This is a genomic window from Streptomyces sp. NPDC005181 (assembly GCF_040608395.1).
Classification (GTDB): Bacteria; Actinomycetota; Actinomycetes; order Streptomycetales; family Streptomycetaceae; genus Streptomyces.
Genome location: NZ_JBEXID010000014.1, coordinates 55,969 through 113,639 on the forward strand (window position 1 = coordinate 55,969; position 57,671 = coordinate 113,639).

The 57,671-nt window shown below is 69.9% G+C and carries 44 protein-coding genes, 1 tRNA gene and 3 pseudogenes (2 of these 48 only partly in view); 26 read left to right on the forward strand and 22 right to left on the reverse strand.

Going from position 1 to position 57,671, the window contains the following annotated elements; translation table 11 throughout:
* Positions 1-1,275, forward strand: the 3' portion of a protein-coding gene (locus ABZV38_RS12535; protein ID WP_356326766.1) for a glycoside hydrolase family 3 protein. 555 nt of this gene lie to the left of the window's left edge; the window shows 1,275 of its 1,830 coding nt (coding positions 556-1,830); its start codon lies beyond the left edge, outside the window; the stop codon is at positions 1,273-1,275.
* Positions 1,276-1,351: 76 nt separating this feature from the next.
* Here the strand turns inward: ABZV38_RS12535 and ABZV38_RS12540 are convergent.
* Both ABZV38_RS12540 and ABZV38_RS12545 read right to left on the reverse strand, forming a co-directional pair.
* Positions 1,352-2,842 (reverse strand): annotated as a pseudogene (locus ABZV38_RS12540) (S28 family serine protease).
* A gap of 95 nt (positions 2,843-2,937) precedes the next feature.
* A complete protein-coding gene (locus ABZV38_RS12545; RefSeq protein WP_356326827.1) occupies positions 2,938-3,375 on the reverse strand; it encodes a hypothetical protein in 438 nt (145 codons plus the stop codon).
* A 207-nt stretch (positions 3,376-3,582) separates the two neighbouring features.
* On the opposite strand from ABZV38_RS12545, the gene ABZV38_RS12550 reads away from it, so the two are divergent.
* On the forward strand, positions 3,583-4,068 hold the full coding sequence (locus ABZV38_RS12550) for a hypothetical protein (RefSeq protein WP_356326767.1): 486 nt from the start codon (positions 3,583-3,585) through the stop codon (positions 4,066-4,068).
* Between the two features lie 12 nt (positions 4,069-4,080).
* On the opposite strand, the gene ABZV38_RS12555 is transcribed toward ABZV38_RS12550, so the two are convergent.
* The 5 genes from ABZV38_RS12555 to ABZV38_RS12575 form a co-directional block, all read right to left on the reverse strand.
* Positions 4,081-7,833, reverse strand: a complete 3,753-nt coding sequence (locus tag ABZV38_RS12555) for an ABC transporter ATP-binding protein (protein ID WP_356326768.1) — start codon at positions 7,831-7,833, stop codon at positions 4,081-4,083.
* 121 nt (positions 7,834-7,954) lie between these two features.
* Positions 7,955-8,920, reverse strand: coding sequence for a serine hydrolase (locus tag ABZV38_RS12560; protein WP_356326769.1), 966 nt, complete (start codon positions 8,918-8,920; stop codon positions 7,955-7,957).
* Between the two features lie 278 nt (positions 8,921-9,198).
* Positions 9,199-10,884 carry a thiamine pyrophosphate-binding protein gene (locus tag ABZV38_RS12565; RefSeq protein ID WP_356326770.1) on the reverse strand — a complete coding sequence of 562 codons (1,686 nt, stop codon included), beginning with the start codon at positions 10,882-10,884 and terminating at the stop codon, positions 9,199-9,201.
* On the reverse strand, positions 10,881-11,858 hold the full coding sequence (gene speB, locus ABZV38_RS12570) for an agmatinase (RefSeq protein WP_030970834.1): 978 nt from the start codon (positions 11,856-11,858) through the stop codon (positions 10,881-10,883). The genes ABZV38_RS12565 and speB overlap by 4 nt, the downstream gene beginning before the upstream one ends.
* 146 nt (positions 11,859-12,004) lie before the next feature.
* On the reverse strand, positions 12,005-13,471 hold the full coding sequence (locus tag ABZV38_RS12575; protein ID WP_356326771.1) for a sodium:solute symporter: 1,467 nt from the start codon (positions 13,469-13,471) through the stop codon (positions 12,005-12,007).
* 133 nt (positions 13,472-13,604) lie between these two features.
* Here ABZV38_RS12575 and ABZV38_RS12580 point away from each other — a divergent pair, with 133 nt between their 5' ends.
* The 4 genes from ABZV38_RS12580 to ABZV38_RS12595 all read left to right on the forward strand — a co-directional run bounded on the left by ABZV38_RS12580 (position 13,605) and on the right by ABZV38_RS12595 (position 18,490).
* The gene (locus tag ABZV38_RS12580) at positions 13,605-15,098 is read left to right on the forward strand and encodes a PucR family transcriptional regulator (protein ID WP_356326772.1); all 1,494 of its coding nucleotides are present in this window, start codon (positions 13,605-13,607) and stop codon (positions 15,096-15,098) included.
* 275 nt (positions 15,099-15,373) lie between these two features.
* Positions 15,374-16,531, forward strand: coding sequence for an acyl-CoA dehydrogenase family protein (locus tag ABZV38_RS12585; RefSeq protein ID WP_356326773.1), 1,158 nt, complete (start codon positions 15,374-15,376; stop codon positions 16,529-16,531).
* Positions 16,532-16,550: 19 nt separating this feature from the next.
* A complete protein-coding gene (locus tag ABZV38_RS12590) occupies positions 16,551-17,465 on the forward strand; it encodes an acyl-CoA thioesterase II (protein ID WP_356326774.1) in 915 nt (304 codons plus the stop codon).
* Between the two features lie 38 nt (positions 17,466-17,503).
* Positions 17,504-18,490: a cation diffusion facilitator family transporter gene (locus ABZV38_RS12595; RefSeq protein ID WP_356326775.1), complete on the forward strand. Its 987-nt coding sequence runs from the start codon at positions 17,504-17,506 to the stop codon at positions 18,488-18,490.
* 96 nt (positions 18,491-18,586) lie between these two features.
* On the opposite strand, the gene ABZV38_RS12600 is transcribed toward ABZV38_RS12595, so the two are convergent.
* Together ABZV38_RS12600 and ABZV38_RS12605 are read right to left on the reverse strand one after the other, a co-directional pair.
* Entirely contained in the window at positions 18,587-19,366 is a 780-nt protein-coding gene (locus ABZV38_RS12600) for a phosphatase (protein ID WP_356326776.1), read from the reverse strand.
* Positions 19,367-19,499: 133 nt separating this feature from the next.
* A complete protein-coding gene (locus ABZV38_RS12605; RefSeq protein WP_356326777.1) occupies positions 19,500-20,009 on the reverse strand; it encodes a GNAT family N-acetyltransferase in 510 nt (169 codons plus the stop codon).
* Between the two features lie 195 nt (positions 20,010-20,204).
* Between ABZV38_RS12605 and ABZV38_RS12610 the strand changes: the two genes are divergently transcribed.
* Together ABZV38_RS12610 and ABZV38_RS12615 are read left to right on the forward strand one after the other, a co-directional pair.
* Positions 20,205-20,786 carry an AAA family ATPase gene (locus ABZV38_RS12610; protein WP_356326828.1) on the forward strand — a complete coding sequence of 194 codons (582 nt, stop codon included), beginning with the start codon at positions 20,205-20,207 and terminating at the stop codon, positions 20,784-20,786.
* Positions 20,787-21,247: 461 nt separating this feature from the next.
* Positions 21,248-21,544 (forward strand): annotated as a pseudogene (locus ABZV38_RS12615) (hypothetical protein); the annotation flags it as partial.
* Positions 21,545-21,685: 141 nt separating this feature from the next.
* On the opposite strand, the gene ABZV38_RS12620 reads toward ABZV38_RS12615, so the two are convergent.
* Positions 21,686-22,297: a TetR/AcrR family transcriptional regulator gene (locus ABZV38_RS12620; protein WP_356326778.1), complete on the reverse strand. Its 612-nt coding sequence runs from the start codon at positions 22,295-22,297 to the stop codon at positions 21,686-21,688.
* 109 nt (positions 22,298-22,406) lie between these two features.
* On the opposite strand from ABZV38_RS12620, the gene ABZV38_RS12625 reads away from it, so the two are divergent.
* The 12 genes from ABZV38_RS12625 to ABZV38_RS12680 all read left to right on the forward strand — a co-directional run bounded on the left by ABZV38_RS12625 (position 22,407) and on the right by ABZV38_RS12680 (position 36,646).
* Positions 22,407-24,014 carry a carboxyl transferase domain-containing protein gene (locus tag ABZV38_RS12625; RefSeq protein WP_356326779.1) on the forward strand — a complete coding sequence of 536 codons (1,608 nt, stop codon included), beginning with the start codon at positions 22,407-22,409 and terminating at the stop codon, positions 24,012-24,014.
* An 8-nt stretch (positions 24,015-24,022) separates the two neighbouring features.
* Entirely contained in the window at positions 24,023-26,116 is a 2,094-nt protein-coding gene (locus tag ABZV38_RS12630; RefSeq protein WP_356326780.1) for an acetyl/propionyl/methylcrotonyl-CoA carboxylase subunit alpha, read from the forward strand.
* The gene (locus ABZV38_RS12635) at positions 26,113-27,057 is read left to right on the forward strand and encodes a hydroxymethylglutaryl-CoA lyase (RefSeq protein ID WP_356326781.1); all 945 of its coding nucleotides are present in this window, start codon (positions 26,113-26,115) and stop codon (positions 27,055-27,057) included. Before ABZV38_RS12630 ends, ABZV38_RS12635 begins: the two co-directional genes overlap by 4 nt.
* Before the next feature lie 8 nt (positions 27,058-27,065).
* Positions 27,066-28,226 carry an acyl-CoA dehydrogenase family protein gene (locus ABZV38_RS12640; protein WP_356326782.1) on the forward strand — a complete coding sequence of 387 codons (1,161 nt, stop codon included), beginning with the start codon at positions 27,066-27,068 and terminating at the stop codon, positions 28,224-28,226.
* 96 nt (positions 28,227-28,322) lie between these two features.
* Complete coding sequence (locus ABZV38_RS12645) at positions 28,323-28,964, forward strand: GNAT family protein (RefSeq protein ID WP_356326783.1); 642 nt, start codon at positions 28,323-28,325, stop codon at positions 28,962-28,964.
* Positions 28,961-29,320, forward strand: coding sequence for a hypothetical protein (locus ABZV38_RS12650; RefSeq protein ID WP_356326784.1), 360 nt, complete (start codon positions 28,961-28,963; stop codon positions 29,318-29,320). Before ABZV38_RS12645 ends, ABZV38_RS12650 begins: the two co-directional genes overlap by 4 nt.
* 115 nt (positions 29,321-29,435) lie before the next feature.
* Positions 29,436-30,470, forward strand: coding sequence for an ABC transporter substrate-binding protein (locus ABZV38_RS12655; protein ID WP_356326785.1), 1,035 nt, complete (start codon positions 29,436-29,438; stop codon positions 30,468-30,470).
* A 136-nt stretch (positions 30,471-30,606) separates the two neighbouring features.
* A complete protein-coding gene (locus ABZV38_RS12660) occupies positions 30,607-31,458 on the forward strand; it encodes a siderophore-interacting protein (protein ID WP_356326786.1) in 852 nt (283 codons plus the stop codon).
* Between the two features lie 158 nt (positions 31,459-31,616).
* On the forward strand, positions 31,617-33,065 hold the full coding sequence (locus ABZV38_RS12665; RefSeq protein WP_356326787.1) for an aspartate aminotransferase family protein: 1,449 nt from the start codon (positions 31,617-31,619) through the stop codon (positions 33,063-33,065).
* A complete protein-coding gene (locus tag ABZV38_RS12670; protein WP_356326789.1) occupies positions 33,049-34,326 on the forward strand; it encodes a SidA/IucD/PvdA family monooxygenase in 1,278 nt (425 codons plus the stop codon). The genes ABZV38_RS12665 and ABZV38_RS12670 overlap by 17 nt, the downstream gene beginning before the upstream one ends.
* Complete coding sequence (locus tag ABZV38_RS12675; protein WP_356326790.1) at positions 34,323-34,874, forward strand: GNAT family N-acetyltransferase; 552 nt, start codon at positions 34,323-34,325, stop codon at positions 34,872-34,874. Before ABZV38_RS12670 ends, ABZV38_RS12675 begins: the two co-directional genes overlap by 4 nt.
* On the forward strand, positions 34,871-36,646 hold the full coding sequence (locus ABZV38_RS12680) for an IucA/IucC family siderophore biosynthesis protein (RefSeq protein ID WP_356326791.1): 1,776 nt from the start codon (positions 34,871-34,873) through the stop codon (positions 36,644-36,646). The genes ABZV38_RS12675 and ABZV38_RS12680 overlap by 4 nt, the downstream gene beginning before the upstream one ends.
* An 85-nt stretch (positions 36,647-36,731) precedes the next feature.
* Here ABZV38_RS12680 and ABZV38_RS12685 read toward each other — a convergent pair whose 3' ends face one another.
* Positions 36,732-38,369 carry a beta-N-acetylhexosaminidase gene (locus ABZV38_RS12685; RefSeq protein WP_356326792.1) on the reverse strand — a complete coding sequence of 546 codons (1,638 nt, stop codon included), beginning with the start codon at positions 38,367-38,369 and terminating at the stop codon, positions 36,732-36,734.
* A 326-nt stretch (positions 38,370-38,695) separates the two neighbouring features.
* Here ABZV38_RS12685 and ABZV38_RS12690 point away from each other — a divergent pair, with 326 nt between their 5' ends.
* Positions 38,696-38,971, forward strand: a complete 276-nt coding sequence (locus tag ABZV38_RS12690) for a hypothetical protein (RefSeq protein WP_277326331.1) — start codon at positions 38,696-38,698, stop codon at positions 38,969-38,971.
* A gap of 44 nt (positions 38,972-39,015) precedes the next feature.
* Positions 39,016-40,845 carry a glutamine--fructose-6-phosphate transaminase (isomerizing) gene (glmS, locus tag ABZV38_RS12695; RefSeq protein WP_356326793.1) on the forward strand — a complete coding sequence of 610 codons (1,830 nt, stop codon included), beginning with the start codon at positions 39,016-39,018 and terminating at the stop codon, positions 40,843-40,845.
* A 112-nt stretch (positions 40,846-40,957) separates the two neighbouring features.
* Here the strand turns inward: glmS and ABZV38_RS12700 are convergent, their stop codons facing one another.
* Together ABZV38_RS12700 and ABZV38_RS12705 are read right to left on the reverse strand one after the other, a co-directional pair.
* On the reverse strand, positions 40,958-41,530 hold the full coding sequence (locus ABZV38_RS12700) for an acetate uptake transporter (RefSeq protein ID WP_352262415.1): 573 nt from the start codon (positions 41,528-41,530) through the stop codon (positions 40,958-40,960).
* Positions 41,531-41,706: 176 nt separating this feature from the next.
* Positions 41,707-42,228 (reverse strand): universal stress protein, encoded by a 522-nt coding sequence (locus ABZV38_RS12705; protein WP_356326794.1) that lies wholly within the window; start codon positions 42,226-42,228, stop codon positions 41,707-41,709.
* A gap of 964 nt (positions 42,229-43,192) precedes the next feature.
* Here ABZV38_RS12705 and ABZV38_RS12710 point away from each other — a divergent pair.
* The 3 genes from ABZV38_RS12710 to ABZV38_RS12720 all read left to right on the forward strand — a co-directional run bounded on the left by ABZV38_RS12710 (position 43,193) and on the right by ABZV38_RS12720 (position 45,240).
* Positions 43,193-44,428 (forward strand): helix-turn-helix domain-containing protein, encoded by a 1,236-nt coding sequence (locus ABZV38_RS12710; protein WP_356326795.1) that lies wholly within the window; start codon positions 43,193-43,195, stop codon positions 44,426-44,428.
* A 10-nt stretch (positions 44,429-44,438) separates the two neighbouring features.
* On the forward strand, positions 44,439-45,041 hold the full coding sequence (orn, locus tag ABZV38_RS12715) for an oligoribonuclease (protein ID WP_356326796.1): 603 nt from the start codon (positions 44,439-44,441) through the stop codon (positions 45,039-45,041).
* Positions 45,042-45,167: 126 nt separating this feature from the next.
* Positions 45,168-45,240: transfer RNA gene (locus tag ABZV38_RS12720), tRNA-His, on the forward strand.
* Between the two features lie 119 nt (positions 45,241-45,359).
* Here the strand turns inward: ABZV38_RS12720 and ABZV38_RS12725 are convergent.
* The 8 genes and pseudogenes from ABZV38_RS12725 to ABZV38_RS12760 form a co-directional block, all read right to left on the reverse strand.
* Positions 45,360-46,391: a LacI family DNA-binding transcriptional regulator gene (locus ABZV38_RS12725; protein ID WP_356326797.1), complete on the reverse strand. Its 1,032-nt coding sequence runs from the start codon at positions 46,389-46,391 to the stop codon at positions 45,360-45,362.
* A 291-nt stretch (positions 46,392-46,682) separates the two neighbouring features.
* Positions 46,683-48,158: a GH1 family beta-glucosidase gene (locus tag ABZV38_RS12730; RefSeq protein WP_356326798.1), complete on the reverse strand. Its 1,476-nt coding sequence runs from the start codon at positions 48,156-48,158 to the stop codon at positions 46,683-46,685.
* A gap of 136 nt (positions 48,159-48,294) precedes the next feature.
* Positions 48,295-49,215, reverse strand: a complete 921-nt coding sequence (locus ABZV38_RS12735; protein ID WP_356326799.1) for a carbohydrate ABC transporter permease — start codon at positions 49,213-49,215, stop codon at positions 48,295-48,297.
* A 15-nt stretch (positions 49,216-49,230) separates the two neighbouring features.
* Complete coding sequence (locus ABZV38_RS12740; protein WP_356326800.1) at positions 49,231-50,229, reverse strand: sugar ABC transporter permease; 999 nt, start codon at positions 50,227-50,229, stop codon at positions 49,231-49,233.
* Positions 50,230-50,441: 212 nt separating this feature from the next.
* Complete coding sequence (locus tag ABZV38_RS12745) at positions 50,442-51,770, reverse strand: extracellular solute-binding protein (RefSeq protein WP_356326801.1); 1,329 nt, start codon at positions 51,768-51,770, stop codon at positions 50,442-50,444.
* Between the two features lie 736 nt (positions 51,771-52,506).
* Positions 52,507-54,003, reverse strand: a complete 1,497-nt coding sequence (locus tag ABZV38_RS12750) for a cellulose binding domain-containing protein (RefSeq protein ID WP_356326802.1) — start codon at positions 54,001-54,003, stop codon at positions 52,507-52,509.
* Between the two features lie 130 nt (positions 54,004-54,133).
* Positions 54,134-55,550 (reverse strand): annotated as a pseudogene (locus ABZV38_RS12755) (HAMP domain-containing sensor histidine kinase).
* Entirely contained in the window at positions 55,547-56,266 is a 720-nt protein-coding gene (locus ABZV38_RS12760; RefSeq protein ID WP_356326803.1) for a response regulator transcription factor, read from the reverse strand. Before ABZV38_RS12760 ends, ABZV38_RS12755 begins: the two are co-directional and overlap by 4 nt.
* Positions 56,267-56,354: 88 nt before the next feature.
* Here ABZV38_RS12760 and ABZV38_RS12765 point away from each other — a divergent pair, with 88 nt between their 5' ends.
* Positions 56,355-56,894 carry a hypothetical protein gene (locus ABZV38_RS12765; protein ID WP_356326804.1) on the forward strand — a complete coding sequence of 180 codons (540 nt, stop codon included), beginning with the start codon at positions 56,355-56,357 and terminating at the stop codon, positions 56,892-56,894.
* Positions 56,895-56,905: 11 nt separating this feature from the next.
* On the opposite strand, the gene ABZV38_RS12770 is transcribed toward ABZV38_RS12765, so the two are convergent.
* Positions 56,906-57,671 carry the 3' portion of a fused MFS/spermidine synthase gene (locus ABZV38_RS12770; protein ID WP_356326805.1) on the reverse strand. 137 nt of this gene lie beyond the right edge of the window, so only the last 766 of its 903 coding nucleotides appear in the window; its start codon lies off the right edge, out of view; its stop codon occupies positions 56,906-56,908.

The window sequence follows — 57,671 nt, forward strand, 5'->3', positions numbered from 1 at the left end:
CTGGCCGCGATCGGCATCAACCAGAACTACGCCCCGGACGCCGATGTCAACGTCAACCCGGCCAACCCGGTCATCGGCGTACGTTCCTTCGGCGCGGATCCGCAGGCCGTGGCCGCGATGGTCGCCGCCCAGGTGAAGGGGTATCAGAGCGCCGGGATCGCATCGACGGCCAAGCACTTCCCCGGCCACGGCGACACGAACACCGACAGCCACACCGGCCTGCCGTACATCCACCACACCCGCGAGCAGTGGGCCGAGCTGGACTCCCCGCCCTTCCGGGCCGCGATCGCCGCCGGCATCGACGCGATCATGACCGCGCACATCGTCGTCCCCGCTCTCGACCCGGCCGAGGACCCGGCCACGCTGTCCCGGCCGATCCTCACCGGCATCCTGCGCGAGGAGCTGGGCTACGACGGTGTCGTGGTCACGGACTCGCTCGGCATGGAGGGCGTGCGGACGAAGTACGGCGACGAGCGCGTGCCCGTCCTCGCCCTGCAGGCGGGCGTGGACCAGCTGCTGAACCCGCCGCGCCTGGACGTCTCCTGGAACGCGCTCCTCGCGGCCGTGAAGAGCAGCGAGATCAGCGAGGCCCGGATCGAGGAATCAATCCTGCGCATTCTGCGGCTGAAGACGAAGCTGGGGCTGTTCGACGACCCGTTCGTCACCCACCGGGGCGTGGACCGTGCTGTCGGCACCCAGTCGCACCTCGCCGCCGCCGACCGGATCGCCGAGCACACCACCACCCTGCTCGCCAACGACGGTGCGGTGCTGCCGCTGTCCCGCCGCTCCCACAAGAACCTTCTGGTGGTCGGCGCCGATCCGGCCTCCCCGTCCGGCACCACCGGGCCGCCGACCATCACCCTCGCCACCGCCTTCGGCGAACTGGGTTACGCGGCGACCGCGCTGTCCACCGGCACCGCACCCACCCAGGCGAAGATCGCCGAGGCAGTGGCGGCCGCACAGGGCAAGGACGCGGTGATCGTGGGGACGTACAACGTCTCGGCCACCAGCTCGCAGCGCACCCTGGTCAGCGCCCTCGTGGCGACGGGAATCCCGGTGATCACGCTCGCGATCCGCAACCCGTACGACATCGCCCAGCTGCCCGCCCACGCGGCGAGCCTGGCCGCCTACTCGTGGACGGACGTCGAACTGCGGGCGGCCGCCCGGGTGATCGCAGGCCGCGCCGAACCGGAGGGCAAACTGCCGGTCCCGGTGCAGCGGGCGGGCGACCCGACGCAGGTGCTCTACCCGGTCGGCTACGGCCTGACGTACTGACCGGAGGGGCTGCGCGCGCGTGCCGGGTCCGAACCGCACGGTTCGGACCCGGCACGCATCACACCGTGCCGGCCTCTTACGGCCGGAGCGCGGGGCCCTGCCTGCGCTCGCTCGTCACGTCCTTCTTGTCGAGACGCGCGTCGTACGAAGCGAGCGGCTTCGCCTTCGCCGGGTCCGACTGCACGGCGGCCGGGGCGACGCCCGCCCAACGCAGAATGGCCGCGGTGGCGTTCGCCTTCTCGTCGGCAGCGAGACCGGCCACATTGGAGCCGTGGTTGCCGCCCGCCACCGTGTAGACGTAGCTGTCACGGGCGCCCGCACCGAGACGGAAGCGCTCCGCGCCCCACGGGTCGTTCTCCCCGTACACGTACAGCATGTGGTGGGCGTGGTGCTTCACCCAGCTGTCGACGTCGCGCATCACCGACGGCTGGAACTTCATCGGGATGGAGCGCGGCACGAAATTGCGCGGCGGCTGGTACCCGTACCGGCTGAGGTTGCCGAGCCACGGCTGCTCGATGTCCGGCGAGCCGAGCTGCGTGCCCGCCTGGTAGTAGTACGGCGTGTACGTGTTCAGGCCCTGGTCCACGTAGGCGGAGAAGCCGGAGATACCGTCGATCGAGTCCCAGATCGCCTGGTCCGGGGCGGTCTTGGCGTCCGCCGGGATGGAATCGCAGTCGGCGAGCAGGCTGTACTGCCAGAACGCCCAGACGTAGTCCATGACAACGGCTTCGTACGCCTTGTCGAGCGAGCCGACGGTGTTGAAGGTGTAGCCCTTCTCGTCGGCGTACTCCTTGTACTTCTTCTCCAGCGGCTCGCGGCGGATCAGCGCCTCGCGCTGCACACCGTTCAGCCGGTCGCGGCACTCCTTGGTGCCGACGTTCCGGAAGAACCGGTCGTACGCCGAGTCCTCCTTGTTGACCACGTCGTTCGGCGCGACGTACGCGACGACGCCGTCCATGTCCTCGGGATAGAAGCGCTCGAAGTACGTGGCGGTCATGCCGCCCTTCGAACCACCGGTGGTCAGCCAGTTCTTGGAGTAGATCTGCTTCAGCGCGGTGAAGACGCGGTGCTGGTCGCTGGCGGCCTGCCAGATGTCGAGCTTCGTCCAGTCGGCGGGTGCCGGGCGGGACGGGGTGAAGAAGCGGTACTCCAGCGAGACCTGGTTGCCGTCGATGATCCGGGTCGGCTCGGAGCGGCTCGGGTTCGTGGAGACGTTGTAGCCGCTGGTGTAGAAGACCGTCGGGCGGGACGTGTCCTTGTGCAGCAGGGTGATCCGCTACTGGAACGTGCCCTTCGACGGGTGCCGGTGGTCGATCGGCTGGGTGTAGTTGAGGACGAAGTAGCGGTAGCCCTCGTACGGCTTCTCCTCGATCAGACTCATGCCCGGGATGGCCAGGATGCGGTCCTTGATGTCCGTGCTCGTACCGCTGTCACTGCCCGCAGCGGCCTGAGCGGACTCCAACGCGGCCGGTTCAGCGGCGGTGGCCGCACCGACCGAGGCACCCGTCGCACTCACCGTGCCCATGAGCACCGCCAGCGACAGGAAACCTCTGAGCGCCTTGCGCATACACCCTCCCCTTGATTCACAACATTCGTCGTGAACCTAGCGGGGGCAACACCCGGCCCGCCAGACCCTGTTGTCTCCGTGTCAGGCAGGCGGCGTCAGCAGAGGATCCAGCCCGTGGAACCCGAAGTCCCGGAGACCGAACCCGTGGCCCGTATGCACCGGTGCAGCGCGTGCACCGTCACCGGGCCCGCCTGCGTGGTGTATCTGCCGCTGTCGACGACGGGCCGGGCGCCGCGTGCCTGCAGCTGGACGGACATCTGGCGGCGCTTGCCCGGCTTCTTGGCGACGGTGACCGCACAGGCATAGGCTCGGCTCTTGTAGACGCGCAGCTCACCGGTCGCGAACTTCACCGTCTTCGCGGGCCGTCCGCCGCAGGCCGACACGGCGTCGGCGCTGCTCGCTCCGGGACCGCTCAGCACCAGACCGACGGCGCCCACCAGCGCCAGGACGAGCAGTTGCACCAGCGCCTGCCGACCCCCGCCGCTGCTTCCCCTTGCGGCCCTACTGGTTCCTCTGGCCCCCAGCAGACCCATCACCCCAGCCACCCCGCCCACCCCGCCCACCCCACCCACTCCATCGAGCCCATCGAACACTCTCACCCCTACGCGCCACATACGCGTACATGCGTACGACGCGAGAGGCCATCCGGAGGTTGCACCCGGCGCGCTACGCATCCGAAGCAACCGAACCACCACACCATGTGTCCAACGGGACAGAGTCATACAAAAGGCAGGAATTTCGTGATCCAACTCCGCAACGCGCCCAGCCGCCGCACCGCCGGCCGTACTCTGCTCGTCACTGCTCTGCTCACTGCAGCCTCCGCGGTCCCGGCCGCCGCAGCCGCACCGCAGGCCCCTGCGGCCCCGGCGACGGTACGCAGCGCCGCCTCCGCCCCGGCCTACCAGCAGGTCGCCCACTTCTACGGCGCCTACATCGACGCCGCCGGCGCCGAGGGCGGCGGCAAGCTCACGACCGCGCTGCGGGCGTTCTACCTCACGCCCGCGCTCCGCTCGCAGCTGCGCACCTGGGAGGCGCGCAACCATGCGGACGGTGTCCTGCGCGCCCAGAACATTCCGCTCGCCTTCAAGGTCACCGCGGGCGACAGCGGCGCCGGACACACCTGGTCGAAGGTGCGGCTCACCTGGAGCGGCGGCAAGCACCCCGTGTACACCTATCTGACGGTTCAGTCGGACCTGCAGACCGGCAGGATCTCCGGCATCCGCTGAGACCCGCCCGGTTCAGACCGCCGCGGGCTCGTCCTCGCCGATGAAGGTGCGCCACAGCACGGCGTAGTGCCCTTCCCCGGCGAGCAGTTCGTCGTGCGTGCCGTCCTCGACGACCCGGCCGTGGTCCATCACCACCACCCGGTCGGCGCGGGCGGCCGTGGTCAGCCGGTGGGCGACGACGAGGGTGGTGCGGCGGCCGGTGAGCCGGTCGGTCGCCTGGTTGACCAGGGCCTCGCTGGCAAGGTCCAGGGAAGCGGTCGCCTCGTCGAGCAGCAGGATGTCCGGGTCGACCAGTTCGGCGCGGGCGAGCGCGATCAGCTGACGCTGGCCGGCCGAGAGATTACGGCCCCGCTCGGCGACCTCGTGCAGATACCCGCAGTCCAGCGTGGCGATCATGTCGTGGGCGCCGACTGCCCGGGCCGCGGCCTCCACCTGTGCGTCGGTGGCGTCCGGCCGCCCGTAGGCGATGGCGTCACGGACCGTACCCGCGAAGAGGTAGGCCTCCTGCGGTACGACGCCGAGCCGGTGCCGGTACCCGGTGAGGTCGAGGCGGCGCAGATCGGTGCCGTCCGCCGTGACCCGGCCGCCCGTCGGGTCGTAGAACCGGGCGACGAGCTTGACGAGGGTGGACTTCCCGGCACCGGTCTCGCCGACGAACGCGACGGTCTGGCCGGCCGGGATCCGCAGGTCGATGTCGGTGAGGGCCTCTTCCTCGTCGTCGCCGGCGCCGTATGCGAAGGACACGTTCTCGAACGCGATCTCGCCGCGCAGCGACAGCACGTCCAGCGACTCCACGGAGTCGGCGGTGGAGGTCGGCTCGCGGAGGAGCTCCTGGATGCGGCCGAGCGAGACGGTGGCCTGCTGGTAGCCGTCGAAGACCTGGGAGAGCTGCTGCACGGGCGCGAAGAACAGGTCGATGTAGAGCAGATACGCGACGAGCGCACCGGTGGTGAGTGTGCCGTTGTCGACCCGGCCCGCACCGACGATCAGCACGGCGGCCGCGGCCACCGACGACAGCAGCTGCACGAACGGGAAGTAGACCGAGATCAGCCACTGGCCGCGCACCCGGGCCTCGCGGTAGTGGTCGCTGCGGTCGGCGAACCGTTCGGCACCGTCCCGCTCGCGGCGGAACGCCTGCACGATCCGGAGCCCGGAGACGGACTCCTGGAGGTCGGCGTTGACGACGCTGATCCGCTCACGGGCCAGTTCGTACGCCTTGACGCTCCTGCGGCGGAAGAAGAACGTCCCGACGACCAGCACCGGAAGGGTCGCGAAGACGACGAGTGCAAGCTCCACGTCGAGGACGAGCAGTGCGAACATGATGCCGAAGAATGTGACGACGGAGACGAAGGCCGTGACCAGACCGGTCTGCAGGAACGTGGACAGCGCGTCGATGTCCGTCGTCATCCGGGTCATGATGCGGCCGGTCAGCTCGCGCTCGTAGTAGTCGAGGCCGAGCCGCTGGAGCTGCGCGAAGATCTTCAGACGCAGTGAGTAGAGCACCCGTTCGCCGGTGCGGCCCGTCATCCGGGTCTCGCCGATCTGCGCGGCCCACTGCGCCAGCACGACGAGCAGGGCGATCGCGGAGGCCACCCAGACCGCGCCGAGCGCCATCTGGGTGACGCCCTGGTCGATGCCGTGCCGGATCAGCACCGGCAGGAGCAGGCTCATGCCCGCGTCGACGGCGACGAGCGTCAGGCTCACCAGCAGGGGAAGGCCGAAGCCGTGCAGCAGCCGGCGCAGCCCGTACGACTCCTCGGAGCGCACGGCGCGCGCCTCGTCGATGTCCGGGATGTCCGTGGCCGGGGGAAGCGCCTCGACCTGGGCGAGCAGCTCGGGGGTGGCAGGCATACCGGCCGCGTCGGTGTCGCGGGGCTCCTCCTTGCGGACCCACAGCCCGGGGCTGATGCCGCGCTCGGCGTCGAAGTCGGCTTCCAGCTCCTCCTGGAGCGCCCGGTCGTCCTCGACGGCCGTGCCGGCCGGGACGGGCTGATGGCCCGGCGAGGTGCCGCCCAGCTCGTCCGGGTCTGTGAGCAGACGCCGGTAGAGCGGGGAGCGGCGCTCCAGCTCCTCGTGCGTACCGATGTCGGCGAGCCGGCCCTCCTCCAGGACGGCGATCCGGTCGGCGAGGCCGAGGGTGGAGCGGCGGTGGGCGATCAGCAGGGTCGTGCGGCCCGCCATCACCTGCGCCAGGGCCTCGTGGATCTCGTGCTCGACGCGGGCGTCGACGGCGGAGGTGGCGTCGTCGAGGAGGAGCAGCCGGGGGTCGGTGAGGATGGCGCGGGCGAGCGCGACGCGCTGGCGCTGGCCGCCGGAGAGAGTGAGGCCGTGCTCGCCGACCTTCGTGTCGTAGCCGAGGGGCAGATCGGCGATGAAACGGTCCGCCTGGGCGGCGCGGGCGGCCTGCTCGATCTGGTCCTGGGTGGCGTCCGGGTGTCCGTACGCGATGTTGGCTCGGACCGTGTCGGAGAAGAGGAAGCTGTCTTCCGGTACGAGGCCGATGGCGGCCCGCAGCGAGTCCTGGGTGAGCTCGCGGACGTCGTGGCCGCCGACCAGGACGGCGCCGTGCGACACGTCGTAGAAGCGGGGCAGCAGCAGGGAGACGGTGGACTTCCCGCTGCCGGAGGCGCCGACGACGGCGACGGTCTCACCGGGCTCGATGGTCAGCGAGAAGCCGTCGAGGACCGGCCGCTCGGGGTCGTACCCGAACCGCACGTCGTCGAACTCGACTCTCGCGGGGGCGTCCGACGGGAGCTCCACCGTGCCGTCCTGCATGGTGGGCTCGGTGTCGATCAGTTCGAGTACGCGCTCCACACCGGCGCGGGCCTGCTGCCCGACGGTGAGGACCATGGCGAGCATCCGGACCGGTCCGACGAGCTGGGCGAGATAGGTGGAGAACGCGACGAACGTACCGAGGGTGATCTCGCCGCGGGTGGCGAGCCAGCCGCCGAGGGCCAGCATCGCGACCTGGCCGAGCGCGGGGACGGCCTGGAGGGCGGGGGTGTACCTGGCGTTCATCCGGATGGTGCGCAGCCGCCCGGCGAACAGCTTCCGCCCGACCTCGCGCAGCTTGCCGGTCTCCTGCTCCTCCTGCCCGAACCCCTTGACGACCCGGACCCCGGAGACGGCCCCGTCGACGACTCCGGCGACTGCGGCGGCCTGGCCCTGGGCGTACCAGGTGGCGGGGAAGAGCCGGGAGCGGGAGCGGCGGGCGATGAACCAGAGGGCGGGGGCGACGGCGATCGCCACCAGGGTCAGCAGCGGGGAGAGCCACGCCATGATCACCAGGGAGATGAGGAAGAGCAGCACGTTCCCGATGGTCATCGGGAGCATGAACAGAAGCCCCTGGATCAGCTGAAGGTCACTGGTGGCGCGACCGACGACCTGCCCGGTGGACAGCTCGTCCTGCCGTTTCCCGTCGAGCCGGGTGAGCGTCCCGTACATCTCGGTCCGCAGATCGTGCTGTACGTCGAGGGCGAGCCGGCCGCCGTAGTAGCGGCGGATGTATGTCGATATGTACACCAGCACGGCGGTGGCAATCAGGAGGCCGGTCCAGACGCCGAGGGAACGGGTGTGGCTGCCGACGACATCGTCGATGATCACCTTGGTGATGAGCGGGACGACTGCCAGCACGGCCATACCGGCGAGCGACGAGCCCAGCGCCAGCAGCACATTGCGCCGGTAGCGCCACGCATAGCCGGCCAGCCGCCGGGCCCAGCCCTGCCGCTCCGCGTCCGTGCCCGCGTCCGTGCCCGCGTCCGTCACCGGTGCCTCCCGTTCGACCTGGTCTACCGGAAGGCACCAACGCGATCAGCTGCGGATTTCATCCCGCCGTTACAAAGATGGTCCGTTCGGCCCAGACCCCGGACCCGCGAGGAACCAGGAACTACGGCTGCGGCGTGGCCGTCACCATCGGCACCGCAGAAGCCTCCGGCACCGCCGGAATCGCTTCCTGCGGCTTCGCCGGCGGGACGACCGTCGTCTTCGCGGCGGCGGCCGGGTTCAGGTCCTTGTGGATGGCCCGGGCGACCGCCTGGATGGTGTTGATGCCGTCGTTCATCGTCTTGTTGTCCTGGGTGAGCACGGTGATCCCGTAGTCGTGCCCCTTCCCGGTGAACGCGCCGATGCTGTGCACCCGCCAGCCGTGCGTGGCACGCGGCAGCCAGCCGTTCTTGACCTGGACGGTCACGCCGGACGGAGCGCCGGCGGGCGTCCCCCAGCGCTGCGAGGAGATGACCTTGCGCATCAGGCCGAGTTCGTACGCGCGCGAGTTGTCGCTGAGCACGGAGTTCTTCGCGGTCAGCAGGGTCAGCAGGCGCAGCTCGTCCTGCGCGGTGATCTGGGTCAGCCCCCAGTAGCCGCCGGAGCCTGGCACGGTGTGGGTCATGCCCGCGGCGTTCAGGAACGCCTTCACCTTGGTCACGCCGAGCTGCTTCCACAGGCTGGTGGTCGCGTTGTTGTCGGACTTGGTGATCATGGCGGTGGCGAGGTTGATCTCGCGCTGCGTGAGATAGCGGTTGTGCTTCTTGTTGTCCCAGAGCAGCGTCGCGAGGACGGTCGCCTTCACGACGCTCGCGGAGTCGTACTTGCTCGTGGACCGCATTGTGCACGACGTCTTGGTGGTCCGGTCGTAGAGCGCGATCGCCGTGGTCGACGTGCGCCCCTTGAGCGCGGCGGTGATGTCCTTCGTCAGCTTGGCGGCGAGCCCCGCCTTGCCGGAGGTACAGCTCACTGTCGTCGTCGCGGCCGCGGCGGGCGTGGCGGCGAGGGTCACGGGTGCCAGCACGCCTGCGGCGAGCATGACGGCGAGCGCGGTGTGAGCGCGGCGGGATATACGAGGCTGGTCCGTCATGAGACGTCTCCCCCTGAGTGATCTGGGTGGTGCGCCCCCTGCACACCTGGCACACAGAAGACTCCTGACGGGCCGAAAAGTTGTACGCGCCGCGGTCCGAACAGCCGGGTTCTGCCGCGCGGACGCCGGCTGCGGGGCGCGTACTCACGGGGTTGTGGGTGTGCCGCCGATCGCGCATCTTCGAGAAGGGCGGCCGGCTCGTCCGCGAGGTCGGGGAAGACCTCGCGGACGAGAGGAGGTTCCGAGTCCGTGGGCCGGGACCCCAGTGGGGCCGCGGCCTACAGATGCGTCGGCTCGAACATCTTCAGCAGTGCCGGGAGCACGACCACCGAAGGGCCGGGCTCCGCGAGGGACTTCGCCAGGTCGTCGGCGAGCGTCTCCGGGGTCGTGCGGACCGCCGGTACGCCGAACGACTCGGCGAGGGCGACGAAGTCCGGGCGGGACAGTTCCGTCGCCGTGGCCTCGCCGAACGCTCCCGTCATGTACTCGCGCAGGATGCCGTAGCCGCCGTCGTCGACGATCAGCCAGGTGACCGGCAGATCGTACTGACGGGCCGTGGCCAGTTCCGCGATCGAGTACATCGCGCCGCCGTCGCCGGAGACCGCCAGGACCGGCTTCGTACGGTCTGCCGCCGCCGCGCCGAGCGCGGCCGGGAAGCCGTAGCCGAGGCCGCCCGCGCCCTGCGCCGAGTGCATGGTGTTGGGGTGGCGGGCGTCGAAGGCGGACCAGGCCCAGTAGGCGAGGATCGTCATGTCCCAGAAGCTCGGGGACGTGTCGGGCAGCGCCTCGCGCACCGAGGCGATGAGCTGCTGTTCCAGGGTGAGGTCCTGGCCGGCGATCCGTGCCCGTACCGCTTCGAGCACCGTACGGACGCGGTCCGCGGCCGACGGGTCCTCGCGGCGGTCGACCGCTTCGAGAAGGTCGACGAGGGCCTCGCGGGCGTCGGCGTGGATGCCGAGCGCGGGGTGGTTGGACTCCAGCTTCCCGGCGTCCGCCTCGATCTGGATGACCCGGCCGCGCGGGCTGAACGTGTGGTAGTTCGAGGAGAGTTCGCCCAGTCCGGAGCCGATGACCAGCAGGACGTCCGCCGCTTCGAGGAAGTCCGTCGTGTGACGGTCCTCCAGCCAGGACTGGAGCGAGAGGGGGTGCTCCCAGGGGAAGGCACCCTTGCCGCCGAACGTGGTGACGACCGGGGCGTCGATCTTCTCCGCGAGGGCGAGCAGCTTGCCGGACGCGTCGGAGCGTACGACTCCGCCGCCCGCGATGATCGCCGGACGTTCGGCGTTCGCCAGCAGGTGGGCCGCCACGGCGGTCAGTTCGGGGCGGGCGTGGAGCGGCCTCGGCGTGGCGTCCATCGCGGTGACCACCGGCAGGGTGGTCTCGGCGAGGAGCACGTCCTGCGGGATCTCGATCCAGACCGGGCCGTGCGGGGCCGTCAGCGCGGACTCCCAGGCTGCGGCGATCGCGGACGGGATCTGCGACGCCGTACGGACCGTGTGGACGGACTTCACGACGTCGCGGAACGACGCCTTCTGGTCCGGGAGCTCGTGCAGATAGCCGTGGCGTCCGCCGCCGAGGCCCGCGGTCGGGATCTGGCTGGAGATGGCCAGCACGGGCGCCGAGGCGGCCGCCGCCTCCTGGAGCGCGGCGAGGGAGGTGAGGGCCCCCGGGCCGGTGGAGAGCAGCAGTGGGGCCACCTCTCCGGTGATCCGGCCGTACGCGTCGGCGGCGAAGCCCGCGTTGTTCTCGACGCGCAGGCCGACGTACGAGAGGGACGAGCGGCGCAGCGCGTCGAACATGCCGAGCGCGTGCTGGCCGGGCAGGCCGAAGACGATGGTCGCGCCGAGGCCCTGGAGGGTCTCGACGACGAGGTCGCCGCCGTTGCGTCCGGCCGGCGGGTTCAGCGCGTCCGCGATCTGCTCGGGGGTGAGCTGCGGGCGCTCGTCGTGGTGGTCGTGGGTCACTTGCCCTCGGCCCCCTTCGCTGCCGCGATCTGGCGGGACATGATCGTCGTGAGCTCGTACGCCGTGTGGGAAGCGGCGACGGAGGTGATCTCCGCGTGGTCGTACGCGGGGGCGACCTCGACCAGGTCGGCGGAGACCAGGTTGCAGGAGGACAGGCCGCGGACGATCTCGAGGAGCTCGCGGGAGGTGAGGCCGCCGGCCTCGGGGGTGCCGGTGCCGGGCGCGTGCGCCGGGTCCAGGACGTCGATGTCGATGGAGATGTACAGCGGGCGGTCGCCGATGCGCTGGCGCAGCTGGTCGGCGATCTCGTCGACACCGCGGCGCATGACGTCGGCGGAGGTGACGATGCCGAAGCCCATCTTGGCGTCGTCGTCGAGGTCCTGCTTGCCGTACAGCGGGCCGCGCGTGCCGACGTGGGAGAGCGCGGACGTGTCGAGGATGCCCTCCTCGACGGCCCGGCGGAACGGCGTGCCGTGGGTGTACTCGGCGCCGAAGTAGGTGTCCCACGTGTCGAGGTGGGCGTCGAAGTGGAGCAGGGCGACGGGGCCGTGCTTCTTCGCGACGGAGCGCAGCAGGGGCAGCGCGATGGTGTGGTCGCCACCGAGCGTCATCATGCGGGCGCCGGTACCGAGCAGATCGTCGGCCGCGGCCTCGATCGTCTCGACGGCCTCGTTGATGTTGAACGGGTTGGCGGCGATGTCACCGGCGTCGGCGACCTGCGCGAGAGCGAACGGCGAGGCGTCCTGCGCCGGGTTGTACGGGCGCAGCAGGCGCGACGCCTCACGGATGGCGTTGCCGCCGAAGCGGGCGCCGGGCCGGTAGGAGACACCCGTGTCGAAGGGCACGCCGACGACGGCGACATCGGCGGTGCCGACCTCGTCGAGGCGGGGCAGCCGCGCGAACGTCGCTGGCCCGGCGTACCGCGGGACGCGGGAGGAGTCGATGGGGCCGCGCGGCGTTTCGTTGCTGCTCATGGGGAGTGCCTTTCTTCTGATGATGCGGGGTGGTGCGGGTGCAACGGGGTGCGTCCCCAACCGCCGGACGGGCTCGCATGGCCTGCCCGGCGATTGAGGACGACGGCGGGCAGAATCAAGCCCGTCCGGCGATTGTGGACACGTGGTCAGGCGGTCACCGATTCCGGGGCAGGCGCCTCGGCTTCGGCCCCCCGCCCCGCCAGCCGCTCGCGCCAGGCGACCAGCACCGCCGCGTCCGTCGGCTTCGTCGCCAGGGAGACGATCACGTACACCGCGAGCGAGGCCGGCAGCCCGTAGTAGACCGGCTCGTTGGCGAGGATTCCGTACGTCGCCATCAGGCCGATCACGGCGACGCCGCCGACCGACACCGCGGCCAGCGCACCGGGCGCCGTGCCCCGACGCCACAGCAGACCGCCGAGGATCGGCACCAGCAGACCGCCGACGAGCAGGTTGTACGCCACGGTCAGCGCTTCCACCACATTATTGAGTGCGATGGCGATGGCGATGACGGCCACCCCCATGATGAGGATGAAGACCCGGTTGCCCTTCACCTCGTCGTGCTCGTCGCCCCGGCCGCGCGACACCGCGCCCCGCAGCTTCGACCAGATGTCGTTGTTGGCGACGGTCGCACAGGCGATCAGCGCACCGGACGACGTCGACATCACCGCGGCGAGTGCGGCGGCCAGCACCAGCCCTCGTACACCCACCGGCAGCTCGTCCTTGACGATGGTCGCGAAGGCGGAGTCCGCGCTGGGGAGCTTCGGGTACATGACCTTGGCCGCGGTGCCGATGACGGCTCCGGCGAGCGCGTAGACCAGGCAGTACGTACCGGCGACGGTGCCGCCCCAGCGAGCGGTCCGGTCGGTGCGTGCGGTGAACACGCGCTGCCAGATGTCCTGGCCGATCAGCATGCCGAAGGTGTAGATCAGCACGTAGGTGAAGATCGTCTCGCCGCCGATGCCCAGCGGGTCGAAGTACTCGGTGGGCAGCTTCGCCTTCATCTCGCTGAAGCCGCCGGCCTTGATGACCGCGATCGGCAGGAGCAGGAGCAGCACACCGATCGTCTTGACAACGAACTGCACCATGTCCGTGAGCGTGATCGACCACATGCCGCCGAGCGTCGAGTACGCCACGACGATGGCGCCGCCGAGGATGATCGCGACGGTCCGGTTCATGTCGAAGAGGACGTCGAAGATGGTGGCGTACGCGATGGTCGAAGTGACCGCGAGCATCAGCGTGTACGCCCACATGACGACGCCGGAGATGAGGCCGGCCCGCCCGCCGTAGCGCAGGTCGAGCATCTCGGAGACGGTGTAGACCTTCAGCCGGGCGATGCGCGCCGAGAAGAAGACGGACAGGGCGAGCAGTCCGAGGCCGATGGTGAAGACCATCCAGGCGCCGGAGAGCCCGTACTGGTAGCCGAGACCGACGCCACCGATGGTGGAGGCGCCGCCGAGGACGATCGCGGCCATGGTCCCGGAGTACATCCAGGGGCCGAGGCGGCGGCCCGCCACCAGGAATTCGCTCTTGGACTTGGCGCGGCGCATGCCCCACCAACCCATGGCGAGCATGCCGGCCAGATAGACGACGATCACCGCGTAGTCGACAGCCATGGGCTTCCTCCGTCTCAGTCACGTTGCGGGTCATTGCGGGGATGCGGGGTTCGTGAAGACGGTAGGTGGCCCACAGGCAGCGCTGAAGTGTACGTTTTATCCATTCTCGCCGTAGCCAATGGATGGACCGTCCATGCCGGATACTCCCACCGGGCCCTCCGCCCCCACCGGATCCACCGGGTCCGCTCCCCCCACCCCGCCGATCCCGCTCGCCGAGCTGCTCGCCCGTGAGGAGCTCGGGCTGCGCCTGATCGCGGGCCCGGCCCACGTCGACCTGTTGTGGGTGCACACCTCGGAGATGGCCGACCCGTACCCGTATCTGCTCGGCGGCGAGCTGCTGCTGAGCGCCGGTGTGCTGCTCAAGGATCCGGACACCTATGTCGCCCGGATGGTGGAGGCGGGGGCGGCGGCGCTCGGCTTCGGGGTCACCCCGGTGCACGACGCGGTGCCGCAGGCGCTGATCGAGGCGTGCGACCGGCACGGGCTGCCGCTGGTGGAGGTGCCGCCCGCGACGCCGTTCACGGCGATCGCGCGGGCGGTGTGGCGGCTGATGGCGGAGGCCCGGCACCGGGAGCTGCGCCGGGTGACGCGTGCCCAGCAGGCGCTGGCGACGGCGGCGGCCCGGCCGGACCCGGTGCCCGCGGTGCTGCACCAGCTGGCTGCGCAGCTGGCCGGCCGGGCGATGCTGCTCTCCTCGGCCGGCGAGGAGCTGCACGCGGCGGGGCGCCGCCCGGCCCCCGAGGTACGGGCGGCCCTGACCCGGCTGGCCCGTGTGGTCTCCCCCACCGCCGCCCCCACCTCTCCGGCCCCGACGTCCGCGACCGACACCCTCGGCGACACGCATCTCTTCGCGTACGCGCTCGGCGGCGGGCAGGGGCTCGTCCTGGCCCTGGCGACGGGACGGCGCGAGGCGGGCGATCACACGGTCACCGGGATCGCGGTCGTCCTCCTGTCCCTGCTGGCCGCCCCGCACCAGGGCGCCGACGCCGCTGGCCGGTCGGCGGCGCTGGTGCGGCTGCTGCTCGGCGCCGACCCGGTGGCCGTCGCCCCGCTGCTCGGCGGCGCCGAACTCTGGACGGTGGTGCACGCACGCCGCAGCGGCGGCGGCCCTGTGGACCCGCTCACCGCCGGGGCGCTGGGCGCCGCCCTCGGGTCGGCCCTGGTCGACGCGGGCCGGGGCGGCGACGCCGTCAAGGTCCTGGTCCCGCGCGGCGACCGGATCACCCCGCAGCCCGGCTGGACGCTCGGCACCTCCACCCCGGCCCCCATCACCGCACTGGACCTCGCCGACGGCCAGGCGGCCCGCGCACTGGGCCGCGCCGTGGCCACCCGCACCCCGCTCGCCCACCACCACACCGACACCGGCCGCGGCCTGGCCGCGCTCGTCCCGCCCGCCGAGGCGGAGGCGCACGCCCGCGCGCTGCTCGCTCCGCTCACCCCCACGCTCGCGGAGACGCTCCGCTGCTGGCTGAGCCTCCACGGCAGCTGGGACCGCACGGCCACGGCCCTCCAGGTCCACCGCAACACGGTCCGCCAGCGCATCGCCCGCTGCGCGACGCTGCTGGACGCGGACCTGGACGACATGGACGCACGGACGGAGCTCTGGTTCGCACTGCGGCAGCAGTGAGGCCGGGCCCGGGCTGTGCGGCTGTGAGGCCGGGCCCGGGCTGTGCGGCTGTGAGGCCGGCCGGGATCCGGGAGCCGGTATGTGGGGCTGTGGGGTTGTGACGTGGGGCTGTGATGTGGGGCTGTGACGTCGGCTACCAAGGCCGATGGCCTCTGGACAGCCCTGGTGACTGCCGGGTAACTTTTGACCAGAACTGAGCAAGCGCTTAGCCATGCTGAACGAAGCTCACCCGCCGCAGCCCCACCGCTGACCGAAGCTGACCCAGGAGGCACCCCGTGCGCCGTACGGTATTCAACGAGGACCACGAGGCGTTCCGGGAGACCATCCGCGCCTTCATCGCGGCCGAGGTCGTCCCCGTCTACGACGAGTGGTTCGCCGCCGGCCAGGCGCCGCGCGAGTTCTACCACAAGCTCGGTGAGCTGGGAGTCTTCGGCATCGAGGTGGACGAGGAGTACGGCGGCGCCGGCATCGACTCGCACAAGTACGAGGCCGTCATCTACGAGGAGACCGCCCGCGCCGGTGTCTCCTTCGGCGGCTCGGGCGTGCACACCCTGCTCGGCCTGCCGTACATCAAGATGCTCGCCACCGACGAGCAGAAGAAGCGCTGGCTGCCGAAGTTCACCTCCGGCGAGGAGATGTGGGCTCTCGCGATGACCGAGCCGGGCACCGGCTCCGACGTCGCGGGCATGAAGACCACCGCCAAGCTCTCCGAGGACGGCACGCACTACGTCCTCAACGGCGCCAAGACCTTCATCACCGGTGGTGTGCATGCCGACCGCGTGATCGTGTGCGCCCGTACGTCCGCTCCCCGCGAGGACGACCGCCGCTTCGGCATCTCCCTGTTCGCCGTGGACACCAAGTCGGCGGGCTACTCCGTCGGCCGCAAGCTGGACAAGCTCGGCCTGAAGGTCTCCGACACCGCCGAGCTGGCCTTCGTCGACGTCAAGGTGCCCGTCGAGGACCTGCTCGGTGAGGAGAACAAGGGCTTCGGCTACCTCGGCACCAACCTGGCGTCCGAGCGCTGGGGCATAGCCTTCGGCGCGTACGCGCAGGCCGCTGCCGCCGTCCGGTTCGCCAAGAGCTACGTGCAGGACCGCACGGTCTTCGGCAAGACCGTCGCCTCGTTCCAGAACACCAAGTTCGAGCTGGCCGCCTGCCAGGCCGAGGTGGACGCGGCCCAGGCCGTCGCCGACCGCGCGCTGGAGGCCCTCGACGCCGGCGAGCTGACCGCCGCCGAGGCCGCCTCCGCGAAGCTGTTCTGCACCGAGGTCGCGCACCGCGTGATCGACCGCTGCCTCCAGCTGCACGGCGGCTACGGCTTCATGAACGAGTACCCGATCGCCCGCCTGTACGCGGACAACCGCGTCAACCGGATCTACGGCGGCACCAGCGAGGTCATGAAGTCGATCATCGCCAAGTCCATGGGTCTGTAAAGCGATTACGTTCTTCTCCATGAGCGCAGCACTTGAATCCCTGCTCGATCTGCTCGACCTGGAGCAGATCGAGCGGGACATCTTCCGGGGCACGAGCCATTCGGCGGTCGTGCCCCGGGTCTTCGGCGGCCAGGTCGCGGCCCAGGCACTCGTTGCCGCGGGCCGCACCGTCCCCGCGGACCTTCCCCCAGCTCTCGGCTCCGCTCGAGCAGGGGAGGCCCCATTGGCCCACTCGTTGCACTCCTACTTCCTGCGGATGGGCGACCCGGGCGCGCCGATCGTCTACAGCGTCGACCGGATCCGCGACGGCCGCTCCTTCACCACCCGCCGGGTGGTGGCCGTCCAGCACGGGCAGCCGATCTTCCATCTCTCGGCGTCCTTCCAGACGTACGAGGAGGGCCTGGAGCACCAGGCGGACATGCCGCCCGCTCCCGACCCGGAGACGCTGCCCACGGCGGAACAGATGCTCCCGCGGTACGCGGACGCGTTCACCGACCCGAGTGTCATGGACCGGCTGCTGGAGGCGCGGGCCGCGGTCGACCTGCGCTATGTCGGCGCCCCGCCGTTCGCCAACGTCGGCACACCGCAGGAGCCCCGCTCCCAGGTGTGGTTCCGCACCAACGGCAAGCTCGCGGACGACCCGCTGCTGCACGTGTGCATGGCGACGTACGTCTCCGACATGACGCTGCTCGACTCGGTGCTGCTCGCGCACGGGCGCGGCGGCTGGGCGGTCGGCGACGTGGTGGGCGCGAGCCTGGACCACGCGATGTGGTTCCACCGGCCGTTCCGGGCCGACGAATGGCTGCTGTACGACCAGGAGTCGCCGTCCGCGTCCGGCGGGCGCGGGCTCGGCCAGGCCCGCATCTACACGCAGGACGGCCGGCTCGCGATCACCGTCATCCAGGAGGGCGTGGTCCGGGTCCCGCGGGACTGAACAGGCCACGGCCTGCCCCTTCATGGATACTCCCCACCATGAGCGCCGAGAACAGCACCAGCAGCAGCGCGCCTGGTGGGGAGTCCATGTTCACGGTGGTCGTCGCGGCGATCGCCAACCTCGGTATCGCCGTGGCGAAGGTGATCGCGGGGCTGATCAGCGGATCGAGCGCGATGCTGGCCGAGGCGGCGCACTCGGTCGCCGACACCGTCACCGAGGTCCTGCTGCTCACCGCCCTCAAGCGCAGCGAGAAGCCCGCCGACGAGGAACATCCGCTGGGTTACGGCCCCGAGCGCTACATCTGGGCGATGCTCGCCTCGGTCGCCACGTTCGTCGGCGGCGCGGTGTTCGCCCTCTACGACGGCATTCACACCCTCGTCCAGGGCGAGGAGCTCGGCGACCCGCTGGTCTCGTACATCGTGCTGGCCGTCGCCTTCCTCCTGGAGGGCTACTCCCTGCGCACGGGCCTGCGCCAGGTCCGCGGCGAAGCCGCCCGTCTGGGCGCACCCACCACCCATTACTTGCGCCACACCCCCGACACCGCGGTCAAGGCGGTCGTGATGGAGGACTCGGCGGCCCTGGCCGGCCTGCTCCTCGCCGCGGGCGGCCTGCTCGGCGGTCAGCTCTCCGGCTCGGGTGTCTGGGACGGCATCGCATCGATCCTGATCGGCGCACTGCTGGTGTACGTGGCCTGGGTGCTGGGCCGCTCCAACGCCCAGCTGCTGATCGGCCGCCCGGTGCCGAAGGAGATGCGGGCCGGGATCCGCGAGGAACTTCTCTCCGTGCCGCACATCATCGAGGTCCTGGAGCTCACCACCCTGATCCAGGGACCGACGGAGATTCTCGTCGCCGCGAAGATCGACTTCCGGGACGCGTCGACTGCGGAGCAGATCGAGTGGGCGTGCGAGGAGGCGGAGGAACAGCTGCAGGAGCGGTATCCGGCGATCCGCCGGGTGTATCTGGACCCGACGCCGGGGCTGGGACAGCAGCGACGGACAGGCGGGCCGGGGGCGGGCTCAGCCTGACCGGGCCGGTGCCCTCGCTTCCGCAGCGGACATCGCGTCCGGCCCGGGGCCGTCCCGTCCTGCTCGCCGGCCCCTTCGCGAAGTCTTACCGGCGCTTCAGAGCAGCCCTGCGGCATCCAGCAGATAGTCCGTCATCGGGTCGTAGAACCGCGGGTCCAGTACATGGTCGTCCAGCGGCACGACGACCTGAAGGGTGCCCTCTGCCTCCCCGAGGAAGAGGGCCGGGTCATTGCTGTCCGCGTACCCGACCGAGTCGAGCCCCCGCTGCCCGGCGCAACCCGCCCACCCGTGATCGGCGACGACCAGATCCGGCACCGGCCGCCCCTCACGCTCCAGACCGTCCAGGATGGCCGCCATCGGCGCCGGGGAGTGCGTGTGCCACAGCGTCGCCCCGCGCTCCATCACGGCCACATCGGCGAACTGGAAGACCATGCCCTCGTCCGCCATCAGCCCGGACGGAATCCGTACGATCTCGCACCCCGCAGCCCGCAACGCGTCCGCGGTCTGCCGGTGCACATCCAGCAGCCCACCCGGATGCCCGGTCGCGAACAGCACCCGCTCCGACCCGGCAGCCGCCTTGCGCAGCCGGGCCGCCAGCCGCTCCAGCGCGTCGGCCGTCAGCTCGGGATCGATGGTGTCCTGCCCGTGCCGGTGCTCCGGATCATCACTGACCCCACAACGCTCGGCCATCACGGCGAGCACATCCTGCTCATCGGTCCACCGGTTGCCGAGCTCCAGACCCAGCCAGAAGTGGCGATCGCCGTTGGCGAGCTTGCGGTAGTGGGAGAGGTTGTTGTCGCGGGGTGTGGCGACGTCTCCGGCGATACGCGTACGGACAAGGTGCTCGACGAGGGCGGCACGGCTGGGTATCGGCATGAACCCATTGTGCCGTCAGGTGTGCGCAGTGTGCCGGGTGTCTTGCACCACGGACGGCGGGGCACGCCCGCGTGCGCACTCGGGCCACCGCACCGCGGGTCCGCTACGGGCGCCGTACCCCCGGTCGGGACACTCAGTCCGCCCTGACCGGCTCCCCGGCTTCCCGCAGATCCCGCACGAAGCGGAGGCCGGGACGGCCGTCCAGCTGAATCTCACCGGTGGGTACGAATCCCGTACGGGCCAGCACGGCTCGCGACCCGGCGTTGTCGAGGGTCGTGACGGCCCGCAGCGCGGTCAGACCGTACTCCGCTGCGCCAAGCCTGCAGATCTCACGAACGGCGGCCGTGGCCAGCCCCTGCCCGGCGCTCTTCTCGGCGATCCGGTATCCGAGCTCGGCCGAACCGTCCGCCACATCGACCACATTGACCCGCCCGTGCACCGCACCGCTGCCGTCCACCAGGACATGGAAGAAGTGCTGCCCCGAAGCCTGTTCCGCGAGCAGAGCGTGGTGCCGCACATCGAAGTGAGCGAAGTAGTCGTCGCCACGATCGGGAACCGACGCGGCGAAGTAGGCCCGGTTCTCCTGCTCGAACGCAAGAAGAGCCGGGGCGTGGTCGAGGCGAAGGAGCTGCAGTTCAGGCATGCGGAAATGCTATGGAACTTGATTCGGTGATGCCGGCGAGTTGTCCGCAAGGTCGCCCGGCTGACCGCGCATGACGTACGGGCGTTCCTGGTAGGGCCTGTTGGGAAAGTGCTGGTACTGGCTGAGGGGAGGAGCACCCGGCCGGGCGGTCGTCTACTCTCGCGGGGTTTTGATCACTACCGTTGGAGTGCTCGTATGACCTTGAGTGTGTTGCCGGTTGACCGCGAACCCGCTGCTGGTGTTGTCCTGCTGAGCGGTATCCCCGGCAGCGGAAAGTCCACGGTGGCCGCCGCATTGGCCAAACGGTTGCGGATGGCGGCGCATGTCGAGGTGGACGGGCTCCAGCAGATGATCGTCAGTGGTGGCCGTTGGCCCTCGGCGACACCTGATCCGGAAGCCGACCGGCAGATCCTTTTGCGGGCCCGCAACGCGTGTCTGCTGGCCGACAGCTTCGCGACGGCCGGATTCGTCCCCGTGCTCGACGATGTCGTGGTGCGTCGATCGCATGTTGACTTCTACCGCGCCTCGCTGACGGCCGCGCCTCTGCACGTCATCTTCCTGGCCCCGGATCCGGCAACCGCCCGGCGTCGCAATCAGGCACGGGACAAAGTCCTGGCCACCGATTGGTCACCCCTGGACGAGGCGATGCGGCAGGAACTCGGAGGCGAAGGAACCTGGATCGACAACGCAGCGCAGACCGTCGACGAGACGGTGGAGTCGATCTTGTCCGTAACCGGTCTGACGCCCGAAGCCGAAGCCGACCCGGTCCTTTCGTGATCGGCTCATGGGGCGTAGTGACCTGACGAACGACCAGTGGGTCCGGCAGGTCCCCTCCGGCACCCCCGGACATGGGGTGGCTGATGTCCGCGGCCTGGGGCGCGGCGCAGGGGCCCTTTCCTCGTAAGACCGTGGGCGGAAGTGCCCCTTACCGGTTCGTGACTGTCACGACCCGGTGGGCCACGATCCGGCCGACCGTGACGCGGTCCGGAACGACATCAAAAGCTTTTGATTCTTCGGGGAATTACCTCTCCCAACCCCTCCCTGCCTCCCGTCACCCACAAGGATGAGGTTTGCCAACTGGGCTGGATTTCGGTCCGGTTGGCAGGCATATGCTCGCCGCGACAACCCCAGACATGCGTCGGCCCCCGGCCGGGACTCGCAATCCCGATCGAGGGCCTGACCACCGAGGAAGAAGCACCTTCCCGATGGATACCCAGCAGATTACCGCGCCCCCGCGCGCCACGGCAGGCTGGCTGGAGCGCGGGGTCGGTCCCGATGCCGTACGCCGCACCCTGACCACCGGCTTACCGGAGCCGGTCGGACACCCCGCGCTCCTTCTCGGCCACCGCCTCACCCACCAGCTCCCGCCGCCGCTCCCCGCCGCCCCGGTCCGGGAAGCCGTACAACGCCTTCATCCCTTCCAGGACTGCGACCGCTGCGCACGCGTCTTCCGCGCCCCAGGACCGGGCCACTGCCGCGACTGCCGGGAGACCGACGAGTCACGCATCACCGGTCACCTGGACCAGTCCGCATGACACACCTGCGCCGGCCGGCGTACCTGAAGCGGACGACGACCAAGATCGACGAGTCGTCGGCCCCCCGGATGCGCCGCGGGGCTGCCAGGCAGGGCACAACGCTCTCCGAATGGACCCGTGAGGCCATTCGCCCGCAAGGAATCAACGCCCTCCGTCACCCGCCGCCTCGAACGCCCCCCGCGCCAGCCTGTGCAGCAGTGCCGCCGTCGCGGTACGGCCCGGGAGGGCGCCGGGGCGGCCCAGGTGAGGGGTCGAGTTGAGCAGGCCGAAGACCGCGTGGACGGTGGCGCGGGCCTCGCTCTCGGGGAGGAGGGGGTAGCGGGCGCGGACCACCTCGACCCACAGTTCCACGTACTCCCGCTGGAGCCGGCGCACCCGCTTGCGGTCGGTGTCCCGGAGGCGGTCCAGCTCGCGGTCGTGCAGGGTGATCAGGGGACGGTCGTCGAGGGCGAAGTCGATGTGGCCCTCGATGAGCGCGTCCAGCAGCGTCTCCGGGGAGCCGTCGCCGGAGGTCGCATCCTCGCTGACCCGCAGCTGTCCGCCGGCCAGGAGGCGCTCGCTGATGCCGACCAGAAGTTCGGCGAGCATCGCGTCCTTGCCGGGGAAGTGGCGGTAGAGGCCGGGCCCGCTGATCCCCACGGCGGCGCCTATTTCGTCGACGCCCACGCCGTGGAAGCCGCGCTCGGCGAAGAGGCGGGCAGCTTCCTTGAGGATCTGCTCACGGCGTGTCGGGGCGTCCGTCCTGGTGGTCATGGATTCGATTCTAGACAGTCGGGTTAGCGAGCGTTAACCTGAAGGAGAAGTGTTAACGCTCATTAACCGAGTCGGCCGGACCGGCCGACCGGGCAAGGGGGCTCGACGGATGCAGCAGGCACCGGTGCTGGCGAGTGCGGCGGATCCCGCGTCTCAGGGCTGGCTGGCCAATGAGGAGGCGCATCGCGCGCTCGGCGACGAGTTGCGGGCGCGGCTGGCCGCGGCCAGGCTCGGCGGGGGTGAGAAGGCCCGCGCCCGGCATGTGGCGCGCGGCAAGCTGCTGCCCCGGGACCGGGTGGACGCGTTGCTGGACCCCGGGTCGCCCTTCCTGGAACTGGCTCCGCTGGCGGCCGAGGGGCTGTACGGCGGTGCGGCCCCGGCGGCCGGGGTGATCGCCGGGATCGGACGGGTCAGCGGCCGGGAGTGCGTGATCGTCGCCAATGACGCCACGGTCAAGGGCGGCACGTATTACCCCATGACGGTGAAGAAGCACCTCCGTGCCCAGGAAGTGGCACTGGAGAACCGGCTGCCCTGTCTGTACCTGGTGGACTCCGGTGGTGCGTTTCTGCCGATGCAGGACGAGGTGTTTCCCGACCGGGAGCACTTCGGGCGGATCTTTTACAACCAGGCCCGGATGTCGGGGGCCGGGATTCCGCAGGTCGCGGCCGTGCTGGGGTCCTGTACGGCCGGTGGGGCGTACGTCCCTGCGATGAGCGACGAGGCCGTGATCGTGCGGAACCAGGGGACGATCTTCCTCGGCGGTCCGCCGCTGGTGAAGGCCGCGACCGGCGAGGTGGTCACGGCGGAGGAGCTGGGCGGCGGCGAGGTCCACTCCCGTACGTCGGGCGTCACCGACCATCTCGCGGAGGACGACGCGCACGCCCTGCGGATCGTCCGGAACATTGTGGCCACACTGCCCGCGCGCGGGGCTCTGCCCTGGTCCGTGGAGTCCGTGGAGGAGCCGAAGGTCGATCCTGCCGGGCTGTACGGGGTCGTGCCGGTCGACTCACGGACGCCTTACGACGTACGGGAAGTGATCGCCCGGGTCGTCGACGGATCGCGGTTCGCCGAGTTCAAGGCGGAGTACGGGACGACGCTGATCACCGGCTTCGCCCGGATCCACGGGCATCCGGTCGGCATCGTCGCCAACAACGGCATCCTGTTCTCCGAGTCCGCCCAGAAGGGTGCGCACTTCATCGAGCTGTGCGACCAGCGCGGGATTCCGCTCGTCTTCCTGCAGAACATCTCCGGGTTCATGGTGGGGCGCGACTACGAGGCCGGTGGCATCGCCAAGCACGGCGCCAAGATGGTCACGGCCGTCGCCTGCACCCGCGTACCGAAGCTGACCGTCGTGGTCGGCGGGTCGTACGGGGCCGGGAACTACTCCATGTGCGGGCGGGCCTATTCGCCGCGCTTCCTGTGGATGTGGCCCAACGCCAAGATCTCCGTCATGGGCGGCGAGCAGGCCGCGTCCGTCCTCGCGACGGTCAAGCGCGACCAGCTGGGCGACGGCTGGAGCGCCGAGGACGAGGAAGCCTTCAAGGCGCCGATCCGCGAGCAGTACGAGACGCAGGGCAACGCGTACTACGCCACCGCCCGGCTCTGGGACGACGGTGTGATCGACCCGCTGGAGACCCGGCAGGTGCTGGGGCTCGCTCTGACCGCGTGTGCCAACGCCCCGCTGGGTGAGCCCGGCTTCGGCGTCTTCCGGATGTGAGGGAACAGATGACGATGTTCGACACCGTTCTTGTCGCCAACCGCGGCGAGATCGCGGTCCGGGTCATCCGGACCCTGCGCGAGCTGGGTGTGCGCTCCGTCGCCGTCTTCAGCGACGCCGACGCCGACGCCCGGCATGTACGGGAGGCCGATACGGCGGTACGGATCGGTCCGGCAGCCGCCTCCGCGAGCTATTTGAGCGTGCCCGCGCTGTTGGAGGCGGCCCGCCGCACCGGCGCGCAGGCCGTTCACCCGGGGTACGGCTTCCTCGCCGAGAACGCCGGGTTTGCGCAGGCCTGCGCGGACGCGGGGCTTGTCTTCATCGGCCCGCCCGCGTCGGCGATCTCGCTGATGGGCGACAAGATCCGGGCCAAGGAGACGGTGGCCGCCGCCGGGGTTCCGGTCGTGCCCGGTTCCTCCGGGAGCGCGCTCAGCGACGCGCAGCTGGCGGATGCGGCGCGCGAAATCGGGATGCCGGTGCTGCTCAAGCCATCGGCGGGCGGCGGCGGCAAGGGCATGCGGCTGGTGCGTGACGAGGCGCTGCTCGCCGACGAGATCGCGGCCGCCCGCCGCGAGGCCCGTGGCTCGTTCGGCGACGACAACCTGCTCGTGGAGCGGTGGATCGACCGGCCGCGCCACATCGAGATCCAGGTCCTGGCCGACGGGCACGGGAATGTGGTGCACCTCGGCGAGCGCGAGTGCTCGCTGCAGCGCCGCCACCAGAAGATCATCGAGGAGGCGCCGTCCGTCCTGCTCGACGAGGAGACCCGGGCGGCGATGGGCGAGGCGGCCGTCCAGGCGGCCCGCTCCTGCGGATATGTGGGCGCGGGCACGGTGGAGTTCATCGTGCCGGGCAACGACCCGGCCTCGTACTACTTCATGGAGATGAACACCCGCCTCCAGGTCGAGCACCCGGTGACCGAGCTGATCACCGGGCTGGACCTGGTGGAGTGGCAGCTGCGGGTCGCTTCCGGCGAGCAACTCCCCTACAAGCAGTCGGACATCACGCTCACCGGGCACGCGATCGAGGCCCGGATCTGTGCCGAGGACCCGGCCCGCGGCTTTCTGCCATCCGGCGGTACGGTGCTCTCCCTCCACGAGCCGAACGGCCACGGCGTACGGACCGACTCGGGGCTCAGTGAGGGGGTCGAGGTCGGCAGTCTGTACGACCCGATGCTCTCGAAGGTCATCGTCCACGGACCCGACCGGGCCACGGCGCTGCGGCGACTGCGCGCGGCCCTGTCGGAGCTGGTGATCCTGGGCGTGCCGACCAATGCGGGGTTCCTGCGCCGGCTGCTCGCCCACCCGGCGGTGGTGGCGGGCGATCTCGACACCGGGCTGGTGGAGCGCGCGGTGGACGGCCTGGTGCCGGACGGTGTGCCGGAGGAGGTGTACGCGGCAGCGGCGCTGCTGCGGCAGCCCGCCGCCGGAGGCACCTCCCCTGCGGGCGCCTCCGGTTGGGTCGACCCGTTCTCGGTGGCCGACGGCTGGCGGCTGGGCGGCACCCCCGCCCGCACGGTCCGCCATTTCCGACTGCCGGGCCACGACCCGGTGCAGGTCGCCGTGCGTTGCTGTCCGGCGGGCACCGAGCTGACGTTCGGCCATGTCGGGGAGGGCGCAGTGCCTCCGGCGCCCGCGACGGGAGCCTGCGGCCCGCTGGCCCCCCTGCCCGGCGGCACGGAGACAGCCAGGGTCATCGACGTCTCCGGGCACCGCCTCACCTTCGAACTCGCCGGTGTCACCCATACGTTCAACCACGCCACCTCCCCGGAGGGGACCTGGGTGGGCCGCGACGGCGACACCTGGCACGTCCAGGACCACGATCCCGTCGAGGCGTCCCTCACCGGCGCCGCCCGCTCCGGTGTCGACACGCTCGCGGCACCCATGCCCGGCACGGTCACCGTGGTGAAGGTGGCCGTCGGGGACGAGGTCGTCGCCGGGCAGAGTCTGCTCGTCGTGGAGGCGATGAAGATGGAGCACGTCATCTCCGCCCCGCACGCCGGAACCGTCACCGAGCTCGATGTCACGGCCGGCGCCACCGTCGCCATGGACCAGGTACTGGCCGTGGTGGCGCCCGCGGCCGAACCCGGGGAGGACGCATGACCACCACCCGCACCCTGCCCATGACGGTGCCCGCACCGGATCTGCCCGCCCGGGTACGCATCCATGAGGTCGGCGCCCGCGACGGGCTGCAGAACGAGAAGGCCGTCGTACCGACCGAGGTGAAGGCGGAGTTCATCCACCGCCTCGCCGCGGCCGGTCTGACCACCATCGAGGCGACCAGCTTCGTCCACCCCAAGTGGGTGCCCCAACTCGCCGACGCCGAGGACCTGTTCCCCCGTCTCGGCGACATCGCGGGCGTCGCGCTCCCGGTACTCGTACCGAACGAGCGCGGGCTCGACCGGGCCCTCGCGCTCGGTGCCCGCCGGATCGCCGTCTTCGGGTCGGCGACCGAGACCTTCGCCGCCCGCAATCTCAACCGGACGGTCGACGAGTCGCTCGCCATGTTCGAGCCGGTCGTCGCCCGCGCCAAGGCGGACAAGGTACATGTCCGCGGCTACCTGTCGATGTGCTTCGGCGACCCGTGGGAGGGGCCCGTCCCCGTCCATCAGGTCGTCCGGGTCGCCAAGGCGCTGATGGATCTCGGCTGCGACGAGCTCTCCCTCGGCGACACCATCGGCGTCGCCACCCCCGGTCATGTGCAGGACCTGCTCTCCGAGCTCAACGAGGAGGGCGTGCACACCGACACCATCGGAGTGCACTTCCACGACACCTACGGCCAGGCCCTGGCCAACACTCTCGCCGCGCTCCAGCACGGAGTGACCACCGTGGACGCCTCCGCGGGCGGCCTCGGCGGCTGCCCGTACGCGAAGAGCGCCACCGGAAATCTCGCCACCGAAGACCTCGTGTGGATGCTCCACGGCCTCGGCATCGAAACCGGGGTCGACCTCGACGCGCTCACCGCCACCAGCGTGTGGCTCGCCGAACAACTGGGCCGCCCGAGCCCGTCCCGTACCGTCCGCGCCCTCTCCCACAAGGAGTGACCCCCGCCATGTCCCTGGACCACCGGCTGACCGCCGAACACGAGGAACTGCGCCGCACCGTCGAGGAGTTCGCGCACGACGTGGTCGCCCCGAAGATCGGCGACTTCTACGAGCGCCATGAGTTCCCGTACGAGATCGTGCGCGAGATGGGGCGGATGGGCCTGTTCGGGCTGCCGTTCCCGGAGGAGTACGGCGGCATGGGCGGCGACTATCTCGCCCTCGGGATCGCCCTGGAGGAGCTGGCCCGGGTCGACTCGTCCGTGGCGATCACCCTGGAGGCCGGGGTCTCGCTCGGCGCGATGCCGGTCTACCACTTCGGTACGGAGGAGCAGAAGCAGCAGTGGCTGCCCAGGCTCTGCTCGGGCGAGGCGCTCGGCGCGTTCGGGCTGACCGAGCCGGACTGCGGGTCCGACGCGGGCGGCACCCGGACGACGGCCGTGCTCGACGGGGACGAGTGGGTGATCAACGGCTCCAAGTGCTTCATCACCAACTCCGGTACGGACATCACCGCACTGGTCACGGTCACGGCGGTGACCGGCCGCAAGGAGAACGGCGCCCCGCTCATCTCGTCGATCATCGTGCCGTCCGGCACCCCCGGCTTCACGGTCGCCGCCCCGTACTCCAAGGTCGGCTGGAACGCCTCGGACACGCGCGAGCTGTCCTTCGCCGACGTCCGGGTCCCGGCGGCGAACCTGCTGGGTGAGGAGGGCCGCGGGTACGCGCAGTTCCTGCGGATCCTGGACGAGGGGCGGATCGCGATCTCCGCGCTGTCCACGGGTCTGGCGCAGGGCTGTGTGGACGAGTCGGTGAAGTACGCCAAGGAGCGGCATGCGTTCGGCCGGCCGATCGGCGCCAACCAGGCCATCCAGTTCAAGCTCGCGGACATGGAGATGCGGGCGCACATGGCCCGGATCGGCTGGCGGGACGCGGCGTCGCGGCTCGTGCACGGCGAACCGTTCAAGAAGGCGGCGGCGCTCGCCAAGCTGTACTCGTCGACAGTGGCGGTGGACAACGCGCGCGAGGCGACGCAGATCCACGGCGGCTACGGCTTCATGAACGAGTACCCGGTGGCACGGATGTGGCGCGACTCCAAGATCCTGGAGATCGGTGAGGGTACGAGCGAGGTGCAGCGGATGCTGATCGCGAGGGAGCTGGGGCTGCCGGCCTGAGGGGTGTGCGGGGGGACCCCAGGAGGGCGGCTGCCGGATTCCTGCCGGCGGGCAATTCGTTCGACAGGACCGGGCCCGCCCCGGCAGGGTCTGTTCATGGACCACCGGCATTGGCCCCTCCACGGGCTCCGCATCCGCACGTCCCGCCTGGAACTCCGGCTTCCGGACCTGGAGTTGCTCGACGATCTCGCGACGGTCGCCGCCGACGGGGTGCATGCGCCGGATAGCATGCCGTTCACCGTCCCCTGGACCGATGGTCCGCCCGCCGAGCGCGGCCGGGCCGTGTACCAGCATGTGCTGGCCACCGTCGCCAACTGGTCGGTGCGGAACTGGGTGCTGAGCCTCGCCGTGCTCCACGAGGGCAAGGTGGTCGGCCGGCAGGACCTGGGAGCAGCGGACTTCGCGGTGACCGGTGAGGTCAACACCGGTTCGTGGCTGGGACTGGCGCACCAGGGGCAGGGCATAGGCACCGAGATGCGGGCCGCCGTGCTGCATCTGGCCTTCGCCGGCCTCGGAGCCCGGAGCGCGACCTCGGCGGCGATGACCGACAACCCGCGTTCGCTGGGCGTCTCGCGCCGGCTCGGCTATCTGCCGGACGGGCTTGAGGTGGCCGCCCTGCGGGGCGCTCCCGTCACTCTGCAGCGGCTGCGGATCGACCGCGACAGCTGGGAGGAGCACCGCACCGTCGACGTGCGGATCGAGGGACTCGACGCGTGCCGGAAGGAATTCGGCGGATGACGCTCCTGGTGCATACCTTCGTGCGAGGGAAGAGCGGCAAGCCGCATCTCCTGGACGATCCTCCGGACGGCAGCGACATGGCGGGGTTCGAGAGCTGCCGGGCCGACCTGTGGGGGTCGGAGCGCGTCCGGGCGCTCGGGGCCCGGTTCCTGCCGGAACTCGCTTCTTACGACCTGTACGTCGAGCCGGAGGACATCGAGGAGTTCCTGGCCGAGTGCGAGCTGCTGCGCCCGCACGCGGCGGCACTCGACGCGCACTGCGGCTACCGCGAAGGCTATGTCGCCGAGCGGCTGGTCAACATCACCGCGGCGGCCCGGCGGGCCCATGACGTGGGTGGCGGAGTTCTCGTCTGGTAGCCGGGCCGGCGGCCCGTTGGGCAGGGCGCCCCCTGGACAGTTGCTGAGGTTAGGCTAACCTATCTTCGAACTCGTCAGCGGGCGCCCACCGGCGCGTACGAAAGCAGACACACCCATGCCCAAGGTCCGGACCACCTCCCTCTCCCGTCGCGGCCTGCTGGCCGCCGGCGGCGCCGTCGGTCTCGGCGCCGTGCTCGCAGCCTGTGGCGACAGCGACTCGAAAGGCTCCGGCTCCGGTTCGGGTTCGAGCTCCGAGAAGTCCGGCCCGTGGACGTTCAAGGACGACCGCGGTCTGACCGCGAAGGCCAAGTCGACCCCGAAGAACATCGTCGCCTTCACCGGTGTCGCCGCCGCACTCCACGACTACGGCATCGAGGTCAAGGGCGTCTTCGGCCCGACGAAGACCAAGGACGGCAAGGCCGATGTGCAGGCCGGCGACCTCGACATCAGCAAGGTCGAGATACTCGGCAACGTCTGGGGCGAGTTCAACGTCGAGAAGTACGCGGCGCTCGGCCCGGAGCTGCTCGTCACCGCCATGTGGGAGAAGGACGCCCTCTGGTACGTGCCGGACGAGTCCAAGGACAAGATCCTCAAGCTGGCCCCGAGCGTCGCCCTGTGGGCCGCCCAGATCACCATCCCCAAGGCGATCCAGCGCCACGAGGACCTCGCCGCGTCCCTGGGCGCCGACGTCAAGGCCGCCAAGATCACCGACTCCAAGGCTCGGTTCGAGAAGGCCGCGGCCCGACTGCGCGCCGCCGCCAAGTCCAAGCCGAACATCAAGGTCATGATCGGCTCGGCCACCCAGGACCTCTTCTACGTCTCGCTCGCCAAGACGTCCGCGGACACCCTGTACTTCCAGGAGCTGGGCGTGAAGTTCGTCGAGCCGAAGGTCAACGCCGCGGGCTTCTTCGAGGAGCTGAGCTGGGAGAACGTCGACAAGTACGACGCCGACGTCATCATGATGGACAACCGCTCCTCGGCCCTGCAGCCCGACGCCCTGACGTCCAAGCCGACCTGGGCGCAGCTGCCCGCCGTGAAGGCCGGTCAGGTCATCCCGCGCACCACCGAGCCGATCTACTCGTACGACAAGTGCGCGCCGATCCTCGAGGACCTCGCGAAGGCCATCGAGGACGCCAAGAAGGCCGGCTGACGCACCGGAAGCACTCCGGAGCCATTCCGGAACCACGCATCACAGCAACCCAGCACCGGCTCGGCCCGGCCGGGATTTTCCCGGCCGGGCCGGGCCGCGTCACCCACGCCTCCCGGTTCCTGGAAGGAGCCCTCGCATGACGACCACCACTGCGCCCCCCGTCGCCCCCTTCCGGTTCTTCGGCCTGACGGTCGTCCGGACCAGGCGGCTGGGGCCGTCCATGCTCCGGATCACCTTCGGCGGGCCGGGACTCGACGGCTTCGCCGCCGGGGGCCGGGATCAGAGCCTGTCGCTGTTCCTGCCGCACCCCGGCCAGCCAGAACCAGTCGTTCCGGTCGATGACGACGGCGAGTGGTTCGCCGCCTGGCGGGCGTTGCCCGAAGATGTCCGGGCCGTCATGCGTTCGTACACGGTCCGCGCGCAGCGTCGCACCCCCGACGGTTCGACCGAAATCGATATCGACTTCGCGCTGCACGAGGACGGCGGCCCGGCCTGCCGCTGGGCCGCCGGCGCCGCCCCCGGCGCACTCCTCAAGGCGCTCGGCCCGGCCGTCGAGGACAACACGGCCGTCCGCTTCCGTCCCCCGCAGGACACCGACTGGGTGCTGATCTGGGCCGACGAGACGGCGCTGCCCGCCGCGTCCGCCGCCCTGGAGTGGCTGCCGGCCGGTATGCGGGCCCGGGTCTGGCTGGAGGTCCAGCACACCGAGGACCGCCAGGCGCTGAGCACCGCGGCCCGCGCCCGGATCAGCTGGCTCGTCCGGGACGAGGGCGCACCGTCCGCCGTGGACGCCGTGCGCGCCGCCGAGCTGCCCGAGGGAACCGGCTACGTCTGGATCGCGGGCGAGTCGTCGACCGTACGGGCGCTGCGCCGCCATCTGGTGCAGGAGCGTCAATTCGACCGCAGGCGCATCACGTTCGTCGGCTACTGGCGCCGCGGGCTGAGCGAGGAGCAGCTGCGTGCGGAAGCGGCCACCGAGGACGCGTAAGGCATGTGATTCGGACAACTTGTGCGTCCCACAGGGGGCGAGGGAACAACGCGACGTGAAGTTAGGTTAGGCTTACCTTACTTTGGCATCGCGCCCTCGCCCCCTCTCTTCTGCCCTGAGGGCCCGATGAAGTTCCCCGCATCCGGGAGGACCCCTTCATGCGTTCGCACCTGCTCAACGACACGACCGCGGAGCACTACCGTCGCTCCGTCACGGCAGGAGTCGAACGGGTTGCAGCCAAACTCGCCGCCACCGACCGGCCGTTCACCGGAACCTCCGTCGACGAGCTCTCCCCGGTCGTCGACGCGATCGATCTGGACCGGCCGCTGGGCGATGCGTCCGCCGCCCTCGACGAGCTCGACCGCGTCTATCTGCGTGACGCCGTCTACTTCCACCACCCCCGCTACCTGGGCCATCTCAACTGCCCCGTGGTGATCCCCGCCGTCCTCGGCGAAGCCGTGCTCTCGGCCGTCAACTCCTCGCTGGACACCTGGGACCAGAGCGCGGGCGGAACCCTCATCGAGCGCCGGCTGATCGACTGGACCGCGGCCCGGATCGGCCTCGGACCGGCCGCCGACGGCGTCTTCACCAGCGGTGGCACGCAGTCCAACCTGCAGGCCCTGCTGCTCGCCCGCGAAGAGGCCAAGTCCCGCCCCGAACACTTCAGCCGGCTGCGCATCTTCACCTCCGAGTGCAGCCACTTCAGCGTCCAGAAGTCGGCGAAACTCCTCGGCCTCGGACCGGACTCCGTCGTCTCCGTCCCCGTCGACCACAACAAGCGCATGCAGACCGTGGCCCTCGCCCGCGCGCTCGAGCAGTGCGTCGCCGAGGGCGCCGTCCCGATGGCGGTCGTCGCCACCGCGGGCACCACGGACTTCGGCTCCATCGACCCGCTTCCCGAAATCGCCGCACTCTGCGAGCAGTTCTCCACCTGGATGCATGTCGACGCCGCGTACGGCTGCGGGCTGCTGGCCTCCCGTGAGCGCCGCCACCTCCTCGACGGCATCGAGCACGCCGATTCGGTCACCGTGGACTACCACAAGTCCTTCTTCCAGCCGGTGAGTTCCTCGGCCGTGCTGGTCCGGGACCGGGCGACGCTGCGGCACGCCACGTACCACGCGGAGTACCTCAACCCGCAGCGGATGACCGAGGAGCGCATCCCCAACCAGGTCGACAAGTCCCTGCAGACCACCCGCAGATTCGACGCCCTCAAGCTGTGGATGACCCTGCGCGTCATGGGCGCGGACGGCATCGGCGAGCTCTTCGACGAGGTCTGCGACCTGGCCGCCGAGGGCTGGCGGCTGCTCACCTCCGACCCGCGCTTCGACGTCGTCGTCGAGCCGCAGCTGTCCACCCTGGTGTTCCGCTGCATCCCGGCCTCCGTCACGGCACCCGCCGAGATCGACCGGGCCAACCTCTACGCCCGCAAGGCACTCTTCGCCTCCGGCGAGGCCGTCGTCGCCGGAACGAAGGTGGGCGGCCGCCAGTACCTGAAATTCACCCTGCTCAACCCCGAAACGACCGCGGGGGACATCGCCGCGGTACTCGACCTGATCGCCGGCCACGCCGAGCAGTACCTGGGAGACTCCCTTGACCGCGCTTCCTGAACCCCACGACTTCATCGGGATCGGCCTCGGCCCGTTCAACCTCGGCCTCGCCTGCCTGACCGAGCCCATCGACGAACTCAGCGGTGTGTTCCTGGAGTCCAAGCCGGACTTCGAGTGGCACGCCGGGATGTTCCTCGAAGGCGCCCATCTCCAGACGCCGTTCATGTCGGACCTGGTGACGATGGCCGACCCCACCTCGCCGTACTCCTTCCTCAACTACCTCAAGGAACGCGGCCGGCTGTACTCCTTCTACATCCGGGAGAACTTCTACCCGCTGCGGACCGAGTACAACGACTACTGCCGGTGGGCTGCCGCCAAACTGAGCAGCGTCCGCTTCAACGAGACCGTCGAGTCCGTCACATACGACGAGAGCACCGCCCTGTACACCGTGGCCACCACCACCGGCGGCGTCTTCCGCGCCCGGCATCTGGTACTCGGCACGGGCACCCCCGCGTACATTCCGGAGGCCTGCCACGACCTGGGCGGCGACTTCCTGCACAACTCCCGCTACCTGGACGGCAAAGCCGCCCTCCAGGCGAAGAAGTCCATCACCCTCGTCGGCAGCGGACAGAGCGCGGCGGAGATCTACTACGACCTGCTCTCCGAGATCGATGTGCACGGCTACCGGCTGAACTGGGTGACGCGTTCACCGCGGTTCTTCCCGCTGGAGTACACCAAGCTGACGCTGGAGATGACCTCCCCGGAGTACATCGACTACTTCCACGCGCTGCCCGAGCAGACCCGCTACGGCCTGGAGTCCGGCCAGAAGGGCCTCTTCAAGGGCATCGACTCGGAGCTGATCGACGCGATCTTCGATCTGCTCTACCAGAAGAACCTGTCGGGCCCCGTCCCCACCCGACTCCTGACCAACTCTGCCCTCAAAAGTACGAGTTACGAGGAATCCAGCGGTACGTACACCCTTGGTCTGCGCCAGGAGGAACAGAGCAAGGACTACACCCTCAGCACCGAGGGCCTGATCCTCGCCACCGGCTACCGCTACACCCCGCCGGCCTTCCTGGAGCCGATCACCGACCGGCTGCGCCACGACAGCCGGGGCCGCTTCGACGTGGCCCGCAACTACTCCATCGACACCACCGGGCGCGGCGTCTTCCTGCAGAACGCCGGCACGCACACCCACTCGATCACCTCGCCCGACCTGGGCATGGGCGCTTACCGCAACGCGTACATCATCGGCGAACTGCTCGGCCGTGAGTACTACCCGGTCGAGAAGTCCATCGCCTTCCAGGAGTTCGCCGTATGACGACCGACCTCGGCACCTTCACCGTCCGCGCCCTCGACCCTCTCGCCGACGCCGAACTGGTGCACGGCTGGGTCACCCACCCCAAGGCCTCCTTCTGGCTGATGGGCGACGCCAGGCTCGAGGACGTCGAGCGGGAGTACATGGCGATCGCCGCCCACCCGCACCACGACGCGTTCATAGGACTGCACAACGGGGAGCCCGCCTTCCTGATGGAGCGGTACGACCCCGCGGAGGTGGAGCTCAAAGGTCTGTACGAGGCCGAGCCCGGAGACATCGGGATGCACTTCCTGGTCGCCCCGTCCGACACCCCGCTGCACGGCTTCACGCGCGCCGTGATCACCGCCGTGATGGAGACACTCTTCGCCGACCCGTCGGTACGCCGTGTCGTTGTCGAGCCGGACGTACGCAACAGCGCGGTGCACGCCCTCAACAAGGCCGTCGGCTTCGAGGTCCTCCGGGAGATCGCCAAGCCGGAGAAGAACGCCCTGCTCAGCGCCTGCACCCGGGAGCAGTTCGAGGCCGCGCGACGCGAAGGAACCGCCCGATGACCACGACCACCGACGCCGTTGCGCACCTCACCCCCGCACGCTGGGCCACGGCCAACCGGCAGCTGATCCGCAAAGCCCTCGCCGAGTTCGCCCATGAGCGGCTGCTGACCCCCGAACCGCTCGAGGGCGACCTCTACACCGTACGCAGCGACGACACGGCGACCGAGTACCGTTTCCGTGCCCGGCTCTTCGCTCTCGACCACTGGCAGGTCGACGCGGCCTCCGTCACCCGTCACCGGCACGGCCAGGACCTCCCCCTGGACGCACTGGAGTTCTTCACCGAACTGCGCGAGACACTCGGCCTCTCGGCGGAGATCCTGCCGGTCTATCTGGAGGAGATCTCCTCCACGCTGGCCGGCACCGCGTACAAACTGACCAAGGAACAGGTGACCTCCGCCGAGCTCGTCGCCGCCGGCTTCCAGGCGATCGAGACGGGCATGACCGAGGGCCACCCCTGCTTCGTCGCCAACAACGGGCGGCTCGGCTTCGGCGTCGACGAGTACCGCGCGTACGCCCCCGAGGCGGCGAGTGCGATCCGGCTGGTCTGGCTCGCCGCCCGCCGCGACCGCGCCACCTTCACCGCGGGCGCCGGGCTCGACTACGCCACGCTGATCGACGGCGAGCTGAGCGAGGAGACCCGGGCCCGGTTCGCGGCCACGATGACCGGCCTCGGCCTCGACCTCGACGACTACCTGCTGATCCCCGTCCACCCCTGGCAGTGGTGGAACAAGCTGGCCGTCACCTTCGCCGGAGAGCTCGCCCGGCACCATCTGGTCTGCCTCGGGGAAGGCGACGACAGCTACCTCGCCCAGCAGTCGATCCGCACGTTCTTCAACACCAGCAACCCGGACAAGCACTACGTCAAAACGGCGCTGTCCGTCCTCAACATGGGCTTCATGCGCGGGCTCTCCGCCGCGTACATGGAGGCGACGCCCGCGATCAACGACTGGCTCGCCGGGCTGATCGAGCGCGACGACGTACTGCGCGCGGCCCGGTTCTCGATCATCCGGGAGCGGGCGGCGATCGGCTACCACCACCGGGCGTACGAGGCGGCCACCGCCAAGGGCTCCCCGTACCTGAAAATGCTCGCCGCGCTCTGGCGGGAGAGCCCCGTGCCGGGCCTGGCCGCCGGCGAACGGGTCGCGACCATGGCCTCGCTCGTCCACACCGACCACGAGGGCAACTCCGTCGCGGGCGCGCTGATCGCCGAATCGGGACTGACACCCGCTGCGTGGCTGCGGCGCTACCTGGACGCCTATCTGGTGCCGGTACTGCACAGCTTCTACGCGTACGACCTGGTGTACATGCCGCACGGCGAGAACGTCATCCTGGTCATCGAGGACGGGGTCGTGACCCGCACGGTGTTCAAGGACATCGCCGAGGAGATCGCGGTCATGGACCCGGACGCGGTTCTGCCGCCGCAGGTCGAGCGGATCCGCGCCGAGGTCCCCGACGACATGAAACTGCTGTCGGTCCTCACCGACGTCTTCGACTGCTTCTTCCGCTTCCTGGCCGCCGGACTCGCCACCGAGTCGATCCTCGACGAGGACACCTTCTGGCGGACGGTCGCCGAGTGCGTGTCCGGCTACCAGGAGTCGATGCCGCAGCTCGCCGACAAGTTCAAGCAGTACGACATGTTCACCGACGAGTTCGCGCTGTCCTGCCTGAACCGGCTGCAGCTGCGCAACAACAAGCAGATGGTCGACCTCACGGACCCGTCGGGAGCACTGCAGCTGATCGGCACCCTGAGGAACCCGATCGAGGGGTTCTAGATCAAGCACCGATCGCCGGACGGGCCCGATGGATCCAGCCCGTCCGGCGATTGAGGACGAGGGCGTCGGCGGACGCCCGGTCACCTCACTGCGTGGGCCACGGCACCTGCGCCGACCGGTAGTAGTCGATCCCCAGCGCCGAGAACCTCGGCCCCTGAGCCGCCAACCGCACCTTGTACGCGTCCCAGTCATGCGTGGACGCCGGCGACCAGCCCAGCTCCGCGACACCCGGCAGCCGCGGGAACGCCATCTGCTCGATCTGGTCGCTGTTGGTCAGCGTCTCCGACCAGATCGGCGCCTCGACACCCAGGACGGAGCTCGCCGGGGCGCCCTCGAGATACGTGCCAGGGTTCCAGTCGTACGAACGCTGCACCTCGACATAGCCGGCCCAGGCCAGACCCAGCGCGGTGTCCTTGTTGTACTTCATGTCGAGGTAGATCCGGTCCGCCGGGGACAGCACCAGTTTCGTGCCGTTCTTCGCGGCGTCCGCCACCTGCTTGCGCTCGGCGGCGCCCGTCTCGTCGTAGCCCCAGTACTGGGCGACCGCGCCCGCGACCGGCGTCGCCCCGGTCAGCTGGTGCCAGCCGACCACGGTCTTGCCGTACTTGCCGACGATGGCCTGCGCCTTGTTCATGAACGACACATAGTCGTCGTGGCTGGTGGAGTGCGCCTCGTCGCCGCCGATGTGGATGTACTTGCCGGGGGTGAGCGCGGCCAGCTCACGGACCACGTCGTTCACGAAGTCGTACGTGATGGCCTTCGGCACGCACAGCGAGCTGAATCCGACGTTCGTGCCGGTGTAGAGCGGCGGCGCGACGCCGTCGCAGTTCAGCTCGGCATACGAGGCGAGTGCCGCATTCGTGTGGCCGGGCAGATCGATCTCCGGCACGACCTCCAGATAGCGCGAGGCCGCGTACCGGACGATCTCCTTGTAGTCGCTCTTCGTGTAGTAGCCGCCGGCTCCGCCGCCGACCTCCGTCTGCCCGCCGTACGTGGCGAGCCGCGGCCAGGAATCCACGGCGATGCGCCAGCCCTGGTCGTCGGAGAGATGCAGATGGAACTTGTTCATCTTGTAGAGGGCCAGCTGGTCGATGTAGCGCTTGACCTCGGTGACGGAGAAGAAATGCCGGGAGACATCGAGCATCGCGCCCCGGTACGCATAGCGCGGCGCGTCCGTGACCGTGCCGCCCGCAACCTTCCACGGGCCCGCCTGACGGCTTTTCTTCTCCACACCGGCCGGGAGCAGCTGACGCAGCGTCTGAACGCCGTGGAAGAGCCCTGCCGGGCCACGCGCGGTGATAGTGACGGATCCGCGGCCGGACTTCAGCGTGTAGCCCTCCGCGCCCAGCTTGCTGTCGTGGGAGCCGAGCCGCAGCCGGATGCCGTCATTGCCACCGCTGCCGGTGACCGGCAGGGCGTACCCGGTTGAGGGGCGCAGCACGCCCGCCAGATAGTCGCCGATCTTCCGGGCCTCGCGGGAGCCGTGGTCGACGCGGATCTTCGTTCCCGCGGTGATGGCGTAGGGGGATCCGCCCGCCTTCACTTCGGCGGGGGCGGGCACGATCTGCCCGAGCGGACGGGGCGCGGCGGCGGTGGCCGGGCCGATGCTCGCCGCCGCCGCTCCCGGAGCCGCGCCGGCACTGGAGATACCGGCCGCTGTGACGAGCAGCAGCGAGCCGAGAAGACGGGGAAGGGCGGTGCGCTGTGTCCTGTGCAGTCTCACAAGCCGGGTCCCTTTCGACGGGTTCACACCTGTGGATCTCCTGAGAAACGAACCATCACCATGCGTATCGTGCGGCCCACGCGTGGTCAAGGTGTAGACCACTTCCCCCTTTTGCGGCCGACGGAATCTGACGTACACCGGAAATCATCCGGTCGGGACGGGGCCCGGATCCTGAAGCGACTCTGAGCAACCTCACGATCACATGAAGCGACCACAGAGCCCCTCGACGCCACCGCGGGCACTCTGGAAAGTGCAATCACTCTCACCCCTGCCCGATATCGGGCAGAATTGTTGCGTACGGCCTCCATTCCCCGCAATATCAACGAGTGCTCGAACGCCGTCCGTCACATGACGACCTCATCGATCACCTGGTGCGGTCCACCACGCTTCAGCGCGGGGAAGCAGCCCGGGTGATCCTCGACGTGCTGGCGTACTTCGACGAGACGACCGACGACTTCGTCCGCCGCCGCCACCGGGAACTGCAGTCCGGCGGCCTGGTGAACGCGGAGATCTTCGAGCGGATCGCGGCCGAGCTGCCGCACCGGGCGGTCGCGCCGCCGGAGCTCTCGCTCCGCCAGCTGCGCCGCATCGTCTACGGCTGAACAACGGGCACCCACAAGTACGTCGATGGAGGGGCAGACACCATATGTGCGGAATCGTCGGATACATCGGGAAGCGTGACGTGGCTCCGCTGCTGCTGGAAGGACTGCAGCGGCTGGAGTACCGGGGTTACGACTCCGCGGGCATCGTCATCACAGGCAAGGCGTCGGCCGGGAAGCCCGCCGCGCTGAAGATGGTCAAGGCGAAGGGCCGGGTCCGCGAGCTGGAGGCCCGTATCCCCAAGCGCTTCACCGGAACCACCGGTATCGCCCACACCCGCTGGGCCACCCACGGCGTCCCGAGCGACGAGAACGCGCACCCGCACCTGGACGCCGACCACAAGGTCGCCGTCGTCCACAACGGCATCATCGACAACGCCTCCGAGCTCCGTGCGAAGCTCGTCGCCGACGGCATCGTCTTCCTCTCCGAGACCGACACCGAGGTGCTGGTCCACCTGATCGCCCGCGCGCAGGCGGACACCCTGGAGGAGAAGGTCCGCGAGGCCCTGCGCTCGGTCGACGGCACGTACGGCATCGCCGTCATGCACGCCGACTTCAACGACCGCATCGTCGTCGCCCGCAACGGCTCCCCGGTCGTCCTCGGCATCGGCGAGAAGGAGATGTTCGTCGCCTCCGACGTCGCCGCGCTGGTCGCCCACACCCGCCAGGTCGTCACCCTCGACGACGGCGAGATGGCCACCCTCAAGGCCGATGACTTCCGTACGTACACCACCGAGGGCTCCCGCACGACGGCCACGCCGACCACCGTGGAGTGGGAGGCCGAGTCGTACGACATGGGCGGCCACGACACGTACATGCACAAGGAGATCTCCGAGCAGGCCGACGCGGTCGACCGGGTGCTGCGCGGCCGGATCGACGACCGGTTCTCCACCGTCCACCTGGGCGGTCTCAACCTGGACGCCCGCGAGGCGCGCGGGGTCCGCCGGATCAAGATCCTGGGCTGCGGCACCTCGTACCACGCGGGCCAGATCGGCGCCCAGCTGATCGAGGAGCTGGCCCGCATCCCCGCGGACGCCGAACCCGCCTCCGAGTTCCGCTACCGCAACCCGGTCGTCGACCCCGACACCCTGTACGTCGCGGTCTCCCAGTCCGGCGAGACGTACGACGTACTGGCCGCCGTTCAGGAGCTCAAGCGCAAGGGCGCCCGCGTCCTCGGCGTGGTCAACGTGGTCGGCTCGGCGATCGCCCGGGAGGCCGACGGCGGTACATACGTCCACGCGGGCCCCGAGGTCTGCGTCGTCTCCACCAAGTGCTTCACCAACACGGTGGTCGCGTTCGCACTGCTCGCCCTGCACCTCGGCCGGATCCGCGACCTGTCGGTCGCCGACGGCAAGCGGATCATCGAGGGCCTGCGCAGGCTGCCCGCCCAGATCACCGAGATCCTCGAGAACGAGGACGAGATCAAGAAGCTGGCCGCGGAGTACGCGGACGCCAAGTCGATGATGTTCATCGGCCGGGTGCGCGGCTACCCCGTCGCCCGTGAGGCCTCGCTGAAGCTCAAGGAGGTCTCGTACATCCACGCCGAGGCCTACCCCGCGTCCGAGCTGAAGCACGGTCCGCTGGCCCTGATCGAGCCCGCGATGCCGACGGTCGCGATCGTGCCGGACGACGACCTGCTGGAGAAGAACCGCGCCGCGATGGAGGAGATCAAGGCCCGCAGCGGCCGGATCCTCGCGGTCGCCCATCAGGTGCAGGAGAAGGCCGACCACACCATCGTCGTACCGAAGAACGAGAACGAGCTGGACCCGATCCTGATGGGCATCCCGCTCCAGCTCTTCGCGTACCACACGGCGCTGGCCATGGGCCGCGACATCGACAAGCCGCGGAACCTCGCGAAGTCCGTCACGGTCGAGTAGCACCCGCGGCAGCACACGGACAGAGAGCGGCCCCGCACCACGCCACGATGGGTGCGGGGCCGCTCTCTCCCGTCGGCCGGTGCCGAGCGGATCGCACCGGCCGATTGCTGCCTCAGCCGGTGGCCGTCACACCTCGGCCGGCAGCGCGCTTCGGGAGCGCCGTCGGCCACTTGGCCAGCGCCGCTGTCGCCCCGTACCAGGCGGCGAGACCGGCCACTGCGGCGAGCCAGCCGCCGACCTTGCCGAGCCCGTCACTGTCGGCGAACTGCCCGACGCCCAGGAGCAGAAGCCCCAGGAAGAGCAGTCCGTACGTCCCCTGGGCGAGCCGACCGCCGCCGGCCGACCCGAGGGCCAGGCTCAGTGCGAACAGCGCCCAGAGCAGCAGGAACATCCCCGCCGCATGACTGGAGACTTGGGCATCGGCACCGGTGCCCCAGGTGAACCAGAAGGCGCCGAGTCCGACGAAGGCCGTGCCGGTGAAACCGCTGCCCGCGCGGAACTCCAGCAGTCCGGCGACGAACAGGGCTATACCGCCGACATACAGCGCGAGCGAGACGGCGTCGGCCGCCGTCACACCGTCGATGACCCCGGTGTGACCGATACCGAACGCCAACAGGGTGAGTCCCAGGGCGAGATGGCCGAGGGTGGAGGTGCTGCTGTTCCCCGCAGAGACGTCATTGTCCACGGCGGGCTCCCTTCAAAGGCAGTGGTGCTGTTTCCCAGTGGCCCTTATGTACCCTTCACAAGCACACAATCCACCTCTACGGGTGAGTAGATTGCCTGTTTTCAGCGGCGAGTTGACGCCACGTCGGAAAACGAGGGAGCGGCGGGGAAATCACCGAGGGTCCGCGAGGGGGTCCGCTAGGGAATGACCACGACCGGGCGCTGCGCGCGCCGCGCCAGCCGCCCCGCCACCGAGCCGAAGATCCGGCCGACGATGCCGTGCGTGGAGCCGACGACGATCGCGTCGGCCGAGTACTCCCGGCCCACGTCCTCCAGCTCGTGACAGATGTCGCCACCCCGCTCGACGAGCACCCACGGCACCTCGGCGAGGTAGTCCGCACAGGCGAGCTCCAGCCCGAGGACCTCGGTGCGGTGGTCGGGCACATCGACGAAGACGGGCGGCTCGCAGCCTGCCCAGACCGTGGTCGGCAGCCGGTTGGCGACATGGACGATGATCAGGCCGGAGCCTGATCTCCGGGCCATGCCGATGGCGTAGGCGAGGGCTCGCTCACTGGACGTGGAGCCGTCGAAGCCGACCACGACCCCATGCCGGAAGGCGGGATCGCAGGAATGGCGTGTTTCTTCGACCGCCTGCTGGTCCGACAGAGGGTCGGCTACCTGCTTGCGGTCCGCGGGTTCGGGGATTTCGTGACCGGCCATCGGTGTCTCGGCGAAGAGAGTCCTCGTGAGGAGAGCGGCTTGGGGAAGGTGTATCAGCGGGCGGTGATGCGGTGTCCGGGAATCGTCTTCCCAACCCCTTACCCCCAAGGGTACGGCGCCACTCCTCCGCTGCCCAGACCCCCGCAAAGTGCGTGCGACGTCCCAGGGAGCATGCCCGAGGCGGCTCCGTATGGCAATGCCGGTTGCGTAGTACATCGAGGTCGCGCGAACGGACGACCACACTCGGTGACCGACGGCATCGGGCCGCGCCGGCCACCCGCCCCCGCCGCGGAGTCACGACACCGCGCACGCCGCACCGGAGGGCGGCGCCCGGGAGCACCGCCGCAGAGCAATGCCGGGAAGCGACCCAGCGACGGTGTGTTCAGCTGTTCACCGATGCCGGTCGCCCGCGTGGCGTTCGGCACATCCGGCGGTACGCCTACCGGCCGGATGCAGCCATCCCCCGGCCCCGCCACCCCGGCGCGGCCTGCCGGGCCGCACTCCACCGACCGGGCCGCGGGGGCGTGCGGGCGTGCGGGCACAGTCGCACGATCGGGGTTGCGCGCCGGTCAAACGACGGATTCAGGCTTGCGCAACCATATATTTTCAGCCAACTTCTCACCCCTACCCATTCCTTGGGTAATTGGCCGATCAACCCCCTTGCCACCAGGCAAGAAGAGACCAGGCGGTACGCTTCCACCCAACGGGGACGGGCCACGAATGAGAGGCGCACTTCCCTGCACGGCCTGTGAGTGAAACGCTTTCGTGATCGAATGCTTCCCGCCAAGTTGCCTTGTCGACATAGCGCTGGTTGGTCAACTTGTCACGCCGGCACCGCGGGACGCAGTAGATTCGATCTTGGGTGCCGAAGACTGGGGACTCGTGCAACACCGAGGGGAAATGTGCAGGAGCGACAGGCCCGTAAGGACCAGGGAGACGCGAACACCGAGGGGGGCTTAGCGTCATGAGCCAGGACTCCGCCGCCGCAACGGAGGCTGTACGGAAGCTCAGCGGACGACGACGTCGGGAAGTCGTCGCCGTGCTGCTGTTCAGCGGCGGCCCCATCTTCGAGAGCTCCATCCCGCTCTCCGTGTTCGGAATCGACCGGCAGGACGCGGGAGTTCCGCGCTACCGACTCCTCGTCTGCGGCGGGGAAGAGGGACCGCTGCGGACCACGGGTGGACTCGAACTGACCACGCCCTACGGGCTGGAGGCGATCAGCAGGGCAGGCACCGTCGTGGTGCCCGCCTGGCGTTCGATCACCTCCCCGCCGCCCGCCGAGGCGCTGGACGCGCTGCGCCGCGCCCACGAGGAGGGGGCCCGCATCGTCGGGCTGTGCACCGGGGCGTTCGTGCTCGCCGCCGCGGGCCTGCTGGACGGCCGCCCGGCGACCACACACTGGATGTACGCACCGACGCTGGCCAAGCGCTATCCGTCGGTCCATGTCGATCCGCGTGAGCTGTTCGTCGACGACGGCGATGTGCTCACCTCCGCCGGGACGGCGGCCGGCATCGACCTCTGTCTGCATATAGTCCGCACGGACCACGGCACGGAGGCCGCCGGGGCGCTGGCCCGTCGGCTCGTGGTGCCGCCGCGGCGCAGTGGCGGTCAGGAGCGCTACCTCGACAGGTCTCTACCCGAAGAGATCGGCTCCGACCCGCTCGCCGAGGTCGTGGCCTGGGCGCTGGAGCATCTGCACGAGCAGTTCGACGTGGAGACGCTGGCTGCGCGCGCCTATATGAGCAGGCGGACCTTCGACCGGAGGTTCCGTTCGCTCACCGGCAGCGCACCGCTCCAGTGGCTGATCACCCAGCGGGTGCTGCAGGCGCAGCGGCTGCTGGAGACGTCCGACTACTCGGTCGACGAGGTCGCGGGCCGCTGCGGCTTCCGCTCGCCGGTCGCGCTGCGCGGACACTTCCGGCGCCAGCTGGGCTCCTCCCCCGCCGCATACCGGGCCGCCTACCGGGCCCGCCGTCCGCAGGCCGGGGCGCTGGACCCGGTGGCGACGGCGATCGAGACGGTCGTGCCCCCACAGGGCACGCCCGCGAGCCGGAGAGCCGGTGCGACGGCGACCCCGTCGGGCCCTCCGGCCGCAGCCTCCACGGCGGTCGGTACGGGTCAGCTGGATCACGGGAAGCCGGGGTCCGATGCGTACGCCACGGGGCGCCCGACCCTGCCGGGGCAGCGCAGCGCCCCGTAGGGTGGGGCGTATGAACGATCGCATGGTGTGGATCGACTGCGAGATGACCGGGCTCTCGTTGACGGAAGACGCACTCATCGAGGTGGCCGCACTGGTCACCGACTCGGAGTTGAACGTGCTCGGCGAAGGGGTGGACATCGTGATCCGCCCGCCGGACAGGGCCCTGGAGACGATGCCCGAGGTGGTGCGGCAGATGCACACCGCCTCGGGCCTCCTCGAGGAGCTGGCCGGCGGCACCACCCTGGCCGACGCCGAGGCCCAGGTGCTGGCCTATGTGCGCGAGCACGTGAAGGAGCCGGGCAAGGCCCCGCTCTGCGGAAACTCGGTCGGTACCGACCGTGGCTTCCTGGCCCGCGACATGGGGGCCCTGGAGGGCTACCTGCACTACCGGATCGTCGACGTGTCCTCGATCAAGGAGCTGGCCCGCCGCTGGTACCCGAAGGCGTACTTCAACAGCCCGGAGAAGAACGGCAACCACCGGGCGCTCGCGGACATCCGTGACTCCATCACGGAGCTGCGGTACTACCGGGAAGCGATCTTCGTACCGCAGCCCGGGCCCGACTCCGAGCATGCGAAGGCCATTGCGACACGCCTGACGCAGCAGTCGGCTTAGGACCTCGGGAAGCCGCTGGTCACGGGCGCTTCAAGGCCTGGGATCAGCGGCTGAAGAACTAGGGCGCGAGCACCCTCTCGGACCCTGTACACTTTTTCTCGGCCGGTCAGAAAAAGACCGGACATGGTGGGTATAGCTCAGATGGTAGAGCACCTGGTTGTGGTCCAGGATGTCGCGGGTTCGAGTCCCGTTACTCACCCTGAAGGGAAGGGCCCCGGTCTTCGGACCGGGGCCCTTCTCGTGTGCCCGTGCGACTGAGTCTCCCTCACCAGGCCCGCATGTGACGGTCGTCACTCGCGACCCTGCTGAGGGCCGCCGTCAGGACGAATCGCGGACGACGAGTTCTGTCGGGAGCACGATCTGCGGGCGCTCCTCGTTCTCACCGGCGATCTCCTGGAGCAGTACCCGCGTCATCACCCGGCCCATCTCCTCGATCGGCTGGCGCACGCTGGTGAGCGCCGGGTCCATGTGACGGGCCACGGCCGAGTCGTCGAAGCCGACCAGCGCCACATCGTCCGGGATGCTCCGGCCCGCCTCGCGGAGCACCTGCCGGGCGCCCGCGGCCATCACGTCGGAGGCGGCGAAGACCGCGTCCACATCGGGACGGCGGGCCAGCAGCTCCCGCATGGCACGGGCGCCGCCCTCCTCGGTGAAGTCGGCGAGGGCGATCAGCTGCTCGTCCGGGCCGAGACCGGCCGCCGCGACCGCCTTGCGGTAGCCGTCGAGACGGCGCTGCGCACCGTACACATCGAGGCGCCCGGTGATCGTGGCGATGGAGCGGCGGCCGCGGGAGATCAGATGGTCGACGGCGCCGCGGGCACCCTCGAAGTTGTCGGAGTCGACTGCGGCGAGCGTCTCGGAGGCGGATCTGCGGCCGCTCATCACGGCCGGCATGCCGAGCTGTTCCAGCAGGTCCGGCAGCGGGTCGTCGGCGTGCACGGAGACCAGCAGCACGCCGTCGACGCGGTGCGCGGTCAGATACTGGGCCAGCCGCTTCCGCTCGCGGTCGTTGCCGACGAGGGTGAGCAGCAGCTGCAATTCGGTGTCGGCGAGGGCCGCACCGACCCCGCGGACGATGTCCGAGAAGTACGGCTCGGCGAAGAACCGGGTCTCGGGCTCGGGCACGACGAGAGCGATGGCGTCCGTGCGGTTTCCGGCGAGTGCGCGGGCCGCCCGGTTGGGCACGTATCCCAGCTCGGCGACGGCGGCTTCGACCGCCTCGCGGGTGTGTTCACTGACCCGCGGCGAGCCGTTGATGACCCGCGAGGCCGTGCCACGCCCGACTCCGGCCCGTGCTGCGACCTCTTCGAGCGTCGGCCGCCCGCCGCTCCGTACTCGCGCTGCCGCCATGGCTGCCTCCCGTTCGCGGTCAACTTCTCATAGTCAGATAACCAAGCCAAGTCCACCTGTTGTGCCCCTTGACACCTGCCCGGCCCCGGAAGGCCTGCCGGATCCCAATTATGGGAGCGCTCCCACCTTACGGGATGGCGGCACCGGGTGCAGGTGGCCAGGGGGGACGGATCCGCGGATGCCCATCCGGAAGCCGGCGGGAGCAACGGGAGCTGCGGAAACGACGGAGACCCGGCGCGGGCCGGGCCTCCGTCGTCTGTCGCGTGCGCTTGCCTGGGAAAGCCAGAGGAGTCAGGGGAGTTCGGGAACCGGCGGAAGGGCGTGACGGCGAATCACATCGGCGTACCAGTGGGCGCTCGCCTTGGGGATGCGGCGCTGGGAGGCGTAGTCGACGTAGACCGCACCGAAGCGCTTGGAGTATCCGTACCCCCACTCGAAGTTGTCCATCAGCGACCACAGGAAGTAGCCGCGCACATCCGCGCCGTCGGCGACGGCCCGCTGGACGGCGTCGAGGTGGCCATGCAGATACTCGATCCGCTCCGGGTCGTCGACCCGGCCCTCGGGCGAGACCTGGTCGTCGAAGGCTGCGCCGTTCTCGGTGACCATCAGGGGCAGGCCCGGGTGGTCGCGGGTGACGTCCATGAGCAGCTCGTACAGCCCGTTGGGGTCGATCGCCCAGTTCATCGCGGTGCGCTTCTTGCCCTCGGAGAGGTGGAAGGCGACCTGCTCGGATCCGGTCCACGGAGAGTGTTCGCTGTTGCCGTGGCCGTCGTCGCGGGAGTCGCCCTCGCCCTCTTCCGGCATGGAGACGATCGTGGGCGTGTAGTAGTTCACCCCCAGCACATCGACGGGGCGGGAGATGGCGGCGAGGTCGCCGTCGTGGACCAGCTTCGACCAGTCCACCACGTGCGAGGTGTCGGCGATCAGGTCCTCGGGGTACGCGCCGCGCAGGATCGGGCCGGTGAAGATCCGGTTGCCGACGGCGTCGATCCGGCGGGCGGCGTCCACGTCGGCGGCGCTGTCGGTCAGCGGGCGGACCTGGTGAAGGTTGAGGGTGACCGAGGTCTGCGCTCCAGCGGGGAGTTGACCGCGCAGTACCTCGATCGCCCGTCCATGGGCGAGGTTGAGATGGTGTGCCGCACGCAGGGTGGCCGCCGGTTCGGTACGGCCGGGGGCGTGCACGCCGGAGCCGTAACCGAGGAAGGCCGAGCACCACGGCTCGTTGAAGGTGGTCCACACCGGGACCCGGTCACCGAGGGCGCCGGCCATGATGGCGGTGTAGTCGGCGAAGCGCTCGGCGGTGGCCCGCTCGGGCCAGCCGCCCGCGTCCTCCAGCTCCTGGGGAAGGTCCCAGTGGTAGAGGGTGGCGACGGGGGTGATGCCCGCTTCGAGGAGCTCGTCGACGAGCTTGCGGTAGAAGTCCAGGCCGCGTTCGACGGCGGGGCCGCGACCGGTGGGCTGTACCCGGGACCAGGAGACGGAGAAGCGGTAGGCCTTGAGTCCCAGCTCCTTCATCAGCGCCACGTCGTCGCGGTAGCGGTGGTAGTGGTCGGCGGCGACATCGCCCGTGTCACCGGCCAGGACCTTGCCGGGGGTGTGGCTGAAGGTGTCCCAGATGGAAGGGGTGCGGCCGCCCTCGGCAGCCGCGCCTTCGACCTGGTAGGCGGCCGTGGCCGCCCCCCAGACGAAGCCCGTCGGGAAGAGTGTCGGCGAGTTCGTTGCCTCGGATGCCGGCTTAGGGGTGATGTCAGGTCGTACGGCAGTCATGCGGGAGCGCTCCCATGGGTGGACGGAACAGAGGCAGGGGGAGGGAGAGAGAAGGAGAGGTGGTGCGGACGTCCGGGAAGGAAGGGAGTGTCCTCCGGGTGACGCAACGTCACCCGGAGGCCGGGGCGCCGTCGGGTCAGCCCTTGACGGCGCCGGACATGATCCCTCCGACGATCTGCTTGCCGAAGATCACGAAGACCATGAGCAGCGGCAGCGTACTGATCAGTGCACCGGCCATGACGATGCTCTGGTCGGGGGTGTAGGAGGCGCTCAGCTGGCCGAGGGCCACCTGAAGCGTCGGGTTCTGCTGGTTCAGGGCGAGATAGGGCCAGAAGAAGTCGTTCCACGCCTGTACGAACGTGAGCATCCCGAGCACCATCATCGCGGGGCGGGCCGCCGGGAGCACCACGCTCCGCACGATGCGGAAGTTGTTCGCGCCGTCGATCTTGGCGGCCTCGATCAGCTCGTACGGAAGCGCCTCGCTCAGGTACTGCCGCATGAAGAACACACCGAACGCGCTGACCAGGGTCGGGAAGATCACCGACTCGAGGTTCCCGCCCCAGCCGATGTCGGACATCATCATGAACAGCGGGACGACGCTGAGCTGCGGCGGGATGGTCAGGGTGGCGATGACTCCGGTCATCAGCGCGCCCCGGCCCCGGAACCGCATCTTGGCGAAGGCGTATCCGGCCAGGGTGCAGAAGAAGAGCGTCGCCACCGTGATGCAGCTGGAGACGATGACGCTGTTGACGATCGCCTTGCCCAGATGGGCCTGGTTCCAGGCGGCGTCGAGGTTGTGCAGCAGCCGGCCGCCCGGCAGGAACGGCGGGGTGGAGGCCAGTACTTCGTCCTGGGTGTGGGACGCGGCCACCAGGGTCCAGTACAGCGGCAGCAGCGAGCCGATGCCGACGACGGCCAGCGCGATGTAGGCGAACGGACCGCCCTGCAGCTGCTTGCCGGCGCCGGGCTTGAAGCGGCTCGGGCGCTTCGGTACGCGGTGTGCGGAACGTGCCGGGAGGCCGAGCTCCGGAACTTTGGTGGGACTGGTCATGGTCATGGATATCGCTCCCGGTCAGACCGCGGATTTGCGTACGAAGCGGCCGATGAGCCAGTTGATCGCGGCGATGATCAGCAGGAGGGCGAGCATCGCCCAGGCCACTGCGGCAGCCGGACCGAGATGCCCCAGGTTCCAGCCGTAGTTGTAGAGGTAGACGCTGAGGGTCTCGTACTGATTCTCGTTGCCGCCGGTCGCGCCGAGGGTGCCGCCCTCCAGCAGCAGGGGCTCACCGAACAGCTGCATGGAACCGATGGTCGAGATGACGATCGTGAAGAGGATCGTGGGCCGCAGCGAGGGGATGGTCACCTTGCGGAACTGCTGCCAGCGCGAGGCTCCGTCGAGCGAGGCCGCCTCGTACAGATCGGACGGTACGGCCTGCATCGCGGCCAGGTAGATCAGGGTGTTGTAGCCGGTCCAGCGCCAGATCACGATGACCGAGATGGCGATCTTGGACGTCCAGTGCCCGTTGACCCAGTTGGTGTCGCCGAGGCCGACGAAGTGCAGCGCCCAGTTCAGCAGACCGCCGTCGGCCCGGAAGACCAGGGCGAAGACGAGGGCCGCGGAGGCCACCGAGGTGGCGTACGGGGTGAGGATGACCGTCCGCCAGAAGGTGCTGGCGCGGAGCTTGTAGTTCAGCAGATGGGCCAGGCCCAGTGCGACGAGCAGCTGCGGGACCGTCGACATGACGCCGATCAGGAAGGTGTTGCTGACGGCCGTCCAGAACTCCGAGTCGTGCAGGATCTTGTCGAAGTTGTCCCAGCCGACCCACTCCATCTGGTTCAGTCCGGTCATCTCCACCCGGTGCAGGGCGATCCAGCCGGTGTAGATCAGCGGATAGAGCCCGAAGGCACCGAAGACGAGGAAGAACGGGGCTATGTAGGCGTACGGCGATGCCTTGTCGTCGAACCGCCAGAGCCGGCTCCGCCACGTCCTTCGGCGGGCGTTCGCCGGTGTCTGCTGGGAACCGCGGGGTGGCGGGGCGTATGCATCCCGGGTGGGAGTCGAGGTGGCCACGGGCGGGAGTCCTTCCCTGGATTGCTTGGTTACCCGGGTACGGGGCTGGATGGGCCGAAGGCGCGTGCGGTGGGCTTGCACGGGGCGGCCGGGTACCTCCCCGGCCGCCCCGTGCAAGCCCATCGGGAGACGGGCTGTGCGCGGCCCCGGTGCCCCGCGGGGTGGGGACACGCAGGTGCGGGCGGCCCGGGGGCCGCCCGCTGCTGCAACCGTCAGCCGATCGCCTTGTCGATCGCTTCGGTCGCTGCCTTCCACGCGTCGTCGGGGCTGGTGTTGCGCTGCTCCATGTTGTTGATCTGGGTGGAGATGGTGTCCTTGATGACGCCGTCCTTCGGGCCGAGAACGGTCTCGGGGATGGACTTGGCCTCACCGGCGTAGATCTGGCCGATCGGCGCGTCGTTGAAGTACGGGAGCTTGGCGTTCTTCACGTCGGGCAGCTCGTACGCGCCCTTGTTGGACGGGAAGCTGCCGATCGCCTTGAAGACGGCGGCCTGCTGCTCGGGGGCGGTCAGCCACTTGACGAGCTTGGTGGCCTCGTCGACGTTCTTGCCCGACTTGGGCACGCCGAGGAACGAGCCGCCCCAGTTGGCAGCCGTCGCGCCGGGCGCGGTGGTGATGTTCCACTTGCCCTTGTTGGCGTCACCGGCGTTGATCGAGATCTGACCGGCCATCCAGGCAGGGCAGGCCACGGTGGCGACGGTTCCCTTGCGCAGGGCGGCCTTCCACGGGTCGTTGAACTGGGCGAGGCCCTGGGTCAGCTTCTTGTCCGCTGCCTCGGCCGCCAGGTTCCAGCCCTGCTTGACGCTGGGGCTGTCCTTGTAGATCGCCTTGCCGCTCTCGTCGTAGTACTGCTGCGCGTTCGAGCTGACGACGGCGTTGAACATCGCGCTGGCGGAGTCCATGAAGAAAGTGCCCTTGGGGGCGTTCTTCTTGTACTCCTCACCGAGCTTGAGGTAGTCCTCCCAGCCCCCGGCGACCTTCGCGGCGACCTCCTCGCGGTCGGTCGGCAGACCGGCCTTCTTGAAGAGGTCGGTGTTGTAGCAGAGCGACATCGGTCCGATGTCGGTACCGGCGCCGATCACCTTTCCGTCGGGCGTGGTGGCCTGCTTCTCCTTCCAGGACACCCAGTCGCCGACGTTGATCACCTTGCTGAGGTCGGCGAACTGGTCCGCCTTGGTGTCGACGAGCTCCTTGATGCGGCCGACCTCGAGGCCCTGGACGTCCGCCAGCCCGCTGCCCGAGTTCAGCTGCTGGAGCAGCTTGGGGTAGTAGACCTTCTCGTCGGCGGTGACGTCCTCCTTGACCGTGATGTTCGGGTGGAGCTCGTGGTACTTGGCGAAAAGACCCGCTTCCTTGTAACCGAACTGCCCGAAGTCGGCAACGGTCAACGTGATCTTCCCGTTTGCGTCGGAGCTCCCGCTGGAGTCCGATGTGTCCGAGTCGCTGCATCCGGTCAGCAACAGGGCGGTGGCCGTCAGGCCCGTGGTGGCCACCAGCGCGGCTCTGCGACGCCGGCCGGCGACGGTGCGGGTGATACGCATTCCACTACTCCTTGTTCCAGGGCGGGACTGGCGTTCTGACTGCGCGCTGTACGCGCAGGTGAGGGCAAGTGCCAGATGGTGCAGGGGGGAAGACACGGGCAGTGCCGTCCGCACGAGAATTTCCCGTGCGATGTGGGAGCGCTCCCATGCGCCGATGCCGGAAGGTTGCTTCCTCAAGGGGGTGGGTGTCAAGAGTTGAAGACGGTTCCGTTGCCCGAGTGTGTCCTGCAAGTCACGCGACCGTGTCCCGCCGAAGTCTTGCCTAAGCCTCCGGGCACCATCTACGGACAGGGCGCTCCTCTGAATACGCCCAGGCCGGCGAGGCGCCGACGAGAGACAGGGTGCGGGTGTCCGACAGAAGCAGACCGGGGTCGCTGTTTTTGCGTGCGTCATCGGGCCGGTTCGACCACGACCGGATTTCGCTGGTCCGCCCACTGGAAGGTGAACGGGGTATGGAGTCAGGGGGCGCGTGGGGCCGCATCCGCGTTCTCTCTCCGAACCGTGCGGCAGAGGTGTGGGCGCGGGTTGCGTGGGCGCGTCCACGCTTCGTCCTCAATCGCCGGACGGGGTTGAGTTGCCGCCCGGCCGAGGACGGCCCGGGACCATCCGCCGGATGCACGGGCTGCGGCTCACGTCTTGCCGAAAAGGAGGGGGCGCACCCCGGCCGGATGTGGGGGGTGTGGGGGCCGGCCGGGATGCGCGCGGGGGGGGTGGCGGTCTGCGGGGTGGAGTGGGGCTACTTGTACGCGCCGAACGCCTTGGTGAAGGCGAGCGGCTCCTGCACGATCGAGCTGCACGACGCGTCCGCCGACGGCTTCGCCCCGCCCGCGCACGCCTTGTCCCGCGTGCCCGACCACATCGCCAGCCGGCCCAGGCCCTTCTCCTGGGCGAATTTCACCAGCTGCGTGGCGTCCTCGACCTTGAAGATCTCGGTGCTGACGTCGTTCACGCCGATCATCGGGGTGACGGCCACGGCCTTCCACGCCGCCGCGTCCGACAGCGCGAGCACACCCTTGATCTGGGCCTGCGTCGCGGTCGCCGCCTGGATCGCGTACGAGCCCATGTCGCCGCTGTACGAGGCGCCGTAGTCCATCGCCATGATGTTGACCGCGCCGACCTTGACGCCGTTCTTCTTCGCGTCGGCGATCAGGTCCACGCCCGGCTGGGTGAGGCCCTCGGGCATGACCGGCAGCGTGAAGGAGACGTCGAGGTTCGGGTGGGACTTCTGGAGCTGTGCGATCGCCTGGGCGCGGCGGGAGTTGGCCGCCGTGTCGGGCAGCGCTCCGCCTTCGATGTCGAAGTCGACCTTGGTGAGTTTGTACGTGTCTATGACCTTGCCGTACGCCGTGGCGAGGTCGGTGGCGGAGGTGCAGTTGAGCGCCAGTTCGGAGCCGGCCGCGCCGCCGAAGGAGACCCGGACGTCGCCGCCCTTGGCACGCAGCGCGCCGATCCGGGAGGCGACGTGGTCGTCGCCGAGGGCGGTGACGCCGCCCCAGAGCGGGGCGCAGTTGCTGCCGGAGGTGATGAAGGCGAGGTTGAACTCCTTCACTCCGGTCCTGTTGACGGTGTCGACCAGGTCGTACGCCGGGTAGAGGGAGGTGTCGACGTACGGGGCGAAGCCGGCGCCGCCCGCCGTACCACCGCCGCCCTCGGTCGCGGTGGGTGTGGGCGTGGGAGTGGAGGTGGGGGTCGCCGTGGCGGTCTGCGAGGGCTTGGCCGTGGGGGTGGGGGTGGCCGTGGGGTTCGGGGTCGCGGTCCCGGTCGGGCGGCCGCTGGGCTCCGGGGTCGCGCCGGTGTCGACGGAGCACTTGGCGTTGTTGATCAGGCAGCGGGTCGGGTCCGCCGCCGTGCCGTCCGAGGCGGTGACGAAGCCGACGGTGACCGTCTTGCCGGGTGCCAGCTGCTTGTTCCAGCTGGCGGGCTTCACGGTGACATGACTGCCGCTGACGGTGTGCTCGCCGTTCCAGAGCGAGCTGATCTTCGTGCCCGCGGGCAGGTCGAATTCGAGTGTCCAGTCCGTCTGGACCTTGTCGGTGTCGTTGGTGACGACGTACTGCCCGGTGTAGCCGCCCGTCCAGCCGCTGGTCCTGGTGTACGCGGCGCCGACCGAAGCGGCCTGCGCCGTGCCCGTGAGCGCGAAGACCGCGGAGCCGATCACTGCCGCGGCGACAACGGCGCCGATCGCCTTGGTCCTGGTGCTCGCCGTGCGCCGGTGCGTACTGGTGGTGCCCATTGCGTGCCTGCCTCTGTCGTACGGGGGTGTGGGTGCGGGAGCACGCTAGCGACACCGAGACCGACAAATAGGCTGTATTGGACATGAGTTGATGTTCTTAGGATTGCCTTAAGGGACGCATCGGAGCTGGTTAAGACCGGCTCGCGGACCGGAGACGGCGGCGCTGTCGGCCCACCCGGTGGCGGCGTCCGCCCTGCCCGGGCCGGCGCCCGTCGAGCCAGATCCAGATGCGGACCTCCGTGCCGCCGAGCACCGACCGCCCGATTCGCACATCGCCGCCGGTGGACTCCGCGACCCGGCGGACGATGTCGAGGCCGAGCCCGGTCGAGCCCACCGAGCCCCGCGCCCCTCCCCCACCGCTTCCGCCGCGCGCGAGCGCGGCCTTGGGGTCGGCTATGCCGCCGCCCGCGTCCGAGACCAGCACGATCACGGCGTCGCCGCTGTGGTGCACGTCGACGGCGAAGGCGGTGCCCTCCGGGGTGTGCCGGAAGACGTTGCCGAGCAACGCGTCGAGCGCGGCGACGAGTTCGGGCCGGGCGACGGGGATGCGTACCGTACGGTCCACTCCCGCGAGGCGCACCTCGCGCCCCTCGTCCTCGGCGAGCGCCGACCAGAAGTCCATCCGTTCCCGGATCACCTCGGAGGCGTCGCAACCGGCCCCGGGCCCGCCGCTGCGCCCCTGGGTCTGCGGGCGCTGTTCGCGGGCGGTGCGGATGATCGTGTCGACCTCGTGCTCCAGCTGCTCGACGGCGGCCCGGGTCTGCTCGGCGGCCGGGCCCTCGCCGAGCGAGGCGGCGTTGAGGCGCAGGACGGTGAGCGGGGTGCGCAGCCGGTGCGAGAGATCGGCGGCCAGCTCCCGTTCGTTGGCGAGGAGCTGGACGACCTGGTCGGCCATGGAGTTGAACGCGACGGCGGCGGACCGCAGTTCGGTCGGTCCCTCCTCGCGGACCCTGGTCCCCAGCTTGCCCTCCCCCAGGTCGTGGGCGGCGCGCGAGCCGCTGGGCGGGCTTCACCATCCGTACGCCGAGCCGGTCGGCGACCGCGACCGAGCCGACGATCAGCGCGACACCGACGCCCGCCAGCATCAGCCAGGCGGTGGCGACCCCGTTGGACTCCTCGCCCTCGGGTACGAACACCTCGACGACGGCGATGCCCCCGGAGCCCAGCGCGGTCGGCTGGAGCAGCGCGGAACCGCCGGTGACCTCGCTGATCGAGGCGCGCCCCGAGATGCGTACGGTCTCCACGTCCTTGCGGGTGGCGCGCCGGGTGCCGATCTCGACCGGTCTGCTGTCCGGCTCCTCGGAGGCGGGGATATGGACGGCCATCCGGCCCTCGCCGCCCGGCTCGGTGGTGAGGACGGCCGTCTCCAGTTCGGCGCGGTCGGTGGTGATGGAGAGGGTCGGACCGATCGTGGCGGCCTGCCGCTCGGCGTCGGAGAAGGCCCGGTCGCGGGCCATCTCCTTGATGACGAGACCGAGCGGTACGGCGAAGGCGACGACGACCAACGCGGTGACGGCCAGGCAGACCTTGACCAGGGCCCATCTCATACGGGCTGCTCCGGGCCCGGCGGCTGCGCCGCGGGCGGCTGGAGTTTTACGCCGACGCCGCGCAGGGTGTGCAGATAGCGCGGCCTGGCCGCCGTCTCGCCCAGTTTCCGTCGCAGCCAGGAGAGATGGACGTCGATGGTCTGGTCGTCGCCGTACGACTGCTGCCAGACCTCGGCCAGGAGTTCCTTGCGCGGGACGACGACCCCGGGACGCCCGGCGAGAAAGGTCAGCAGATCGAACTCGCGGCGGGTCAGGTCGAGCGCGGTGCCGTCCAGTTCGGCCTGGCGACGCAGCGGATCGATGGAGAGTCCGCCGACCTGGATGACGCTCGGCGGCGGCGCCTCGCCCCCGGCGGCGCGCGAGCGGCGCAGCACGGCGGTCATCCGCGCCGACAGGTGTTCCACCGAGAACGGCTTGATCAGGTAGTCGTCGGCGCCGTCGTTCAGCAGCCGGATGATTTCGCTCTCGTCGTCCCGCGCGGTCGCGATGATCACGGGTACGTCGGTGATGCCGCGGAGCATCTTCAGGGCCTCGGATCCGTCGAGATCGGGCAGGCCGAGGTCGAGGATGACCACATCGAATCGGAAGTGGGCGACTTCGCGCAGCGCTTCCAGCGCGGTGCCGACACTCCGTACCGTATGGGAGGCCTCGGTCAGGTGCCGGATGAGGGCGGAACGTACGAACTGGTCGTCCTCGACCACGAGCACACTTGGCATGGGCGGCACCGTACGCCATGGACCGGCCCGCAGTCCTGTCCGTGAGGGTCCGGGGACAGCACGGGGCTTGTGGTGCAGGATGTGCCGGATGCAACGAGGACTCGTACACGCGCTCGCGTGGTCGCTCGCCACCGGCGCTGCGGTCACGCTGACGTGGTGGGGTGTGCACACGGTGATGGCGGGGACGGCGTACGACCCGCCGCGCGCGGTGCCCATCTCCGCGAGCGCCCGTGACGGCCACAGCGGGGCAGACGCGCTGTCGTCCTCGACGCGGCGCCCGCAGGCCTCGCCGACACCGAAGCGGAGCAGCACTCCTCGTACCGCGCCGAAGCCGTCCGCGACCCCGCCCGGGCAACCGTCCCGCACCCCGTCGAGCAGCCCTTCGCCCGCGCGCCCGGCCAAGCGCTCCGGCACGGTGAAGAGCTACCCGACGGACGGCGGGCGGGTCGTCTTCGAGCTCGGCACCGACTGGGCGAAGCTCGTCTCGGCGACACCGGATCCGGGCTGGTCGATGCAGGTCTGGACGACCACGACCTGGATCCGGGTGGAATTCACCACCGATGACGGGTCGACGGTGTCGGTCTTCTGCACATGGAACGACCATCCGCCGGTGGTCGAGATCGTCTGATCGCCGGCCGCTCAGTCGAAGGCGGAGGGCGGAGGGGCGGGTGACGGACGGGCGTCCGCGTCGCTCACCGCCGCCGCGCCGCCGGTGAAGTCGGCGAGCTCCTTGCCGTGTTCGACGCGTCCGGGGTGTGGGTCGGTGGCGACCCGGCGGGTCAGTTCGGCGACCCTCAGCGGGAGCGCCGAGGCGAGCAGCACGGCGTTGCCGAAGCGGCGGCCGCGCAGCACGGCCGGATCGGCGGCGAGTGCCAGCTCCGGGAAGACGGTGGCAGCGGTGGCGATCTGGCCGCGCAGATGGGCCAGCGGCGGACCGTCGGCGAGGTTGGCCACGTACTGCCCGGTGGGATTCAGGACCCGGCGCACATCGGTGAGGAACTCGGCGCTGGTGAGGTGGGCGGGCGTACGGGCTCCGCTGAAGACATCGGCGATGACGAGATCCGCCCAGTCGTCCGAGATCTTCCCGAGCCCGGCGCGGGCGTCGGTGGAGCGGACCCGGATCCGGGCCTGCGGGTCCAACGGCAGCTCCCGGCGGACCAGTTGGACGAGCGCCGCGTCCAGCTCGACGATCTGCTGAGTGGAGCGCGGCCGGGTCGCGGCGATGTACCGGGCGAGGGTGAAGGCGCCGCCGCCCAGGTGCACGACGTGCAGGGGCTGCCCGGCAGGGGCGGCCAGATCGGCGATGTGGCCGATCCGGCGCTGGTAGGCGAAGGAGAGATGCGAGGGGTCGTCGAGGTCGACGTGGGACTGCGGGGCGCCATCGAGGGTCAGCGTCCAGGCGTGC

Coding starts and splice junctions, on each gene's coding strand:
- ABZV38_RS12660 (WP_356326786.1), top strand. CDS start 30,607: ATGACGACCACCACTGCGCCCCCCGTCGCCCCCTTCCGGTTCTTCGGC.
- ABZV38_RS12710 (WP_356326795.1), top strand. CDS start 43,193: ATGAGCCAGGACTCCGCCGCCGCAACGGAGGCTGTACGGAAGCTCAGC.
- ABZV38_RS12680 (WP_356326791.1), top strand. CDS start 34,871: ATGACCACGACCACCGACGCCGTTGCGCACCTCACCCCCGCACGCTGG.
- ABZV38_RS12650 (WP_356326784.1), top strand. CDS start 28,961: ATGACGCTCCTGGTGCATACCTTCGTGCGAGGGAAGAGCGGCAAGCCG.
- ABZV38_RS12630 (WP_356326780.1), top strand. CDS start 24,023: ATGACGATGTTCGACACCGTTCTTGTCGCCAACCGCGGCGAGATCGCG.
- ABZV38_RS12665 (WP_356326787.1), top strand. CDS start 31,617: ATGCGTTCGCACCTGCTCAACGACACGACCGCGGAGCACTACCGTCGC.
- ABZV38_RS12745 (WP_356326801.1), bottom strand. CDS start 51,770: ATGCGTATCACCCGCACCGTCGCCGGCCGGCGTCGCAGAGCCGCGCTG.
- ABZV38_RS12580 (WP_356326772.1), top strand. CDS start 13,605: ATGCCGGATACTCCCACCGGGCCCTCCGCCCCCACCGGATCCACCGGG.
- ABZV38_RS12765 (WP_356326804.1), top strand. CDS start 56,355: ATGCAACGAGGACTCGTACACGCGCTCGCGTGGTCGCTCGCCACCGGC.
- ABZV38_RS12645 (WP_356326783.1), top strand. CDS start 28,323: ATGGACCACCGGCATTGGCCCCTCCACGGGCTCCGCATCCGCACGTCC.
- ABZV38_RS12595 (WP_356326775.1), top strand. CDS start 17,504: ATGAGCGCCGAGAACAGCACCAGCAGCAGCGCGCCTGGTGGGGAGTCC.
- ABZV38_RS12545 (WP_356326827.1), bottom strand. CDS start 3,375: ATGGGTCTGCTGGGGGCCAGAGGAACCAGTAGGGCCGCAAGGGGAAGC.
- ABZV38_RS12600 (WP_356326776.1), bottom strand. CDS start 19,366: ATGCCGATACCCAGCCGTGCCGCCCTCGTCGAGCACCTTGTCCGTACG.
- ABZV38_RS12590 (WP_356326774.1), top strand. CDS start 16,551: ATGAGCGCAGCACTTGAATCCCTGCTCGATCTGCTCGACCTGGAGCAG.
- ABZV38_RS12605 (WP_356326777.1), bottom strand. CDS start 20,009: ATGCCTGAACTGCAGCTCCTTCGCCTCGACCACGCCCCGGCTCTTCTT.
- speB (WP_030970834.1), bottom strand. CDS start 11,858: ATGAGCAGCAACGAAACGCCGCGCGGCCCCATCGACTCCTCCCGCGTC.
- ABZV38_RS12610 (WP_356326828.1), top strand. CDS start 20,205: ATGACCTTGAGTGTGTTGCCGGTTGACCGCGAACCCGCTGCTGGTGTT.
- ABZV38_RS12560 (WP_356326769.1), bottom strand. CDS start 8,920: ATGACGGACCAGCCTCGTATATCCCGCCGCGCTCACACCGCGCTCGCC.
- ABZV38_RS12620 (WP_356326778.1), bottom strand. CDS start 22,297: ATGACCACCAGGACGGACGCCCCGACACGCCGTGAGCAGATCCTCAAG.
- ABZV38_RS12575 (WP_356326771.1), bottom strand. CDS start 13,471: ATGGCTGTCGACTACGCGGTGATCGTCGTCTATCTGGCCGGCATGCTC.
- ABZV38_RS12655 (WP_356326785.1), top strand. CDS start 29,436: ATGCCCAAGGTCCGGACCACCTCCCTCTCCCGTCGCGGCCTGCTGGCC.
- ABZV38_RS12750 (WP_356326802.1), bottom strand. CDS start 54,003: ATGGGCACCACCAGTACGCACCGGCGCACGGCGAGCACCAGGACCAAG.
- ABZV38_RS12730 (WP_356326798.1), bottom strand. CDS start 48,158: ATGACTGCCGTACGACCTGACATCACCCCTAAGCCGGCATCCGAGGCA.
- ABZV38_RS12760 (WP_356326803.1), bottom strand. CDS start 56,266: ATGCCAAGTGTGCTCGTGGTCGAGGACGACCAGTTCGTACGTTCCGCC.
- ABZV38_RS12625 (WP_356326779.1), top strand. CDS start 22,407: ATGCAGCAGGCACCGGTGCTGGCGAGTGCGGCGGATCCCGCGTCTCAG.
- ABZV38_RS12640 (WP_356326782.1), top strand. CDS start 27,066: ATGTCCCTGGACCACCGGCTGACCGCCGAACACGAGGAACTGCGCCGC.
- ABZV38_RS12725 (WP_356326797.1), bottom strand. CDS start 46,391: ATGGCGGCAGCGCGAGTACGGAGCGGCGGGCGGCCGACGCTCGAAGAG.
- orn (WP_356326796.1), top strand. CDS start 44,439: ATGAACGATCGCATGGTGTGGATCGACTGCGAGATGACCGGGCTCTCG.
- glmS (WP_356326793.1), top strand. CDS start 39,016: ATGTGCGGAATCGTCGGATACATCGGGAAGCGTGACGTGGCTCCGCTG.
- ABZV38_RS12675 (WP_356326790.1), top strand. CDS start 34,323: ATGACGACCGACCTCGGCACCTTCACCGTCCGCGCCCTCGACCCTCTC.
- ABZV38_RS12705 (WP_356326794.1), bottom strand. CDS start 42,228: ATGGCCGGTCACGAAATCCCCGAACCCGCGGACCGCAAGCAGGTAGCC.
- ABZV38_RS12735 (WP_356326799.1), bottom strand. CDS start 49,215: ATGACCATGACCAGTCCCACCAAAGTTCCGGAGCTCGGCCTCCCGGCA.
- ABZV38_RS12635 (WP_356326781.1), top strand. CDS start 26,113: ATGACCACCACCCGCACCCTGCCCATGACGGTGCCCGCACCGGATCTG.